Source organism: Streptomyces sp. NPDC007095 (genome assembly GCF_040634475.1).
Classification (GTDB): domain Bacteria; phylum Actinomycetota; class Actinomycetes; order Streptomycetales; family Streptomycetaceae; genus Streptomyces.
This window is the reverse complement of the sequence record NZ_JBEYFS010000020.1, coordinates 1-56,169: the sequence shown is the minus strand read 5'-3', so window position 1 is coordinate 56,169 and position 56,169 is coordinate 1. Positions and strand designations below refer to the sequence as shown.

The window sequence follows — 56,169 nt, the reverse complement described above, 5'->3', positions numbered from 1 at the left end:
TGAGCAGTCCGGCGACACTGCCGCTCATGCCGAGCCCGTCGCGCACGTCTTCCAGGAGTGCTCCGAAGCTGGTGATGGCGGGGCGCAGGTTGAGGGCCGCGAGGACGATGCCGACCGTCACCAGCCGTGTCATCCACACGCGCGTGGGCTGCGATCGGGGCTCCGTGCCCTCGGCGGAACTGCGTATGGGTGTGGACGTCGTCGTCCGGGTCTCCTCGCTCACCATGAAGCCCATCATAGAATCATGGGATGATTGGCTGTCCAATCCCGTTGCGTTAATCTCCGGATTCTCCGGCCCCGCGCGAACGATCACACCGGGCCCGTACGAAGGACCTCCATGCCGCTGAGCCAGCCCCGCCGTTCGGCGCTGTCCGAGCAGGTCATCGCCGAGCTGCGGAACCAGATCACCTCGGGCGAGTGGCCGGTCGGCTCCCGCATCCCCACCGAGCCGGAGCTGGTCGACCAGCTGGGCGTCGCTCGCAACACGGTCCGCGAGGCCGTCCGCGCGCTGGCCCACAACGGTCTGCTCGACATCCGCCAGGGCTCGGGCACCTATGTCGTGGCGACCAGCGAACTCGCGGGCGTCATGCACCGGCGCTTCGCCGACGCCGATCCGCGGCACATCGCAGAGCTGCGCGCCACGCTGGAGTCGAGCGCGGCGAAGCTGGCCGCCGAGCGGCGCACCGAGCGCGATCTGAAGCAGCTCGACGCGCTGCTCGTACGGCGGGAGGAGGCCTGGGAGTCGGGTGACGCGGAGGCCTTCGTGGCCGCCGACGCGACCTTCCACCTGGCGGTGGTGGCCGCGTCCCACAACGACGTCATGACGGCGATGTACGCGGACCTGGGCGAGGTGCTGCGCGACTGGCTGCGCGAGGACGTCGGCGGGAAGCTGACGCCTGAGACGTACATGGACCACGCACGGCTCGTCGACGCGATCCGCGCGGGGGACACGGAGACGGCAGGCGCGGAAGCCGGGGGCTATCCGTTCCAGTGCCGTCCGGGACGGCTCAGGCCCTCGGCCTTTGACCGCTGACGAACACGGTCACTTCTGGTGGCTGACCCACGCCGACCGGACCTCCTCCCAGCACCGGCCGGCCAGCCGGACCGTCATCGCGGGGCCCGCGTCGACCGGGTCGGTGTCGGTGTCGATGTCCCACCAGCGGTCGCACTCGATGTGCAGGGCGACCCGGTCGGTCTCCGGGTAGGGGTTGTGGCAGTAGGCGGTCACGTGCGAACCCTGGACCGTGGTGCGGCACTCAGCGCCGAAAGGCTGGGGGACGGGGAGGTTTCCGTGCACTACGCGCGTGTGGGGCACGGCGTCGTACGGCAGAACCATCATGAGGGCGACAGCGGCGAACACCGGGGCAAAACGGCGGGACAGGCGCACAAGGGGACCTCCTCGGCCGTACGGCTGCGGGGCGGTGCGTAGTTCCAGCGTGCGCGGTGCGATGCCCTGGACGCCCGGCCGACTAGGCCGAACGGGCGACGCCCCGCTCCCCGCGCTGCGGGAGAGGGGGCGTCGGCCGGATGGGGGAAATCAGGCGCCGATGGCGTGCAGTCCGCCGTCCACGTGGATGATCTCGCCGGTGGTCTTCGGGAACCAGTCGCTCAGCAGCGCGACGATGCCCTTGCCGGCCGGCTCCGGGTCCTTGAGGTCCCACTCCAGCGGGGAGCGGCTGTCCCAGACGGCGGCCAGGTCGCTGAAGCCCGGGATGGACTTGGCGGCCATGGAGCCGAGCGGGCCCGCGGAGATCAGGTTGCAGCGGATGTTCTGCTTGCCCAGGTCACGGGCGAGGTAGCGGCTGGTGGCTTCCAGGGCGGCCTTGGCCGGGCCCATCCAGTCGTACTGCGGCCACGCGTACTGCGCGTCGAAGGTGAGACCGACGACCGAGCCGCCGTTCTGCATCAGCGGCAGGCAGGCCGTGGTCAGCGACTTCAGGGAGAACGCCGAGACGTGCATGGCCGTGGCGACCGACTCGAACGGCGTGTTGAGGAAGTTGCCGCCGAGCGCGTCCTGCGGCGCGAAGCCGATGGAGTGCACGACGCCGTCCAGGCCGCCCAGTTCCTCGCCGACGATGTCGGCGAGACGGCCGAGGTGCTCGTCGTTCGTCACGTCGAGCTCGATGACCTTGGTGGGCTTCGGCAGCTTCTTGGCGATGCGCTCGGTCAGTGTGGGCCGCGGGAACGCGGTCAGGATGATCTCCGCGCCCTGCTCCTGGGCCAGCTTTGCGGCGTGGAAGGCGATGGAGGACTCCATCAGCACACCGCTGATCAGGACGCGCTTGCCCTCGAGAATTCCGCTCATGGTGATCAGTGACCCATTCCCAGTCCGCCGTCAACCGGAATGACGGCTCCAGTGATGTACGAGGCGTCGTCCGAGGCGAGGAACCGCACCGTCGCGGCGATCTCCTCGGGCTGCGCGTACCGGCCGAGCGGCACCTGGGCGACGATGCCCGCACGCTGCTCGTCGGTGAGCGCCTTGGTCATGTCGGTGTCGACGAAACCGGGCGCGACGACGTTGAAGGTGATGTTGCGCGAGCCGAGTTCACGGGCGAGCGAACGCGCGAAGCCGACCAGGGCGGCCTTGGAGGCGGCGTAGTTCGACTGCCCCGCGGAGCCGAGCAGCCCCACGACCGACGAAATGAGGACGACCCGTCCCTTCTTGGCACGGAGCATCCCACGGTTGGCACGCTTGACGACCCGGAAGGCGCCGGTCAGGTTGGTGTCGAGGACGGAGGTGAAGTCCTCCTCGGACATCCGCATCAGAAGCTGGTCCTTGGTGACGCCCGCGTTGGCGACCAGGATCTCGACGGGGCCGTGCTCGGCCTCGATCTCCTTGTAGGCCTGCTCCACCTGCTCGGTGTCGGTGATGTCGCACTTGACGGCGAGGCAGCCCAATGCGGTGAGGGCAGCCGGCGGCTCACCCGAGCGGTATGTGATCGCGACCTTGTCGCCGGCATCGGCGAACGCGCGGGCGATGGCGAGGCCGATGCCCCGGTTGCCTCCGGTGACGAGAACCGAGCGGCTCAACGGATCACCCTTTCGATAGCTGTCTGAAACCCCTGCAAGACAGGCGCCTTCCTTGGAAACCTATCGGTCCCCTACGCCTCCCGGAGAATCGGGCACCGACAGTGGCGCGGGGGACTCACTGTCGGATCCCTACAGAAAGCCTCGATGCGCGAACGGAAAGATGTGGCCCCCGCACCCGCCCGCGCGACATGATCGGACCCGACAGGCCACGACAGCAGGGAGACCTCCGTGCCTCATTCCATCGACGAAGCCTTCACGGCATTGCCACTGCGGGCCCTGGCCGACGCCGCGCTCGCGCGGGCGCGCGCGCTGGGGGCCGAGCACGCGGACTTCCGGTTCGAGCGGGTACGCAGCGCGTCCTGGCGGCTGCGGGACGCCAAGCCGGCCGGATCGTCGGACACCACGGACCTGGGGTACGCGGTGCGGGTGGTGCACGGCGGGACCTGGGGGTTCGCGTCAGGTGTGGATCTGACGATGGACGCGGCCGCGAAGGTCGCGTCGCAGGCCGTGGCGATGGCGAAGCTCTCGGCCCAGGTGATCAGGGCGGCGGGTTCCGACGAACGCGTGGAACTGGCGGACGAGCCGGTGCACGCCGAGAAGACGTGGATCTCGTCGTACGACATCGACCCCTTCTCCGTGCCGGACGAGGAGAAGGCCGGACTGCTCGCGGACTGGAGCACTCGGCTGCTCGCGGCCGACGGCGTCAATCACGTCGACGCCTCGCTGCTGACCGTCCACGAGAACAAGTTCTACGCCGACACCGCCGGGACCGTGACCACCCAGCAGCGCGTGCGGCTCCACCCGCAGCTCACCGCCGTCGCCGTCGACGAGTCCAGCGGCGAGTTCGACTCCATGCGCACCATCGCGCCGCCGGTCGGACGCGGCTGGGAGTACCTGACGGGCACCGGCTGGGACTGGGAGTCCGAGCTCGCGCGGATCCCGGAGCTGCTCGCCGAGAAGATGCGGGCCCCGAGCGTCGAGGCGGGGCTGTACGACCTCGTCGTCGACCCCTCCAACCTGTGGCTGACGATCCACGAGTCCATCGGCCACGCCACCGAGCTGGACCGCGCGCTGGGCTACGAGGCGGCGTACGCCGGCACCTCCTTCGCCACCTTCGACCAGCTCGGCAAGCTGAGGTACGGCTCCGAGCGGATGAACGTCACCGGTGACCGCACCGCCGAGCACGGCCTCGCGACCATCGGGTACGACGACGAGGGCGTCGAGGGGCAGTCCTGGGACCTCGTGAAGAACGGCACCCTCGTCGGCTACCAGCTGGACCGGCGGATCGCGAAGCTCACCGGCTTCGACCGGTCCAACGGGTGCGCCTACGCCGACTCCCCCGGGCACGTGCCCGTACAGCGCATGGCCAACGTCTCGCTCCAGCCGGACCCCGCGGGGCACTCGACCGAGGACCTGATCGGGGGCGTGGACCGCGGCATCTACGTCGTCGGTGACCGGTCCTGGTCCATCGACATGCAGAGGTACAACTTCCAGTTCACCGGCCAGCGGTTCTTCAAGATCGAGAACGGCCGGATCACCGGGCAGCTGCGGGATGTCGCGTACCAGGCCACGACCACCGACTTCTGGGGTTCGATGGCCGCCGTGGGTGGTCCGGGGACGTACGTCCTGGGCGGTGCCTTCAACTGCGGCAAGGCCCAGCCGGGTCAGGTCGCGGCGGTCTCGCACGGCTGCCCGTCGGCTCTCTTCCAGGGGGTCAATATCCTCAACACGACTCAGGAGGCGGGTCGATGAGCGCCCACCGCGGCATCGGCTGGGGGTCCGGTGGCTATCCCCCGGAAAAGCACAGTCTCAACACGACTCAGGAGGCCGGTCGATGAGCGCCCACCGCGGCATCGGCTGGGGGTCCGGTGGCTATCCCCCGGAAAAGCACAGTCTCAACACGACTCAGGAGGCCGGTCGATGAGCGCCCGTACGAACAAGCCGCACGAGGTCGTCGAGCGCGCCCTCGAACTCTCCCGCACCGACGGCTGCGTCGTGATCGCCGACGAGCACTCGACCGCCAACCTGCGCTGGGCCGGCAACGCGCTGACCACGAACGGGGTCACGCGCGGGCGCACCCTGACCGTCATCGCGACCGTCGACGGCCGTGAGGGCACGGCCTCCGGGGTCGTCTCGCGCGCGGCCGTGACCGCGGACGAGCTGGAACCCCTGGTGCGGGCCGCGGAGGCGGCGGCACGCGGCGCGGGGCCCGCCGAGGACGCCCAGCCGCTGGTCACCGGCGTGCCGGAGTCTCCCGACTTCACCGACGCGCCCACCGAGACCTCCTCCGCCGTCTTCGCCGACTTCGCCCCGGCGCTCGGCGAGTCCTTCGCCCGCGCCCGTGCGGGCGGACGCGAGCTGTACGGCTTCGCCAACCACGAGCTCGTCTCCAGCTATCTCGGTACGTCGACGGGGCTGCGCCTGCGCCACGACCAGCCGAACGGGACACTGGAACTCAACGCCAAGTCGCCCGACCGGACGCGCTCGGCATGGGCGGGGCGGTCCACGCGGGACTTCAAGGACGTCGACCCGGCCGCCCTGGACGCCGAGCTGGCGACCCGGCTCGGATGGGCCGAACGGCGCGTCGACCTGCCCGCCGGCCGCTACGAGACGCTGCTGCCGCCGACCGCCGTCGCAGACCTGCTGATCTACCAGATGTGGTCGGCGGCGGCCCGGGACGCGGCCGAGGGCCGGACCGTCTTCAGCAAGCCCGGCGGCGGCACCCGTGTCGGCGAGAAGCTCACCGAGCTGCCGCTGACCCTGCGCAGCGACCCGAACGAGCCGGGGCTCGAGTCCGCGCCCTTCGTGCTCACGCACTCCTCGGGCGACGACGCCTCCGTGTTCGACAACGGGCTGCCCCTGTCGGCGACGGACTGGGTGCGCGAGGGCACGCTGAACCGTCTCTCCACCACCCGGCACAGCGCGGGCCTCACCGGGCTGCCCGTCGCCCCGATCATCGGCAACCTGATCCTCGACGGCGGCGAGGACCGCTCCCTGGAGGAGATGGTCGCCGCCACCGAGCGCGGTCTGCTGCTGACCTGCCTCTGGTACATCCGCGAGGTCGACCCGGCGACGCTGCTGCTCACGGGGCTGACCCGGGACGGCGTCTACCTCGTCGAGAACGGCCAGGTCGTCGGCGAGGTGAACAACTTCCGGTTCAACGAGTCGCCGGTGGACCTGCTGTCGCGGGCGACGGAGGCGGGGCGTACGGAAAAGACATTGCCGCGTGAATGGAGCGATTGGTTCACTCGTGCTGCGATGCCCGCGCTGAGGGTGCCCGACTTCAACATGAGCTCTGTCAGCCAGGGCGTATAACCTCGTACCTGATTCACGAGACCACTCAAGGAGATACGAGAACCGTGACGGACATCGTCGACGAACTGAAGTGGCGTGGGCTGATCGCCCTCTCCACTGACGAGGACGCATTGCGCAAGGCGTTCGCGGACGGTCCCGTCACGTTCTATTGCGGCTTCGACCCGACCGCGCCCAGTCTGCATCTCGGCAACCTCGTGCAGATCCTCACGATGCGCCGGATCCAGCAGGCGGGCAACCGCCCGCTGGGCCTGGTCGGCGGTGCCACCGGCCTGATCGGTGACCCGAAGCCGAACTCCGAGCGCACGCTGAACTCGCCCGAGGTCGTCGCCGAGTGGGTCGGGCGGCTGCGCGCGCAGATCGCACCGCTGCTGGACTTCGAGGGTCCGAACGCCGCGGTGATGGTCAACAACCTGGACTGGACCCAGGGCCTGTCGGCCATCGAGTTCCTGCGTGACGTGGGCAAGCACTTCCGGGTCAACAAGATGATCGCGAAGGAGGCCGTCTCCCGGCGGCTCAACTCCGACGCGGGCATCAGCTACACCGAGTTCAGCTACCAGATCCTGCAGGGCATGGACTTCCTGGAGCTGTACCGGAGGTACGGTTGCACGCTCCAGACCGGCGGCAGCGACCAGTGGGGCAACCTCACCTCGGGCACCGACCTGATCCACCGGGTCCAGCCGGAGGCCGTGGTGCACGCGCTCGGCACCCCGCTGATCACCAAGGCGGACGGCACCAAGTTCGGCAAGACGGAGTCCGGCACGGTCTGGCTGGATCCCGAGATGACCACGCCGTACGCGTTCTACCAGTTCTGGCTGAACGCGGACGACCGGGACGTCTCCAAGTTCCTGCGCATCTTCAGCTTCAGGTCCCACGAGGAGATCGAGGAGCTGGAGAAGCAGACCGAGGAGCGCCCCCAGGCCCGCGCCGCCCAGCGTGCGCTGGCCGAGGAGCTGACGACGCTGGTGCACGGCGCCGACCAGACGGCCGCGGTGATCGCCGCGTCCAAGGCTCTCTTCGGCCAGGGCGAGCTGACCGAGCTCGACGGGAGGACGCTGGCCGCGGCGCTCTCCGAGGTGCCGCACATCCAGGTCGCCGAGCTCGGCCCGGTGGTGGACCTCTTCGCGGAGGTCGGCCTGGTGGCCAGCAAGTCGGCCGCGCGCCGCACGGTCAAGGAGGGCGGTGCCTACGTGAACAACGTCAAGGTCACCACCGAGGACGCGGTCCCCGCCAAGGAGGACCTGCTGCACGGGCGCTGGCTGGTGCTGCGCCGGGGCAAGAAGAACCTGGCGGCGGTGGAGGTCACAGAGGCCTAGACACGAGTCGCTGAGGCCTGGACACGACGAGGGGGCGGTTTCCCGTACGGGAGACCGCCCCCTCGTCGTACCTCGTCATCGGGCTTCGCGCCTGTTCGTCAGGCTCTTTGCTTGTTGCCCCGCAGCGCCATGTAGGCCATGTCGCCGAGGAAGACGATGATGATCGCGGCCACGAGCTGGAAGGCGTGGCGGCTCCAGTCGATGCCCCGGGTCTCGGCGACGCCGACCGCCCGGGCGATGGCGTTGCCGACGATGGCTCCGAGGATGCCGAAGATGGTGGTCAGCCAGAGTGGGCTGTGCTGCTTGCCCGGAAGGATCGCCTTGGCCAGCAGCCCCAGCACGAAGCCCACGATGATCGCCCACAACCAGCCCATGTCTGCCTCCTAGTACGGCTCTACGTGAGCATTACGCCCAGTCTCGGCGTGTGCGCCATACGGCGCATGTCGGGCGCGGCCATACGCGGTACGGCGCATCATGTCCACCCAGGCCGGACCCGCCCCGGTCTCGAAGGCGGCGGAGCCGCGGCGTAACGTGGGACGTGTTCGGGCCTGCTTCCCAGACCGGGTTCGGACCGGGTACGGGCCGGGGAGAGTCCGACACAGGGCAGGTGGTGGAACGTGATGCGGAAGCAGAGCAAAAGCCAGGTCTTCCGGATCACCGGGGCCAGGCAGGGGCTCGACGAGGACGTCCGCGGCAGGCAGCGCCGCTATGTCATCTCGATGTCCGTCCGCACGGTCTCCGTGATCCTCGCCGCGACCCTCTGGAACGTGGAGCGGCACGTCGCGATCGTCGCACTGGTGCTCGGCATAGTCCTCCCCTACGTCGCCGTGGTGATCGCCAACGCCGGACGGGAGAACGCGCCGTCGCTGCCGTCGACGTTCGTCACTCTGCCGGGCCCCGCGATGATCGCGCCGCCACGCCCGGACGCCTCCGCGGAATTCGTCCCGGAGGACGTCGTGACCGACCCCGGGGTGCGTCCGGGAGGCGGACCGCACGAGCGGGCCGAGCCCGACTCGACCCTCACCTGACCACGGGGGATCCGCCGAAAACGGAATCCGATCGCGCACCAAGCTCAAGAAAAGCTCAGATCAATCATGTTGTTCCGGTGCCGGGCAGCGGGCTACCCGTGACATACTTCGTACGCGCTCCGCATCCCCCGTCGGAGCGACAGACCGACGCCGGGCAGCTCCCCCCGTGGCTGCTCGGCGTCGCCTTTTCGGGGCCGTTTAGGGTTGAGGCGTGACTTTCCCGCTCCCCGACATGTCCCCGGCCCCCAGCACTCCGCAGTGCTCCGCCAAGGGCTGCCGCACCGATGCCGTGTGGGTGCTCGCCTGGAACAACCCGAAGCTGCACACGCCCGAGCGGCGCAAGACGTGGCTCGCCTGCGAGGAGCATCGCGAGCACCTGTCCAAGTTCCTCGGTGTGCGGGGCTTCTTGAAGGACGTGGTGCGGCTGGAGGACTGGGAGGAGCCAGGGGCCTGAACTCGCGTCCCGGAAAGGCAGTCCGCCGGTTACGGACCGGTTGTGGCTGGTCGCGCGGTTCCCCGCGCCCCTGAAGGGGCGCCTACCTCGACGGGGTTACTAGTGCCGCAACAGGCAACGTTCGCCCCGTCGCGACGCCCGGCACGCACTCTCGCCGCACGGGCCGAAAGCCCAAGTACGTCCAGTACGAGGACTTCCCGCCGGCACGCCGAGAGCACGCACCGGACGCCGCTCCTTGACGGGCAAACGTTGCCTGCCGCGGCACTAGCCGCCGATCGACGACATCGGTCTGGCCGGCTGGAGGAACGACGGGTCGTCCAGGCCCGAGCCCGCCTTCTTGCCCCACATCGCGAGGCGCCAGACGCGGGCGATCTCCTCGTCGGGGGCGTCCGAGCGGAGGGCGGTGCGCAGGTCGGTCTCCTCGGTGGCGAACAGGCAGTTGCGTATCTGGCCGTCGGCCGTGAGGCGCGTACGGTCGCAGGCCGCACAGAACGGGCGGGTGACCGAGGCGATCACGCCGACGCGGTGCGGGCCGCCGTCCACGAGCCAGCGCTCGGCCGGGGCGGAACCCCGCTCGTCGACGCCCTCCTCGGTGAGCGCGAAGCGCGTACGCAGCGAGGCGAGGATGTCGCCCGCGGTGACCATGCCCTCGCGCTTCCAGCCGTGCTGGGCGTCCAGGGGCATCTGCTCGATGAAGCGCAGTTCGTAGTCGTGCTCCACCGCCCAGGCCAGGAGGTCGGGGGCCTCGTCGTCATTGAGGCCCGGCATCAGGACGCAGTTGACCTTGACGGGGGTCAGGCCGGCGTCGCGGGCGGCTTCGAGACCCGCGATGACGTCCTGGTGGCGGTCACGGCGGGTGAGGGCCTTGAAGACCTCGGGGCGCAGGGTGTCCAGCGAGACGTTCACCCGGTCCAGACCCGCGGCCTTCAGGGCGGCGGCGGTGCGCTTGAGGCCGATGCCATTGGTCGTCAGGGACGTCTGGGGGCGGGGTTCGAGAGCGGCGACCCGCTCCACGATGCCCACGATGCCGGGACGCAGCAGGGGCTCGCCGCCGGTGAAGCGGACCTCGGTGATGCCGAGGCGGGTGACCGCTATCCCGATGAGACGGACGATCTCGTCGTCCGTGAGCAGGTCCGGCTTGGCCAGCCACTGCAGGCCCTCCTCGGGCATGCAGTACGTACACCGGAGATTGCACCTGTCCGTCAGTGAGACGCGCAGGTCGGTGGCCACTCGGCCATAGGTGTCGATGAGCACGTGGGCCCCCTCCCTCGTTGCGGATCACTTCTCCTGACACGATCGAGCCTACGTGACACGGCTGACATCGACCCCGGCCGGATCCCACAAGACGCGGCGCGGCCGCGTCGTAGAGGTCTACGACGCGGCCGTCGGCGAGCGGGATCAGTGTGCTCCGGTGCCCGTCAGGGACCGTACCTCCAGCTCGGCGTACTTGCCGGCGTCCGGCTCCTCCTTGGACAGGAGCGTGCCGAGCCAGCCCAGCAGGAAGCCGACCGGGATCGAGATGAGGCCCGGGTTCTCCAGCGGGAACCAGTGGAAGTCGACGCCGGGGAACATCGAGGTGGGCTTGCCCGAGACCACCGGCGAGAACAGCACCAGGCCGACCGCCGTGACCAGACCGCCGTAGATCGACCACAGCGCGCCCTGGGTGGTGAACCGCTTCCAGAAGAGGCTGTAGAGGATCGTCGGCAGGTTGGCGGAGGCGGCGACCGCGAAGGCGAGCGCGACCAGCCCCGCGACGTTCAGGTCGCGGGCGAGGGCGCCCAGCAGGATGGACACGGCACCGATGCCCACCGTCGCGTAGCGGGCGGCGGTCATCTCCTGTTTCTCCGTGGCCTGCCCCCTCTTGATGACGTTCGCGTAGATGTCGTGCGCGAAGGAGGAGGACGAGGCCAGGGTCAGGCCGGCGACGACCGCGAGGATCGTGGCGAAGGCGACGGCGGAGATCGAGGCGAGCAGGATGGCGCCCCAGTTGGAGTCGACGCCTCCCAGGTGCAGTGCCAGGAGCGGCGCGGCGGTGTTGCCCGCCTTGTTGGAGGCGATGATCTCGTCGGGTTTGATCAGCGCGGCGGCGCCGAAGCCGAGGGCGAGGGTCATCAGGTAGAAGGCGCCGATGAGGCCGATCGCCCAGTTCACCGACTTCCGCGCGGTCTTCGCCGTGGGCACGGTGTAGAAGCGGATGAGGATGTGCGGCAGGCCCGCGGTGCCCAGGACCAGCGCCATGCCCAGGGAGATGAAGTCCAGCTTGGTGGTGGACGTGGCGCCGTACTTGAGGCCGGGCTCCAGGAAGGGCGCGCCCTTGCCGCTGTTGTCGGCCGCCTTGCCGAGCAGGTCGGAGATGTTGAAGTTGAACTTCAGCAGCACCAGGAAGGTGAGCAGCAGGGCGCCGATGATCAGCAGGACGGCCTTGACCATCTGGACCCAGGTGGTGCCTTTCATGCCGCCGATGGTGACGTACACGATCATCAGGACGCCGACGAGGGCGACGATGCCGATCTTGCCGCCGTCGCTGGTGATGCCGAGGAGCAGCGAGACCAGGACGCCCGCGCCGGCCATCTGGGCCAGCAGGTAGAAGATCGACACGACGATGGTGGAGGTGCCCGCGGCCGTACGGACCGGGCGCTGGCGCATCCGGTACGCCAGTACGTCGCCCATGGTGTAGCGGCCGGAGTTGCGCAGCGGTTCGGCGACAAGAAGGAGGGCCACCAGCCAGGCGACCAGGAAGCCGATGGAGTAGAGGAAACCGTCGTACCCGAAGAGGGCGATCGCGCCCGCGATGCCGAGGAACGAGGCCGCGGACATGTAGTCGCCGGAGACGGCCAGGCCGTTCTGGAAGGCGGTGAACTGTCGGCCGCCCGCGTAGAAGTCGGCGGCGTCCTTGGTCTGGCGGCCCGCCCAGACGGTGATGACGAGGGTCGCGGCGACGAACACCGCGAAGAGGGTGATGATCAGCGGCCGGTGCTGGCCGGCCTCACCGGCGGCGAGCACGGTCGTCTGTACGGGGCTCATGCGTCGCCCTCCAGCCGGGACTTGATCGCCTCGCCCTTGGGGTCGAGCTTCGCGGCGGCGTACCGCGAGTACCACCAGGCGATGAGGAACGTGGTGAGGAACTGGGCGAGCCCCAGGACCAGGGCGACGTTGATGTTGCCGACCACCTGGGTGCCCATGAAGTCGCCCGCGTAGTTCGAGAGCAGGACGTACAGCAGGTACCAGGCGATGAAGGCGACGGTCAGCGGGAAGGCGAAGGAGCGGTGCGAGCGGCGCAGTTCGGCGAACTCGGCGCTCTCCTGAACCTCGACGAACTGCTCGGTCGAGGGCAGCCGGGGATCGGCTTTCGATGGGGGCGGTGCGTCGGTGGCCACGAAGTCTCCTCGCGTTGCGGGTGCGGTTACGACGGTGGACGGGGGCGAGTCGGTGCTCGCGGACGGGGGCGGCTGGGGTGCGGACATACGGTTGCGACCTCACAGTGACCTGGATCACGTAACCAGGAGCGACGGATGCGCTCCGGTGCGTGATCCGACAGGGGGCTCGATCGTCCTCGGGCTCCCTGCTCAAGGTCACGGCGCCACGCGTGGACCGGTTCAACTCCCCCGACTTCTTTCGGAAGTCATCTCCGGAAGTCATTGCTGGCCAGCTGGGACGGGAGATAGCTTCGGCCTGCAGCACTCGTCATGCACCTGCCGAAGTGCCACCCGCACCAGCCTCAGCACCATCACGCACCTGCCCGAGCACCACCTGTGTTCGGGCGGCTTTCGTTTCCGGATGATGTGGAGATCCCATGGCTCATCTGCGTTCCAGACGTCGCCTCGCCCTCGCGGTGCCGGTCGTCCTGTCCCTCACCGCCTCGCTCGGCTTCCTGCCGGGTGCAGCGTCGGCCGCCCCGCTGACCGCGTCCGCCACGCCGAGCGCGGACGGCCCCGACCTCGCGTACGTGGTCAACACCAGGACGGACCACCGCACGATCGAGTCGGTGGAGAAGGCGATCACCGCGGCGGGCGGCACCATCGTCATCGCCTACGAGAAGATCGGCGTGATCGTCGTCCATTCGGCCGACCCGGACTTCGGCAAGCGGATCCGCGGCGTACGCGGGGTGCAGTCGGCGGGAGCGACCCGGACCGCGCCGCTGACGGCCGCGGGGACGACGGACGAGGGCGCGGCGCAGATGCTGTCCGCCACCGAGGCCGCCAAGGTCTCCAGGACCGCCGCCTCGGGTGAGGAGCCCCTGGAAGCCGACCAGTGGGACCTGCGCGCGATCGGCGCCGACAAGGCCGCGAAGATCAACCCGGGCAGCAAGAGCGTGACGGTCGCCGTGATCGACGTCGGCGTCGACGACACCCACCCGGACATCGCCCCGAACTTCTCTCCCTCGCAGTCCGCGAACTGCGTGGGCGGCAAGCCGGACACCACGTACGGCGCGTGGCGCCCCGTGGACGCCGACCACTACCACGGCACCCATGTCGCGGGGGAGATCGCCGCCGCCCGCAACGGCATCGGTGTCGCGGGCGTCGCACCCGGCGTGAAGGTCTCGGGCATCACCGTGGCCGAGCCGGACGCGAGCCAGCTCTTCTATCCGGAGAGCGTCGTCTGCGCCTTCGTCTTCGCCGCCGACCACGGCGTGGAGATAACCAACAACAGCTACTACGTGGACCCGTGGCTCTACAACTGCCTCGACGACCCCGACCAGCGGGCCATCGTCGACGCCGTCAACCGGGCCCAGCTGTACGCCCAGAAGAAGGGCACCCTCAACGTCGCCGCGGCGGGCAACTCCAACGACGACCTCGACTCGAGCGCCCTCGCCGACGCCTCCAGCCCCGACGACTCGACCCCTGTGACCCGCACGGTCGACCCGCACAAGTGCTTCGACGTACCGACCCAGCTGCCGGGCGTCGTCACGGTCGCCTCGACCGGTGTCACCGGTGCCAAGTCGTACTTCTCCAGTTACGGCAAGGGCGTCATCGATGTCGCCGCGCCGGGCGGCGACAAGTTCCAGATCCCGGACACGCCGTCGAAGAACGGCCGCATTCTTTCGACGATGCCGAACAACCAGTACGGCTTCCTGCAGGGCACGTCGATGGCCACGCCGCACGTCGCGGGCGTGGCCGCGCTGCTGAAGTCCAAGTACCCCTGGGCCTCGCCGGCCCAGCTCCAGGCGCTCCTCAAGGCCGAAGCGGACAACCCCGGTTGCCCGACCGCCCCGTACGACGGGGACGGCGACGGCGTCGTGGACGCCACCTGCGTGGGCGGCAAGCACGTGAACGGCTTCTACGGAGCCGGGATCGTCAACGCCCTGCGCGCGGTCAAGTAAGTCCGGCCGGACGTCACATGAGCTTCCGCACGGCTCGTACCGCTCGTACCGCGAATGAACTGGAGACTCCATGACCGCGCCTCGCAAGCGCTCCCGTCGCGCCATAGCCCTCCCGCTCGGGATGGCCACGGCGACGGCCCTCGCCTTCCTGCCGAACATCAGCGCCTCGGCGGCCGACACCGACAGCCCCGCCGCGCAGACCGCCACGGCGGCGACGGCGGACGCGACCGCCCTGAGCTATGTCGTCAACGTCCGCCCCGGGCACGGCCCTTCAGCCTCCGTGAAGAAGGCAATCACCAAGGCGGGCGGCACGATCGTGACGTCGTACGACCAGATCGGCGTGATCGTCGTGCACTCCTCGAACGCCGACTTCGCCAGGACGATCCGCGGCGTACGCGGCGTGCAGTCGGCCGGCAACACGCGCAACGCCCCGCTGCCCGCGCAGTCGACCGCCGACATGGGCGCGCCCCAGGTGCTCACCGCGGCGCAGGAGCGGGCCGCGAGCGCCGAGGCCGCCGCCGGGCAGGACCCGCTGGAGTCCCTCCAGTGGGACCTGCCCGCCATCAAGGCGGACAAGGCGCACGAGAAGACCCTCGGCAGCAGCAAGGTGACGGTCGCCGTGATCGACACCGGTGTCGACGACACGCACCCCGACATCGCGCCGAACTTCAACCGCGACGCCTCGGTCAACTGTGTGACGGGCAAGCCAGACACCACCGACGGGGCCTGGCGGCCGACCGCCGCGGAGAGCCCGCACGGCACGCATGTCGCGGGCGAGATCGCGGGCGCCAAGAACGGCGTCGGCATCACCGGAGTCGCACCCGGCGTGAAGGTCGCCGGCATCAAGGTGGCCACGACGGCCGGCTACTTCTACACCGAGGCCGTCGTCTGCGGTTTCGTGTGGGCCGCCGAGCACCACGTCGACGTGACCAACAACAGCTATTACACCGACCCCTGGTACTTCAACTGCAAGGACGATCCGGACCAGAAGGCCCTGGTCGACGCGATCACCCGCGCCTCGCGGTACGCGGAGCACAAGGGCACCGTCAACGTCGCCGCGGCGGGCAACGAGAACTACGACCTGGCAGCCGACTCGATCACCGACCCGGTGTCCCCGAACGACGGCACACCCTCGGACCGCGTGATCGACCCCTCCAAGTGCTACGACATCCCCACCCAGCTGCCGGGTGTGGTCACCGTGGCCGCGACGGGTGCCAAGGGCATCAAGTCGTCCTTCTCCAACCAGGGCCTGGGCGTCATCGACGTCGCCGCGCCCGGCGGCGACTCGACGCGCTACCAGGCCCCGGCCCCGCCCGCCACCAGCGGCCTGATCCTCGGCCCGCTGCCCGGCGGCACGTGGGGGTACATGGCCGGCACGTCGATGGCGTCCCCGCACGTCGCCGGTGTCGCCGCCCTCATCAAGTCGACCCACCCGCACGCCTCCGCCGCCCTGGTGAAGGCGCTGCTGTACGCGGAGGCCGACGCCACACCGTGCACCGACCCGTACGACATCGACGGCGACGGCAAGGTCGACGCGGTGTGCGAGGGCACGAAGAACCACAACGGGTTCTACGGCTGGGGCACCGTCAACGCGTTGAAGGCGGTCACGAAGTAGCCCTGTGAGCGGGAGGGGCCGGGCACGCACCCCGGCCCCTCCCGCCATGTTGATCCAGTACACCCGGCATAGTGCCGTCATGACTCATACGGACTTCGCGTGGGCGGCTCTGGGCGGCGACCCCGCACTCGTCTCACGGATCTCGGCTGTCGCCCGGGAGGACGTGCTGCCCTCCCGGCTGCCGGTGCGCGGGATGGCCCGGGCGTGTGTCGCGGTATGCGCCCTCGCCGGGGCCGAGCTGACCGCCGGCCGCACCGGAGGGAGGGTGCCCGAGGTGCGGGTCGACGACGGGGCTGTCGCCACCGCCTTCCACAGTGAGCGGCACCTTCGCGTCGACGGGGGTGAGCCGGTCAACTTCGCCCCGCTGTCACGGTTCTGGCGGACGGCTGACGGCTGGGTCCGCACCCACGCGAACTATCCGCACCACCAAAAGCGGCTGCTGGGCGCGCTGGGAGTACCGGAGGACCGGGGCTCCCTCACCGAGATGCTCGCCGAGATGTTCGCCGAGCGACCGGCCATCGAGGTGGAGGAGACGGTGTACGCGGCCGGCGGGCTCGCGATCGCCCTGCGCGCGCCCGGTCGGTGGGCGGCGCACCCACAGGGGCGGGCGATCGCCGCACACCCGCTGGTGGCCCGCGAGCGACTGGACACGGCACCCCTACGACCGCTCGCCCCGCTCGCCGGGGATCCGCTGCTGCCCGCCGCGGGCGTACGCGTGCTGGACCTCACCCGGGTCATCGCGGGCCCGGTGGCCACCCGCACGCTCGCCCTCCTCGGCGCGGACGTCCTGCGGATCGACAGCCCGCGCCTGCCCGAAATCGACGACCAGCACGCCGACATGGACTTCGGGAAGCGTTCCGCCACGCTCGACCTGGCGGCGCGCGGGGATCACACGGTCTTCGAGGAGCTGCTCGCCGAGGCCGATGTCGTCGTCACCGGGTACCGGCCCGGCGCACTGGACCGGTTCGGGCTCTCCCCGCAGGCACTGGCCGAGCGGCGGCCCGGTCTGGTGGTGGCGCAGTTGTCGGCGTGGGGCGACTACGGGCCGTGGTCGGGGCGGCGGGGCTTCGACAGCCTGGTGCAGGTCGCCACCGGGATCGCGGAGATCGAGGGGTCCGCGCAGCGGCCGGGCGCGCTGCCCGCGCAGGCCCTCGACCACGGCACGGGGTATCTGCTGGCCGCCGCGGTGCTCCGGTCGCTCACCGAGCAGACCCGTGAGGGCGGGACGCGGCTCGTCCGGCTGGCGCTCGCACGGACGGCCGCGTGGCTGGTGGACGGGCCGGCGCACCGGGACGAGGAGCCCGCCGACGCCTCGTACGAACCGGGCCCCTGGCTCGCCGAGACCGACAGCGACCTGGGCAGGCTCCGGTACGCACGGACGCCCGTCTCCTTCGCCGGCGGGCCCCCCGACTGGGCACGGCCGCCGGGACGTTGGGGGACGGACCCCGCCCGGTGGGCCTGAACCCCCGGGTCACTTCGGGAGACGACCGCGCCCGTCGGGCGTGAGCGAGAGGTCGGCCGGAAACGTATCTATGGGCGGAATGCCTAACCACCGCTTGTTTCCCTGCACTTGCCCGGTTCTGTGCCGACTGGTGAAGATCCTGGGGTGACCTTGATACGACCGACAGCCGAGACAGCGGGCGCGAGTGGTCCGGCGCGTCGCCCCGCGGCCGGACACGCCGCCGCCCTGCTCGTCCTGGTGACCGTGGCCGCCCTGATCCCGCTGCTCGGCCCGCGCCCCGCGCTGGACGGCACCGGCGAGGCGGCCGCCCCCGGCGTCGGCGGCATCGCCCTGCTGCGCGCGGTCTTGTTCGCGGCGCTGTGCGTCCCCGCGGGCGAACTGTTCGCGGCCCGGCTGGCCCGCCGGGTGCCGGGCGCGCCACTGGAGTACGCGCCCCGCAGCTGGGCGCCCTACGCCGCGGTGGCCGGGTTCGTCGCCGCGCTGGGGCTCGCCTCGGTGGTGGCCACCGGCAATCTGCTGCCGCACCACCTCTCCGACATGGATGTCGGCGGGCTCTACCAGACCCGGGACGGAAAGCTCGCGCTCCTGGAGGTGAACGCGTTCCTGGCCACCGGGCTCTGCGCCCTCTCACGGAGACCGGCCGCCCAGGCGTGGCCGCTGGCCGCGGTGGCCCTCGCGGAGGCACTGCGCGCCCACCCGGCGCCGGAGCACGGCCCACTCGTCGGCTCCGGTCTGACGCTCGTTCACGTGACCTGCGCGGCCCTGTGGACGGGCGGCCTGCTGCATGTGCTGCGGATGCTGCGCACCTGGCGCGCCTCTTCGAAGGCGGAGGCTGCGGAGACGCCGGAGACGGCCGGGACGGCGGTTTCGGCGGAGACGGCCGGGACGGCGGTTTCGGCGGAGACGGCCGGGACGGCGGTTTCGGCGGAGACGGCCGGGACGGCGGTTTCGGCGGACGCGGCCGGGACGGCGGTTTCGGCGGACGCGGCCGGCGCGGCGCTTCTGGGCCTCTACGCGCGCGTGGCCGCCGTCCTGTTCGCGGCGCTCACCGCGACGGGCGTGTGGAGCGCGCTGCGCCGGATGCCGCCCGGCACGGTCCTGGACCAGCTGACGGCGACGTCGTACGGGCGCACCCTGCTCGCCAAGCTGGTGCTGGTGGTCGCCGTCGCCGTGCTGGCACTGCTCGCGCGGCTGAGGCTGCGCCGGGCCGCCGACCGGCTCAGTGCCTGTGTGCCCGCTCGCGCGGAGGTGGTGGCACTGGGCCTGGTCGTGGCGGTGTCGGGGCTGCTGACGGCGCTGCCGCTGCCGATCAGGTGGTCATGAGCCGTTGGTGACGAGCACCTTGAGGGCCGTGCGCTCGTCCATCGCCTTGTAGCCCTCGGGCACGCCTTCCAGACCGACGGTCATGTCGAAGACGGGCGACGGGTCGATGGTGCCGTCCAGGATGTCGGGCAGCAGCTCCGGGATGTACGCCCGCACCGGCGCCACACCGCCGCGCAGCGCGATGTTGCGGTCGAACATCACGCCCAGGTCGAGGCCCGTGCCACTGCCGTGCGGCACGCCGACGAAGCCGACGGCGCCGCCGTCGCGGGTGATGTTCACGGCCGTCCGCATGGACTGCTCGGTGCCGACCGCCTCCACGACGGCGTGCGCGCCCTGGCCGCGGGTCAGCTCGCGGACGGCCTCGACGGCCGCCTCGCCGCGTTCGGCGACGACGTCCGTGGCGCCGAAGGCGCGCGCGATGTCCGTACGTGCCTGGTGGCGTCCGAGCGCGATGATCCGCTCGGCGCCGAGCCGCTTGGCGGCCAGCACGGCGCACAGTCCGACGGCGCCGTCCCCGACGACCGCGACGGTGGCGCCCTTGCGGGCTCCCGCGCCGAGGGCCGCGTGGTGCCCGGTGCCCATGACGTCGGAGAGCGTCAGCAGGGCCGACAGCAGGTGGTCGTCGGAGGCCGCCTCCTTGGGCAGCTGTACGAGGGTGCCGTCGGCGAAGGGGACGCGTACGGCCTCGCCCTGACCGCCGTCGTAGCCGACCGCGCCCCAGAAGCCGCCGTGCTCGCAGGAGGTGGTGAGGCCCTCGCGGCAGTAGTCGCAGACGCCGTCCGACCACATGAACGGGGCGACGACCAGGTCGCCGCGGCGCACGCCGGTCACCTCGGAGCCGGTCTCCTCGACGATGCCGAGGAACTCGTGCCCGATCCGCTGCCCCGCCTGCCGCGCCGCCTCACCCCGGTAGGCCCACAGGTCGCTGCCGCAGATGCAGGACCGCAGCACCCGCACGACCGCGTCGGTGGGCAGTTGCACCAGGGGCTCGGGGACGTCCTCCACACGCATGTCGTACGGGGCGTGGATGGTGGTGGCGCGCATGACGAGGATCCTTCTCGGCTGATCGGCTGGGTGAGATGCGCTCAGGGGGTGGTTGAGCGCACCTCACCGTACGCCGCCCTCGCCGCCGTATGCGCGCCAAGGGTGCCCTGGACTCCGCTGACCAGCAGGAACTGGGCGGCGGCATAGGTCAGCATGATCCAGAAGTCCGGCCTCGGGAGCTGCGGCCAGTCGGCGACGCCGGTGGCGATGAGCGTGTCGGACAGCAGGAAGAGCGCACCGCCCGCACCCGCGACGGGCCCGAGCCGGGTGCTTGCGGCCGCCATCGCGGTCAGCAGCAGGCTGTAGCCGGCGACGGGGATACGGAGGCCGGCGGGCAGATCGGGCCACAGGAGGGTGACGGTGGCGACGAGGGCGAGGACGTACACGCCGACGAGCCAGGCGGACGGCCCACGCACGTGTGGAGAGCGATGCGGCGAATCCGGCCTTCTGAAGAGCAGGAGGTAGCAGACGTGACCGGCCGCGAAGGAGGCCATCCCCACGAGGAAGGCCGGGTCGGCGTCGGACAGCAGCAGTACGTCGCCGCCCCAGCCGCAGAGCAGGGCGGCCACCAGGAGCCTCGGTCCGCCGCGTACGACCGCGTGGGCGGCGAGCAGGGGCATCAGAAGCGGCTTGGCGACCAGGTGCCCCGGGGTGAACCCGACGGCCAGGGAAACGAGGTCCACGGCAGCGGCCACGCCGAAGGAGACGAGCAGCACGCGCGCGTGCCGTGGGCTCACGCGACGGGCTCCGTGACCGGCTTGCTCCCTGCGGACTTCGGCGTCGGCTGCCAGCCGGGCCCGCAAAAGACCCGCCCCGCCCGCTCTCGCCAGCCGGTCGCCGCCTTCAGGTCCCTGGCGATGGCGGCGTACTCGTGGGTGGCGACGCGCAGGGGGTTGTACGTGGCGATGTTCTTGGTGAGCCCGTAGACGGGGCGCTCGGTCTCGGGGACGAAGGACCCGAAGAGCCGGTCCCAGACGATGAGGATCCCGCCGAAGTTGCGGTCCAGGTAGCCGCCCTGGGAGGCGTGGTGGACCCGGTGGTGGGAGGGCGTGTTGAACACGAACTCGAACCAACGGGGCATCTTGTCTATCCGCTCCGTGTGAATCCAGAACTGGTAGACGAGGTTCGCCGACGAACAGAACGCCAGCGCGGCGGGGTGCACACCGAGGGCGATCAGCGGCACGTAGAAGGGCCAGACCGTCCAGGTCGTCCAGGGCTGGCGCAGCGCGGTGGTGAGGTTGAACTTCCGGCTGGAGTGGTGGACCACGTGGCAGGCCCACAGGACGCGGATGACGTGGTGGCCGCGGTGCGACCAGTAGTAGAAGAAGTCCTGCCCCAGCAGCATCAGCGGAACGGTCCACCACAGGACGGGCACCCGCAGCGGCGTCAGTTCGTAGATCGCCGTGTAGATCGCGACGATCGGGATCTTCCACAGGAAGTCGAAGACGAGACTCCCGAGCCCCATGCCGACGCTCGTCGCGGCGTCCTTCGTCTCGTACCCCGCGGCATCGTCGTCCGGATGGATCCGGACGCTCACCATCTCGATCACGGTGAGCAGCACAAAGGCGGGTATCGACCACAGCACGACATCGGGCAGGTTCGGCATGGGTGCACCGTAGAACCGCAGCTCGGCCACGGCTAGACGTTGTTACCCACAAGTATTACCGGGGGTACGCGCTTGCTTATTGGTGATCTCCGCCAAGGACGCCGACAGGTCCGGACCGATGCTCGTCGGATGTCCGCTCGGCGCTCGTCACACCCCCGCCGCCCCCAGCAGCACCCCCGCCGCATACGTGACCCCCATCGCCAGCGCACCCCCGCCCACGTTCCGCAGAACCGCGCGGCCCGGGTTAGCCGAGCCCAGGCGGGCGCTCAGCCAGCCGGTGAGGACCAGGGCGGCCAGTACCGAGAGCACGGTGACGCCCAGGCGCCAGGCCGCCGGTGGCAGGACGATGGCGAGGAGGGGAAGGAGGGCGCCCACGGTGAAGGAGAGGAAGCTCGCCCAGGCCGCGTGCCAGGGGTTGGTGAGGTCGTCGGGGTCGATGCCGAGTTCCACGCGTGCGTGGGCCCTCAGGGCGTCGCGTTCGGTGAGCTGCTGCGCCGCCTCGTGGGCCACCTCGCGGGTCAGGCCGCGCTGCTCCAGGAGTTCGGTCAGCTCCTCGAGTTCGGCATCCGGCTCTTCGCGCAGTTCGCGTCGCTCCAGCGCCAGGGCGGCCTTCTCGGAGTCCAGTTGGGTGGAGACCGAGACGTACTCGCCCGCCGCCATCGACATGGACCCGGCCAGCAGCCCGGCCAGGCCCGCCGTGAGCAGCGCGGAGCGGTCGTCCGTGGCACCTGCCACGCCGACGACGAGGCCCGCGGTGGAAACGATGCCGTCGTTGGCGCCCAGCACCGCGGCCCGCAGCCAGTTGAGGCGGGAGCCGAGGGTGCCTTCGTGGGCCTCGTCGTGCGTGGGTTGCGTCACACGGGGAGGATCGCACCCCGGGCGTCACCAGACCCGTACCGACGCTCCCCGGGCGAACACGGGGCTCGTCGCGTCCGCCGGGGGCCGCGTGAGCGGTTCGGCCAGTTCCGCCACGGTCGGTCCCGCCTTCGCCGCGAGGGGATCCAGGGCGTCGAGGTCGAAGCCGTACACCCGGGCGGCGTTCCCGCCGACCATCGCGGCGACCTCCTCGCGCGGCACACCGGCGTACGCGCAGCGCAGGCCCTCCCTGGAGTAGGGGTAGGTGCCCTCGTCGTGCGGGTAGTCGCTGCCCCACATGATCTTGTCGACGCCGATCCGCGCGCGCAGCGGCACCTCGTGCGGGCGCATGAAGCTCGCGCCGACGAAGCAGTTGTCCCGCCAGACGTCCGAGGGGCCCTTGCCCATCGACTCGGCGAGTCCCGCGCCGAACTTCGACTCCGCCGTCGACCGCTTCGTCCTCTCCGCCGCCGCCGACAGCCTCCCGTGGTAGTAGTCCAGCATGTCGAGCACCCCAGGGATCCAGCCCGAGCCCTGCTCGGTCAGCACCAGCTTCAGGCCGGGATGGCGGCGGAAGGCGCCGCCGAAGATGAGGTGCCAGAGCGCGCGGTGGGAGAACCAGGTCGTCTCGACCATGAAGACCGCACGGGCCGCCGGTTCGTCGCCGAGGGGAGGGGACGCCGAGCCCGCGTGGTGGTTCACGGGGACGCCCAGTTCCTCGCAGACCGCCCAGATGGGGTCGTACGTCGACGAGTACAGCTCGGGCAGTCCCGAGCCCGGTGGGGTGCCCGGAAGCAGCAGGCCGCCCGCGAGGCCCGCCCGGGAGGCCCACCTGATCTCCTTCACCGCCTCCGCCACGTCGTTCAGGAGGATCTGGAAGACGCCCGCGCGGCGGCCCGGCGCGGCCGCGCAGAAGTCCGCGAGCCAGCGGTTGTGGGCGCGCAGGCCCGCCCAGCGCCGTGCGAACTCCTCGGCGGTGGGGGCCGGTGCCATCAGGGCGGCCGAGGGGAAGAAGGGCGGGATGGTGTTGGGGAACACCACCTCCGCGACGATGCCGTCCTCCTCCAGCTCCGCCAGGCGCCGTGCGGAGTTCCAGTTCTTGTCGGCGGTGTCGGCGAGCAGGTCCTCGTACGGGTTGACGTAGCCGGCCGCCCACGCGTCGAAGGCCTCGTGGTGTTCCTTCGCCAAGTAGGGCCGGTAGTCCAGCAGGTCGGCTCCGGCGTGGCAGTCCGCCGAGATCACGGTGTACCGGTCGGTCACGGGGTCGTTCGTGGGGGCGTTCACGGTGTCGTCCCCAGGACCGGGAAGTCGTGGTCGGTCAGCCAGTGGCGGCCCACCTCGCGTGAGCGTGCCCAGGACGCCTCCACGGCCGCCTGGTCGTCGCTCTGGCCGAGGTCGGCCGGGGTCGGGCCGATGCGCCGGGCGAGCGGGGTCAGCCGCTCGACGTCGAAGCCGAAGACCTCGGCGGCCGCGAGGCCGAGCATGCGGCGGGTCTCCGCGACCGGGATGTCGTGGAAGGTGCGCCGCAGCCACGCGCGCGTGTCGGGCCAGGTTCCCTCGGGGTGCGGGAAGTCGCTGCCCCACAGGATGTTGTCGACGCCGATCTCGTAGCGCTGGGCGAGTTCGCGGCGCTTGGTGTTCGTCGCGCAGATGAAGAGCTGCCGGTCGAGGTACTCGTGCGGGGGCCGCTTCAGCTCCGCGAAGGGCGACAGTTTCTTGCCGCCGTGCGCGCCCAGGTAGAGGCGGTCCATGAACCAGAGGAGGTTCGGCAGCCACCAGCAGCCCGACTCGGCGACCCCGAACCTCAGCCCCGGGTGGCGTTCGAAGACGCCCGACCAGAGCAGGAACCACAAGGGGCGCGCGGGCCACCAGGTGACTTCGCAGACGTAGATCCCCAGGTGGTCGCCGTACTCGTGGCGCGGCGCCGCGCCCGAGTGCGTGACCACCGGCATCGCGCACTCGGCGGCGGCCGCCCACACGGGGTCGTAACGGCGGTCGTGGTACGGCTCCTTGTCGACCCACATGGCGGGGATCATCAGGGCGCCGAGTCCCGACTCCTTGGCGCGGTACACCTCGGCGACGACCGCGTCGGGGGACGCCGTGATCGGCAACAGGGCGACCCCGCAGTGCCGTTCGGGGTTCTCCCCGACGAACTCCGCCAGCCAGCGGTTGTGGGCCTGCGCGCCCGCCATGCCGAGCCGCGGGTCGTGGTCGCCGGAGAGGCCGAGGCCCACGCCGAAGGGGGCCGCCGTGCGGCTGTCCACGGCGTCGGCGTCCGGGAAGACCACCTCCCCGGCCACGCCGTCGCCGTCCAGCTCCTTGAGGCGCTGCGCGGTGTCCCAGCCGCCGCGCAGCCCCTCCTCGTTGTCCTGGAACCACCGGTCCGCGAACGCCTCGTTGCGGATGCCGAGCCGGGTCATCTCCTCGCGGCGCCGGCCCTGGCCCGCGAGGAACTCGTCGAAGTCCCGGTGGAAACGGGAGTCCAGGTAGGGCCGGTACTCCTCGGTGGGGAGCCCGGCATGGCAGTCGGAGGAGATGATCAGATAGGGGTCCCGGTCGGTCATCGCCCGCCTCCTCAGTCCAGAATGAAGTGCTCTAGGTACGACGGGTCGGCCCGGTCGAGCATCGACTGCGACCTCGCCCGGATCTGCCGGTCGCTGTGCTCGCTCGCGGGCAGCAGCCAGAACCGGCCCTCCCTGATGCCGTCCGCCACCAGGTCGGCGACCTCCTCCACCGGCGTGAACCGCACCTCCTGCCCCGCCTCCTTCATCGCGGCCTCCCACTGGTCGAGGCTGCGGTACGGGGTCTTCCTGGGGCGCTGTTTCGCGTAGCGCTCGGGCCGGTTGCGGTGCGACTCCCACAGGCCGGTACGGAGCATGTGGGGCCCGGGGAAGAGCACGGACGCCCCCACGCGCGCGTGCTCGGCCTTGAGATGCGCGTACAGGGACTCGGTCATCGTCACGACGGCCGCCTTGGTGACGGCGTACACGGAGGCGGTCGGCAGCGGGGCGATCCCGCCGTCGCCGGACGAGGTGTTGACGACGTGGCCCGGCTCTCCCCCGGCGATCATGCGCGGTACGAAGGCCTGGACGCCGTGGAAGACACCCCAGACGTTGACGGCGAAGGCCCACTTCCAGTCGTTCGGATCGTGCTCCCACATGCGGCCCTCGGCGCCGGAGCCGACCCCGGCGTTGTTGCACAGGACGTGTACGGCGCCGTACTTCTCGTACGTCTCGGCGGCGAGCGCGTCGAGCTGTTCGCGCTCCGAGACGTCCACCACGCGCGCGTGCACATCCGCCCCGTTCTCCCGCAGCGTGGCGGCGGCCTTCTCCAGGGCGCCCTCCTCGACGTCCGCGAGGACCACCTTCAGACCGTCCGCCGCGAACCGGCGCGCCATCGCGAGCCCGATACCGCTCGCCGCGCCGGTGACCACGGCGACCTGCCCCGCTCCGAGCTCCATCAGACGCTCCCTTCCGGCGGCCCGTCGAGGATCTGCCGCGGATCGTCGTAGCGCTGATGGATGTACGGCAACAGGGCCTGGGCGCTGACACGTTCCACCACCCTGCCCGTCTGGTCGGTGGTCTTCTCGCCGAGGGTGATCTCGACCAGTTCGCGTACGGGGAGGTCGGCGACCGGGTCGTACATCGACTCGCGCAGCACGACGTCCCCGGTGACGCGCTCCAGCCTGCGCACCTTCTCGTTGCGCACGCAGTGCACGAGCACGGGGTCGACGTCGAAGCCCGAACCGTCCACCGCGGGAAGGAACTTGAAGTAGAAGTCGGTCTTCTGGGCGGGCTCGGGCAGCGGCAGGTCACCGCTCACCGCGCCGCGCACCTCGACGAAGGCGATGCCGTGCCGGGCGAGTGCGGCCCGTACGACGAGGCCGTCGCGTTCCACGGTCACCTCGCCGAGCTTCTTGGGCTCCCCGAAGACCTCGCGGCCGCCGACGAGCGCCCGCTCGTGGGTCATCGGCATGACCAGCGGGTACCAGCCCTCGACGCCGTCGTGCGCCGCGGCGACGGCGAACGAACCCGCGCCGAGCGGATAACCCGGCAGGTCGACCTTGCTGATGTTCACCCGGACCAGGGGCCGCCCGGTGGGTTTGAGCGGGGGTGGCAGGACGGCCGCGACCGCGTCCGGATCGCTCTCCCAGACGGCCACCACACCGGTGGACCAGATGTCGGGGAGCTTGGCGCTCGCGGTGCGCGCGGCGGCGATCTCCGCCTCGGTCCGTGCGCCGTACCTCACTCGTGCCATGTCCGTACCGCCCTTCGTAGGCGCTACCTGCTGGGGCGCGGAGCACGCTTGCAGGACACCGTCGAAAGGTCCATAGCCATGCGTCAGTCATGCGCCCGGGGGCGTGCGCCGGGCCGGACCAGCCGGTGACCCGCGCCACAAAAGGCACCTCTGTCCCCCGCTGACCGCGTCAACTCCGGGGGCCGGACCGTCCGTCGGATCCGGGAAGGCGGGGGCCGGACTGTCAGTCAGGGCCCGTATCCTCAGTGACCATGCTCGAAGACCTGACGACCGCATCGTCACCAGCCCCCTGGCCGGCCGCGTATCCGCAGGGGTACGCGGTCGTCGACGTGGAGACCACCGGCCTTGCCCGCGACGACCGGATAATCTCGGCCGCCGTCTACCGGCTGGACGCGCGCGGCGAGGTCGAGGACCACTGGTACACGATGGTCAACCCGGAGCGGGACCCGGGCCCGGTCTGGATCCACGGTCTGACGACCGAGGTGCTCGAAGGCGCGCCGCTCTTCCAGGACATCGCCGAGGAGTTCGCCGACCGGCTCGCCGACCGGGTGCTCGTGGCGCACAACGCGGTCTTCGACTGGTCGATGATCGCGCGGGAGTACGCGCGCGCGGAGCGTGAGGCGCCGGTGCGTCAGCGGCTGTGCACCATCGCGCTCTCCAAGGAGCTGGGACTGCCGCTGCCCAACCACAAGCTGGAGTCGCTGGCCGCGCACTTCGGTGTCGTACAGCAGCGGGCGCACCACGCGCTGGACGACGCGCGCGTGCTGGCCGAGGCGTTCCGGCCGAGCCTGCGGGCCGCCGCGCGGGACGGGATCCGGCTGCCGCTCCTGGAGTGCCGGCCGCTCAAGGAGTGGTCCGAGAGCCCCGCGGCGCCGCGCATCGGACGGCAGTCCGGTTCCGGCGGTTACTCCTCCGGCGGTTACTCGTCCGGTGGCTACCCGTCCGGGAGTTGGCGGCCTTCACGCAAACGCCCCGCATGCCCCTATCCCAACCCAGGACGCTATGAAGCGGGCAAACCGCTCAAGCAGGGTATGCGGGTCGCGTTCTCCGGGGACACGTCCGTCGACCGCGAGCTGCTGGAGGACCGTGCCGTCGAGGCCGGCCTGCATGTCGCGACGAGCCTGTCCCGGCTGACCAGCCTGCTCGTCACCAACGATCCCGACTCCAGCACGTCCAAGGTGGCCAAGGCCAAACAGTTCGGGACACCGGTGATCGACGAGGCGGCGTTCGGCCAGCTGCTGCGGGACGTGGCCCCGGCCTCGGAGAAGTGACCCCGGAGGGCCGCAGAGGGGCCGGGGTCGCTGACGGACGTACGGGGGACTGCCGGGCGACTCGCCCGGCGCCCGCTCACCCGCGCCGCGTCGGCACCTCACCCTGTGGCGCATGGCCTTGCCGCCGGAGCGCCAGGCAGGATCCTTGACGACAGGGGACGGTCGACTTGCCGCCGATGTCAAGTTCTACGGGCCCAACGACGGTCATGCGACGGGGCCGTCGCTACTCCACCATGTCACCTGGACATGGGGCGGCAAACGGTTCGTGACAGATGGCGCTTCGTGACACATGATGCCGAGCCGGAGATAGAGACACCCGATCGAAATCGACTTACCGGAATAGAGCTACATAAACGCCCCTCGAGGGCCCGGGAGGGACCTCCGGGGCGAGGGGAAAGCCTGCGGGAAGTTCCCAGTATTATGAAATGTCCCTATATTGCGACAAGTCCCGCCGGCCGTTGACGCCGGCACCCGGCGATCACACGCCCGGCGGCCTCGTGCACTCCCGTCATGGCGTTCCCTCTTCCAGGGCGGCCCGGCAGGGTCCCCGGCGAGCGTTACAGCCCTTCTTCAGGCATTTCATGTCGCCTGAAGATCGGCAAGTTACCCAGAACGGGTGTAGCCCGCGTATGTCCCGTGCGGCGGTGTCCGGATCAGGAGAAGGCGCAAGCCGGATGGTTGGCCTGCGGCTGGGGGAACCTGTCGATCGAGCGTCAGCGGATCATCGCCAGGAAAGTGCTCAGAACGGTGGTCATCCAGCCGGCCCAAAAGCCGAGGCGGCCGGTCGACGCTGTACGAACAGAGCCGGTGTTCTACGCCGCCTGACAACGAATCAAAAGGGCCCCTCACGCACGGGAGGGGCCCTTTTGCCATCAGGCGGAGCGGTACGCGCTTCCCACCTTGTCCACGATGCCCACCCTTCCCTCTGCGCGGGCGCAGTGCGCGCCGCAGTACCAGTGACCCTCGGCCTCGACTCCCTGGCCGATGATCTGGACTCGGCAGTGCTCGCAGATGGGTGCCATGCGGTGGATCGCGCAGGCGAACGAATCGAATACGTGACGGGAACCGTCCTGGGTCTCCACGGTGAAGGCCAGGTCATAGTCATTGCCACACACTTCGCAACGTGTCATACGCGGCATGGTCAAGGGCAGGGCAGGCTCTGGCAAGCTGACGGCGCTCTGCCGGCCGGAGGTTCTACCTGGTCGGCGTAGCGGCTCATCCTCTCTGCACTTCTGTCACTTCAGCCCCGTCAGTTCCAGGATCTCGTCTGCCCGCTCGTCGGTCAGGACCGGCGCTTCAGACAGCCTTTTCTCCAGCCACTCTTCACGCGTCACAGAATCGTGGATGGTGTCGGTGCTGCTCACGGGGTTGCGTAGGCATGCCGTCGGGGGTGGGCTTGTCGGGCCCGGTACTGGTGGCGTCGTCGAGCGGACCGTGGTGACGCCCGGGGCGTCCTGGGCACCGCCCGGCTTCACCGAACCCCCTGTCCGGCCTGTCCGGAAGCCCGTCCGCCGGGTGGCACACCGTGCTGCGTCCGGACGGAAAGCCGGGAACGCCGGTCGTCGCCACGTGCCGCCGTGCGCCGACCGGAACGGTCCCAGAGCACACGTCGCCGTCCGGGCGACGCGCACCCCCGTGAACATGCCCCACGAACGAGTTGTACGGTCGTGGGGTGTACCGCTTCCTGTTGTCCCGGCAGTGGGTGATTCTCACCCTCGTGGCCCTCCTGCTCATCCCCACGATGATCAAGCTGGGCTTCTGGCAGCTGCACCGCCATGAGCACAAGGTCGCGCTGAACAAGGTGATCTCGCAGTCGCTGACGGCCACGCCGGTGCCCGCAGAGTCGGTCACGGCGCCGGGGCAGCCCGTCAAGCACGCGGACCTGTACCGGCGGGTGACCGCGAAGGGCACCTTCGACACCGCGCACGAGGTCGTCGTGCGGCGCCGCACCAACGCCGACGGCGAGGTCGGCTACCACGTCCTGGCCCCCTTCGACCTGGACGACGGCCGTGTGCTCCTCGTCAACCGGGGGTGGATCGACTCGAACGGCTCACAGACCGCGTTCCCGAAGATCCCGGCGCCCGCGAAGGGCGAGATCACCGTCACCGGGCGGCTGATGCCCGACGAGACGACAGGCGACAGCGGCATCAAGAACATCCAGGGCCTGCCCGACCGCCAGGTCATGCTGATCAACAGCGAGCAGCAGGCCAAGAGCCTCGGCAAGCAGGTCCTCGGCGGGTACATCGAGCAGACCGCGCCCGCGCCCAAGGCCGACTCCCCCGAGCTGATCCCCGACCCCGAGCACAACGACATCGGTCCGCACATGGCGTACGCGATCCAGTGGTGGCTCTTCTCCGCGGGCGTGCCGGTGGGCTGGGTGATCCTGGTCCGCCGGGAGCGCCGCGACCGGGCCGAGGCCGCCGCCTCCGCGACCACGCCGGAAGCGGCCACGGTGGCCGCCTGACCCCCTGGCCCGCCGCCCGCCGCGCCCGCACCTCCTCGACCGGTGTCACCCGGTCGGCCCCCGACCCGGTTGGCCCCGGCCTTCGCCGGGAACTCGCCCCACGTGCACCCACGTATCGAGGACTACGCGCTCATCGGGGACGAACAGACCGCCGCGCTGGTGGGCCGGGACGGGTCCGTCGACTGGCTCTGTCTGCCACGGTTCGACTCGGCCGCCTGCTTCGCCGCGATCCTCGGCGACGAGAACCACGGCCGCTGGCGGATCTCACCCACGGGGGCGGGCCCCTGCACCCGGCGGGCGTACCGGCCGGACACGCTGGTGCTCGACTCCGAATGGGAGACGGACGAGGGCGCGGTCCGCGTGACCGACTTCATGCCACAGCGCGAGCACGCCCCCGATCTCGTCCGCGTCGTCGAAGGGCTCAGCGGCCGGGTGACGGTGCACAGCACACTGCAACTGCGCTTCGACTACGGCTCCGTCGTGCCGTGGGTGCGCAGGGCGGACGGCCAGCGGGTTGCGGTCGCGGGCCCGGACTCGGTGTGGCTGCGCAGCGAACCCGAGGTACGCACCTGGGGCAAGGACTTCCGTACGCACTCGGAGTTCACCGTGGAGGCGGGCGAGAAGGTCGCCTTCGTCCTGACCTGGCATCCCTCGCACCAGTCGCGCCCGCCGCTCATCGACCCGTACGAGGCACTGCGCTCCAGCGTCGAGGACTGGCAGGCGTGGGCGGCGCGCTGCCGTTACGACGGTCCGCACCGGGACGCCGTCGTGCGCTCCCTGATCACCCTGAAGGCCCTCACCTTCGCCCCGACCGGCGGCATCGTCGCCGCCCCCACCACCTCGCTCCCTGAGGAACTCGGCGGCGTCCGCAACTGGGACTACCGCTACTGCTGGCTGCGCGACTCGACCCTCACCCTGGGCGCGCTCCTGTCGGCCGGGTACCACGAGGAGGCGGAGGCCTGGCGCGACTGGCTGCTGCGCGCGGTCGCGGGCGACCCCGCGGACCTGCAGATCATGTACGGCCTCTCCGGTGAGCGCCGGCTGCCCGAGTTCGAGCTGTCGTGGCTGCCCGGCTTCGGGGGCTCGTACCCGGTCCGGATCGGCAACGAGGCCGTCAAGCAGCTCCAACTGGACGTGTACGGCGAGGTCATCGACTCGCTCTCGCTGGCCCGGCGCTCGGGCCTGCCGTCCAAGCCGCACATGTGGCGCCTGCAGTGCGCCCTGATGGAGTTCCTGCGGACCGCCTGGCGGCAGCCGGACGAGGGGATCTGGGAGGTGCGCGGCCCGCGCCGGCACTTCGTGTACTCGAAGGTGATGGCGTGGGTGGCGGCCGACCGCGCCGTCCGGGCGCTGGAGAGCGAACCGGAGCTCGTCGGCGACCTGGAGGGCTGGCGCACCATGCGCGAAGAGGTGCACAAGGAGGTGTGCGAGCACGGCTTCGACATCGAACGCAACACCTTCACGCAGTCCTACGGGTCACGCGAACTGGACGCCTCACTGCTGCTCATCCCCCGCGTCGGTTTCCTGCCGCCCGACGATCCCCGGGTCGTCGGCACCATCGACGCGGTGCGCGCCGAGCTCGAACGCGACGGCTTCCTGCTGCGCCGCTACAGCGACGAGGGCGTCGACGTCGACGGGCTGCCGGGCGGCGAGGGCACCTTCCTCGTCTGCTCGTTCTGGCTCGCGGACGCGCTGCACATGACGGGCCGTACGAAGGAGGCCCGCGAGCTGTTCGAACGGCTGATCGGCCTGGCCAACGACGTGGGGCTGCTGTCCGAGGAGTACGACCCCGTCGCGCGCCGCCAGCTCGGCAACTTCCCACAGGCGTTCAGCCACCTCGGCCTGGTGGGGACCGCCTTCAACCTGTTCGGTGAAGCGCATCCGGGAGGAGCCGAGACGACCGGATAGGGGAGGATGGGGGCCATGGATCTTGGACTGAAGGACCGTGTGTACGTCGTCACGGGAGCCACCCGTGGCCTGGGCAACGCCACCGCGCGCGAGCTGACCGCCGACGGCGCGAAGGTGATCGTCACGGGGCGCGACGAGAAGACCGCCGCCGACGCGGCGTCCGCGCTCGGGCCGAACGCGGTCGGGGTGGCCGCGGACAACTCCGGCCCGGGGACCCCGGACCGGCTGATCGCGGCAGCCCGCGCGCACTTCGGCGGCTTCGACGGCATCCTGATCAGCGTCGGCGGCCCGCCGCCCGGGTTCGTCGCGGACAACACGGACGAGCAGTGGACGGCCGCCTTCGAGTCCGTCTTCCTGGGCGCGGTCCGGCTGGCCCGCGCGGCCGCCGCGGAGCTCGGCGAGGGCGGCGTCATCGGCTTCGTGCTCTCCGGCTCGGTCTACGAGCCGATCCCGGGCCTGACCATCTCCAACGGTCTGCGTCCCGGTCTCGCGGGCTTCGCCAAGTCCCTCGCCGACGAACTGGGACCGCGCGGCATCCGTGTCCTGGGCCTGCTCCCGGCCCGCATCGACACGGACCGCGTGCGCGAGCTCGACGGCCTCTCCGCCGACCCGGAGGCCACCCGTGCGGCCAACGAGTCGCGGATTCCGCTGCGCCGCTACGGCACCCCGGAGGAGTTCGGCCGCACGGCGGCGTTCCTGCTCTCGCCCGCCGCGTCGTATCTGACGGGCATCATGATGCCGGTGGACGGCGGCGTGCGGAGCGGGTTCTGAGTCCGCTCGGACGCCTGAGGGACTAACTCACCCTTTCGGCCCCGTGCTTGACCCCGCGGAGGCGTACCTCCGCGGGGAGCGCGGCGAGGCCCGCGGAGTCCCGGGCGTGCGCCAGGGCCTGCGTCGTCAGCAGATGCAGCGCGTGCCCGGGGTCGACATGCGGCTGCAGCAGGAGCTGGACCCGGGTCCCGGGAGCGCCGCGTCGCCCGGTCAGCTGGACCTGGGCTCGTTCGACACCGTCCAACCGCCCCGCCTCGTCGCCCAGTACGCCCTCCAGGGCCCGCCCGCGCAGCAGCGCCCCCTCGCCGTCGCCGGTGTCGACGAGCACCTCCGCGAGCCGGCGCCGCCGCAGTACGGCCGACAGCCACCACAGGCAGAGCAGGACGACGACCGCGAGAGTGGCGATGACGGTCGGCCACCACCAGCCCTGGTCCCGCCACCGGGTCCGCTCGGCGGCGCTCAGCAGCACGTCGTGCCGCCCGTCGTGGATCCACCAGGAGGGCGGCCGGGCGCCCAGTCCGACGGCGAGCACGGAGCCGCCGAGGACCAGCAGCGCGAGCCCGACGATTCCCAGCAGGACACGGTTGACGATCCTGAGCACCGCCCTCACCCCTTCCGGCCCGGGCGCGCGACATGCACCGACAGGGCGGGCGGCCGGACGAGCCCGAGTCCCCGGATGCCGTCGGCGAGCGTGGCGTCCAGGTCGGCCCGTACGTCGTCGAGTGCGCGGAAGTGCGAGACCGCCCGCACGTCGACCTTCCTGCGCCCCATCCGTACCCGGACCGACCGCACGCCGGAGACCTCCATGGCCCGGTCGCGCAGCGCCGTCGCGGCGGCGTCCCGGTGCAGCCCGGCCCGTACGTCGGGATGAGTGCGCCGCATCGGCAGGACGTCGCGCAGCCCCGGCGTCACCGCGAGGACGATCAGCCAGAGTCCGAGGGCCGCGGCGAGGCAGGCGCCGACGAGCACCCAGGTGTCGTCGAGGGGCCGTTCGGCGAGCTGCCGGGCGAGGGACCTGCGCCAGTGCGAGGCGGGCCGGTGGGCACGTACGGCCGCGACGTCGTACAGCAGGACGCCCGCACCCACGAGGACCAGCAGCGCGACGATCCCCGCGGGGACGCGGCGCACCGACCAGAACCGGCCCTGCCCGCCGTTCGCGTCGTCGACGGCGGGCGGCGGGTCGTAGTCGGCCGCGGAGGCGGACTGGCCGAGTTCGCCCTCGGCCGGTGGGCTGCCCGCGTCCGTCTTCTCCAGGACGGGCATGCGTCGGGTGGTGTTCTCGGAGCCCTGGGGCTCGCTCATCGCGTCCTCCCCTGTGCCGCGGCGGCCGCCGGTACCAGGTGCAGCCGCTCGACCTGGACCGTCACCTCCGGCACTTCCATCCCCGTCAACTCGTCTACCCGCTCGGCGACATGTCGACGCACCGCGTTGCAGCGGCCGCCGATGTCGGAGGGGTAGCCGAGTTCGAGGTGGACGCGGACGCGGGCGATTCCGTGGTGAACGACGACCGTCGCGTGCGGGGGCACGGCATCCGGGGACAGCGTGTCCAGGGCCTCGCGGGCGGCCTGCGCGGCGATCTTCGCCACGACCCGGTCGGCGATCCGGGTCGCGCCGCGCCCGGCCGCCTCGACGGCCGTCGGGGGCCGTCGGGTGTCACCGAGCGGGCCGGTCACGGGCGTCACCGCCGCCGGTCGTCGCGGGGACGGAAGAAGTCACCGAGGTCCAGGTCGCCTTCGAGGAACCGTCCGACGACGAACCCGACGGCACCCAGGGCGGCCACGAGCAGAAACGCCCCGAAGCCCCCGAAGTACCCGGCGAAGCCCAGCGCCATTCCGGCGATCATGCCGATCACGGCCAAGCTCATGGTGCGCTCCTCAGCGGTTCGACGGCCGGGATGTCGTGGGCCGCCCCGCGGCCGGGCCGGTCACTGGAGCCGCGCCTCCGGCTCTTCATCTTCTTCCTCGGGAAGCTTCACATCACTCACCGCGATGTTGACCTCGACGACCTCGAGTCCCGTCATGCGCTCCACGGCCGCGATGACGTTCTCGCGGACGGCGCGGGCGACGTCCCCGATCGACACGCCGTACTCGACGACGATCTCCAGGTCGAGCGCGGTCTGGAGCTCCCCGACCTCGGCCTTGACGCCTCGCGAGACGGACTTGGACCCCCCTGGCACTCGGTCGCGCACAGCCCCGAAGGTCCGGCTCAGCCCACTGCCCATCGCATGGACACCGAGCACGTCCCGGGCGGCGAGTCCGGCGATCTTCTCCACGACACCGTCGGCGATCGTGGTCCGCCCCCGCATGGCGGGATCACCGCCGCCGCGCTTGGTGACCCCGGGCTTGCGGCTCTGCGGGGCTTCCTTCTCGCTCCCGGGGCTGTCCGTCCGGTTCTGCTCCGTCATGTCGGTCATCGCCGTACGTCCCTTTCGGTCGTCCTCCTTGCCCACAGTAGGTCCGGACGCGGGCTCGCGCGCCAGGGATGCGGCAGGCTGGAGCAATGACCGCTGATCGATGGACGCAGGCAGTACGGCGGCAGCTCGGGCTCGGGCGCCTGCTCCCGCTCGGGCATCCGCGCGACGGCGCCTGGATCGCCGAGGAGGCGGCCGAGGCGTTTCTGCGGCGCGGGGCGGCCGGCGTGCCCGGTGTCCGCCTCGGCACGCTCCGGATCGCCCTCGCGGACCCGGACCTGGTCCACGACCCCGTCGTACCGCCGCCGCCCAGCGCGCTGCCGCCCGGTCCACTGCGTATCGTCGCGGAGTTCACGGCCGAGGCGGACCCGACGGCCCCCGGGGTCGAGCCGCTTCCCACGACCGCGGCCCGCCTGCGCGTGACTCTGGCCGAGGCGGCCGAACCCCTCGGCCTGACGGTCACGGCGATCGACCTGAAGGTGACAGGGCTGGGGGATGTCTCCGCGCCGCCGACCGCCGTACGCCCCACCGCCCCGCGTCCGGCCGCCGTACCGACGACCCCCGACGAGGCCCGGGCGGCCACCGCCGCCCTGTCCGTGCCGGGGGTACTTCACCTGACGGACGTCCTGGGCCATCCGGTGCACATCGAGAACGTCCCCGGCAAGGACCCCGTCCTCGCCCGCCGCCACGTCCGCGTCGAACTGGCGGTCGCCGCGACGGAGCGAACGGCGGACGTGGCAAGAGCCGTCAGAACAGCGGTCGCGGACGCCCTGCCGGACACCCCGTCAGTGACGGCACTGGTGACGTCCGTCGAGCAGCAAGGACGACCTCACTCCCCCAGACCGGCAAGGTCCCGCAGTCGCCGGGCCTGAGCCGCCCGCTCGACGACCCGCTGCTCCTCGTACGTCCGCTCCTGCGCCCCCCGCAGCAATGCCTTGGTCTCGACGACCGCGTCCCGAGGCGCGGCCAACACCGCACCGGCGAGGTCCCGCACGGCATCCTCGAGCTGGTCGACAGGCACCGCGAGATTGGCGAGCCCCGTGCGCTCGGCCTCCTCGGCCGACACGAAGCGACCCGTGGCGCAGATCTCCAGCGCACGGGCGTATCCGACCAGGCTCACCAGCGGATGCGTTCCCGTCAGATCGGGAACGAGCCCGAGGCTGGTCTCGCGCATGGCGAACTGCACGTCGTCCGCGACGACGCGCAGGTCACAGGCGAGCGCCAGCTGGAAACCCGCACCGATGGCGTGCCCCTGCACGGCGGCAATGGACACGACGTCGCTGCGCCGCCACCAGGTGAACGCCTCCTGGTACTCGGCGATGGTCGCGTCGAGCTCAGCGTCGGCCCCGCGCGCGAGGTCGATGAACGACGGCTCGCCGTCGAACCCCTCGGGCGTGAACGCCTGCCGGTCGAGCCCGGCCGAGAACGACTGGCCCTCGGCACGCAGCACGACCACACGGACAGTGCCCGGCAACGACCGGCCGGCCTCCGTCAACGCCCGCCACAGAGCGGGACTTTGGGCGTTGCGCTTGGCCGGATTGGTCAGCGTCACCGTGGCGATCGCGTCGTCGACGGTGAGCCGTACGCCGTCCTTGTCGAGTACGGGGTCAAGATCGTTGTCGAGCGAAGCCATGGGCTGCCTCCGATGGGTGCGGTCGGATCAGACGCGTACCTCGTGAAGGACACGAGGAACACACCTAAGTGACTGCACAGTAACCACCCGGTCGATCACCCGACCGACCGGGTGGCCACCACCGAAGCCGATGGGGACGCCCGGCCTCAGGCCGAGGCGGCCTTCTTGCCCCGCGTCGCTCCGCCACGCCCTCGCAGCGTGACGCCCGACTCGCTGAGCATCCGGTGCACGAATCCATACGAACGGCCGGTTTCTTCGGCCAGCGCTCGAATGCTCGCACCGGAGTCGTACTTCTTCTTCAGGTCTGCCGCGAGCTTGTCGCGCGCGGCGCCGGTTACCCGGCTGCCCTTCTTCAGAGTCTCGGCCACCCGTGCCTCCTCATGGGAAGTGCGCTCTGGACTTCTCATGATCACCCCTCAAGGGCTTCATGGCCACCCATTCGGCAAGGTCCGTGAGACACGGTTTTGACGACAGGAGCCCGTCCTCACAAGTGGAATCACAGGGTCCGCGCTGCTCTGTCCGTACGACCGAACGGGTTCTTCCGCGAAGTGCCAGGTCAGCGACGCAAGACGGCCGAGCCCTTGGGAACAAAGGACTCGGCCGCGAAATGAATGTAGGACACACCTCGGTACGAGGAGATCTCACGCAGATGGTGGATCACGGATCGGCCGAATGATCCATACGCAGTGGATCAGTCATTCGATCACGGCGCGCTGACGGCGGCCCCGGAGCTGTCCGGGAGGCCGTACGAGGGCTCAGGCGAGGGCGACGAGGTCCGCGTAGTCGGAGCCCCACAGGTCCTCGACACCGTCCGGCAGCAGAATGATCCGCTCGGGCTGGAGCGCCTCGACGGCGCCCTCGTCGTGGGTGACGAGGACGACGGCGCCCTTGTAGGTGCGCAGCGCGCCGAGGATCTCCTCCCGGCTGGCCGGGTCGAGGTTGTTCGTCGGCTCGTCGAGGAGGAGGACGTTCGCGGAGGAGACCACGAGGGTCGCCAGCGCGAGACGGGTCTTCTCGCCGCCGGAGAGGACCCCGGCCGGCTTGTCGACGTCGTCGCCGGAGAACAGGAACGAGCCGAGCGTCTTGCGGACCTCGACCAGGTCCAGGTCGGGGGCGGCGGAGCGCATGTTCTCCAGGACCGTGCGCTCGGGGTCGAGGGTCTCGTGCTCCTGCGCGTAGTACCCGAGCTTGAGACCGTGGCCCTCTATGACCTGGCCGGTGTCGGGCTGCTCGGCGCCGCCGAGCAGCTTCAGCAGGGTCGTCTTGCCGGCGCCGTTGAGGCCCAGGATGACCACGCGCGAGCCCTTGTCGATGGCCAGGTCGACATCGGTGAAGATCTCCAGCGAGCCGTACGACTTCGACAGGCCCTCGGCCATCAGCGGGGTCTTGCCGCAGGGCGCGGGCTCCGGGAAGCGCAGCTTGGCGACCTTGTCGGAGACGCGGACCGCCTCGAGGCCGGCCAGCAGCTTGTCGGCGCGCTTGGCCATGTTCTGTGCGGCCACCGTCTTGGTGGCCTTGGCGCGCATCTTGTCCGCCTGCGAGTTCAGTGCGGCGGCCTTCTTCTCGGCGTTCTGCCGTTCGCGCTTGCGGCGCTTCTCGTCGGCCTCGCGCTGCTGCTGGTAGAGCTTCCAGCCCATGTTGTAGACGTCGATCTGGGCCCGGTTGGCGTCCAGGTAGAAGACCTTGTTGACGACCGTCTCGACGAGGTCGACGTCGTGGGAGATCACGATGAAGCCGCCGCGGTAGGTCTTCAGGTAGTCGCGCAGCCAGACGATCGAGTCGGCGTCGAGGTGGTTGGTCGGCTCGTCGAGCAGGAGCGTGTCGGCGTCCGAGAACAGGATGCGGGCCAGCTCGACACGGCGGCGCTGACCGCCGGAGAGCGTGTGCAGGGGCTGGCCGAGCACGCGGTCGGGCAGGTTGAGGGCGGCGGCGATGGTGGCGGCCTCGGCCTCGGCGGAGTACCCGCCCTTGGTGAGGAACTCGGTCTCCTGGCGCTCGTACTGCCGCATGGCCTTCTCTCGGGTGGCGCCCGAGCCGTTGGCGATGCGCTGTTCGTTCTCCCGCATCTTGCGGATCAGGGTGTCCAGGCCGCGCGCGGAGAGGATGCGGTCGGTGGCGAGGACGTCGAGGTCGCCGGTGCGGGGGTCCTGGGGCAGATAGCCGACCTCGCCGGAGCGGGCGACGGTGCCGGAGGCGGGGATGCCCTCGCCGGCCAGGACCTTGGTCAGGGTCGTCTTGCCCGCGCCGTTGCGGCCGACCAGGCCGATGCGGTCGCCCTTGGTGATGCGGAAGGTGGCGGACTCGATGAGGATGCGGGCGCCGGCGCGCAGCTCGATACCGGAGGCGGAGATCACGGACAGACTCCAGGGCAGGGTCGTTGGCGGGGTGGACGGCTGAGGACGTTCCCGCCGTCTAATGCGCGAGGAGAATGGCCATGGGCCAAGTCTAACGGGGCCGTGCAACCACTTTCCCTGAGTGCGCGTGTTCGGCACTGTGACGCTCGCCCTGCCACGCGTTGCCCAGCGGCATGCGGTGCGGGGTGATTCTGCCCAGGTCGTCGACGGCGACGAGCTCGCTGGTCCAGCTGTCGCCGGTGGCGCAGGGCTGTGCGATCAGGAGCGCCTCGCCGTGACGCAGCGCACGTTCGGGGGCGAAGGAGCAGCCGTACCGGGCGGGCAGGGTCCAGCGCAGGTCCCCGTCGGCGATGCGGTAGGCCGCGACGCGCCGCGGGGTGATGACGGCGAGCATGCGGGCGCCCAGGGACCGCAGCACTCCGCCCGCCCCGTGGTCCGCGAGCCACCCGGCGGCGCCGGGAAGGGCCCGGTGCCAGCGCACGGCGCTGCCGTCGCCGCGCGCGGTGTCGGTGACCAGTCCGTCGTCCCACAGCGCGATCGCGTGCCCACGCGCGGGGAGCACGGCCACCGGACGGCGGCCCTCGCGCGCATAGGTCCAGCGGGGGTGGCCGGTCGCCCCGCCGTAGGCCTCGACGGCGGCCTTCGTGGTGCGCAGCGGGGGCTGTCGTGTCCCGTGCCCGTGCACCACGCGCGTGTGGGCGGTGAGGCGGTCTCCATAGGGCGCGGGGCGCGCTTCGTGGGCCGCGGTGAGCAGCAGGGCGACGGCGACGGGGAGCAGGGCGCGGGCGGCGCGGCGGCGGGCGACGGGGGGGGAAGGAGCCGGGGGGCCGGGGGGTCCGTGACCGCCGTGGCGGACCGTGCCGCCGCCGCCTCGACCAGCACAGCGATCATCTCGCCCCCATCTGCACCACTCGCCGCGCCTGGGACCTGTCCGGCCGTTCAGGCGCACGGACCAGGCGCACGGACCAGGCGGAGAGCCTAGGCGCGGGCGGTGGGAACGCCCGTCGGGACACGGCGGGCGGCGGGGGCGCGTCGCCTGTTCGGCCCTCCGCCCGGCGCCGGACCCGTGAGGGCGTACGAGGATGGCGCCAGGGAGCGACGTACGCCGAGGTGCGAAGCCGTACGCAGAGGGTGGTGTGCCCATGCAGTTCGACGACGACGCCGACCTGGACACCTCCGACGTGCAGGATGTGCGCGGCAGTCGGATCCCCGGTGGCAGGGCGACCGTCGGGGGTGGCATCGCGGGTCTGATCGCCCTGATCCTCGGGCTGTTCTTCGGAGTCGGGCCCGATCAGCTCGGGCTGTCCTCCGGCAACGACCAGCCCGCGGTGACCACTTCCTCGCTCGACCAGATCAAGCAGACCTGCCGGACGGGGCGGGACGCGAACGCCAGGGAGGACTGCCGGATGGTGGCGGTGGTCAACAGCGTGCAGGACTTCTGGGCGCGGGAGTTCGCGCGGCGCGGCGGTACGTACACGCGCTCGCCGACCGTCTTCTTCAGCGGGCGGGTGAACACCGCGTGCGGCACCGCGACCTCGGCGGTCGGGCCCTTCTACTGTCCCGGTGACCGCAAGGTCTATCTGGACCTGGGCTTCTTCGACGACCTGCGGACCAAGTTCGGCTCCAGCGGAGGGCCGTTCGCGCAGGCGTACGTGGTGGCGCACGAGTACGGGCATCACGTGCAGGACCTGATGGGGACGCTGGGCAGGGCCCAGAGCGGTGTCGCGGGCGCGAACAGCAACTCGGTGAAGGTGGAGTTGCAGGCGGACTGCTACGCCGGGGTGTGGGCGCACCACGCGACGACGACGAAGGACCCGTCGACGGGCAGGCCGTTGATCACGAACCTCACTCCGGCCGACATCCGGGACGGGCTGGACGCGGCGGCCGCCGTCGGCGACGACCGGATCCAGCAGGAGTTCCAGGGCCGGGTGACCCCGGAGACGTGGACGCACGGCTCGTCCGCTCAGCGGCAGCAGTGGTTCTACCAGGGCTATCGCACCGGTGACATGGCGCAGTGCAACACCTTCCGCTGAGACCGCGGACGCGGCGAAGGGAAGACCGCGGACGCGGCGCGCGCCGGGCGGCTTCCGCTCTCCGGGGCGTTGTCAGTGGCCGGTGCAAGACTGGGCAGCGGGTGACATTCTGGCCCAGCATGACGAGTTCCGGTGGGAGTGATCGGCATGGCAGGTACGGACGGCGGGCGACCGAGCATCTACCCGACACTGCTGTACGCGGACGCGAACGCGGCGATCAGGCAGCTCACGGAGGCCTTCGGCTTCTCGGAGGTCTCCGTGTACGAGAGTGAGGACGGCACGGTGATGCACGCCGAGCTGGTCCAGGGCCACGGCGCGGTGATGCTCGGCTCCAAGGGCCGCGGTGGCGTCTTCGACGGCGCGATGAAGGACGCGGGCCCCGCGGGGGTGTACGTGGTCGTGGACGACGTCGACGCACACCACCAGCGCGCCGTGGACCACGGCGCGGAGATCGTCATGCCCCCGACCGACCAGGACTACGGCTCGCGGGACTACCTGGCCCGGGACGCCGAGGGCAACATCTGGAGCTTCGGCACGTACGCCCCGGAGATACGTGACTGATCCGGGAGCGCGGGGCCGATCCGAAGGACAGGTCCTAGCTGCCTCCGGTGTGGACCTGGAAGGCGGCGCGGCGTACGGCCTTGGCGAGGGCCGGGTCCGGGTGGGCGGCGGCGAGCGCGACCAGGACCTGGACGGTGCGGGGATGGCCGACGGCGCGCACCTCGTCGAGCAGCGCGGGCACGGTGGGCTGCACCGCGGACTCCAGATGGCGCACGAGGAGCGGCGCCTCACCGTGGTCGGCGACGGCGGCGGCGGTGTCGACCCAGAGCCAGGTGGACTCTTCGCGGGTGAGGACCTCGTGGGCGTCCTCCGGGTCGTGGCCGTCGTGCTCGGCCAGCCACAGCAGGGCGTAGGGGCGCAGCCAGGACTCGTCGGCCACGGCGCGTACGTCGGGCTCGGCGGGGGCGCCGACCACGCGCAGCGCCTCGAAGGCGAGTCCGCGGGTGAGGGCGTCCTCGCCGCGGGCGGCTTCGAGGAGTTCGGTGACGGCGCTGCCGACGGGGCGGGCGGCGAGCCAGGCGCGGTACTCGGCGCGGGCCGCGTTCGGGCGCAGCTGGGCGCAGCCGCGGAGCATGTCCGAGGCGGGCTGTTCGATGTTCCCGGCGGGGCTCTGCGCGGCGACGCAGATCTGCTCCAGCTTGACCCAGACCGCCCAGCTGCCGAGCGGGGTGAGCGTGGCCTGCCCGGCGGCGCAGGTGAGCGCGCCGACGGAGGCGAGAGCGTGCAGGGCCCAGTCGAGGAGGGGAGCGAGGGGGGCGTCCGCGATCTCGGCGGCCTCCGGGGCGGGCTCCGGCTGGGGGCCGTAGGGGATTTCGCAGCGTTCGGTGCGCAGTTCGGTGACGCGCTGTTCGAGGAGGTCGAGGAGCTGCTCCATGGGGACGGGCCCGGCGGAGAGCTGGAGGAAGGAGAGCACCTGGGGCATCGCGGAGACGACCTCGGCGACGGCGGACGCCTCGCGGTCGGCCGGCTCGGGGTGGGCGAGCGACCAGGCGTCGAAGAGGGCGACCCAGCCGCGCAGGACGGCGCTGTCGTCGCGGTTCCAGGCGCGCAGTCGCCAGCCGGGGCGGGCGATGTCGCCGTGCACCTCGACGAGGCCGGCGAGGCGTGCGGTGTCCCAGTCCGCGCGGACCTGAGCCGGGGTCAGGCCCAACTCCTCGGCGGCCCGTTCGGCGGTCGCGTCGGCGAGGGTGCCCTTGCCGTCGGGGGTGGCGCCGTCGCTCCCCGGGCCGAGCGAGGCGTCGGCCCAGCGGGCGACACGGGCCGCGGCGGCGAGGCCGGTGCGGGCCATACGGGCCAGTTCCGCGGGCGGCGGTGTGCCCTCGGGGGGCCGGGGTGCGGGTCGGCGCGAGCTGCGCTGGGTCACCGCTCGGGGGGCGGAAGCCAGGGGGCGCGAGCGGACGAGTCGGAGCCTGGAGTCGCGCGGGTTACGGGACGTCACGGGTGCAGTCTTCCGGTTGACGGTCCGAAAACCCAAACGGAATGTCACAGCAGGCGACAGGGGTGGCCAATGGACAGGGTTCCGAGGGGGCTCGACACGTGTGAACGAGGCCTTGCACGAGTTGACCGGGGCCCAACCGGAAGCCTCGGGGGCGGCTCCGCCGCGAGGGCGTGCGGGGAATGGCTGTGCGGTCTCTGTGGGGACTCCGCCCGGAGGGCGTTGGTGGGGGCGGGGTGGCTACATCAGGGGGGTCAGGAAGCGGCGCAGGGCCTCTTCGTAGTTCGGGGCGGCGTTCCACATGGCGCCGTGGGAGGCGTTCGGGACCGTGTGCAGGGTGACCAGGTCCGGACGGCTCTCGGCGAGGCGGCGTGAGGGGCCCCAGGGGGCGATCGTGTCGTCCGGGCCGTGCACGATCAGGGTCGGGACCTTGAGCTGGCCGGGGTCGGCAGCTTCCCGGATCCGGTCGCCGTGCACACCGGTGCGGCCCTGCGCGGCACGGACCGCGAGGGGCAGCAGGACGCTGGGCGTGTGGCGGGCCGAGGCGAGGGCGCGCAGCGTGGCTCCCCAGTCGAGGACGGGCGAGTCCAGGATCAGCCCGGAGATCCGCTCGCGCAGGGCGGAGTGCGCGGCGGCGCGCAGGGCCATGGTGGCGCCGATGGACCAGCCGTACAGGACGACCTGGTCGGCGCCGTAGCGCACGGCGTAACGCACGGCGGCGTCCAGGTCGCGCCACTCGGTCTCGCCGAGGTGGTTGAGGCCGTCCGGGGAGCGGGGTGCGCCGAGGTCGCCGCGGTAGGCGAGGTCGAGCACGGGGAGCCGGTTGCGGTGCAGGAACTCCATCACGTTCATGGGGTGCTCGCGGGTGGTGCCGAGCCCGTGCACCGTGATCACCCAGGTGGTGCGGGTGCCGGGCACGAACCAGGCGGGCAGCGGGCCGAGCTCGCCGGGGACGTCCACGTCGGCGTGGTCGAGACCTAGGGCGCTGCCGGGGTTGCCGATGTACAGGTTGGGGGTGAGCCACGCCTTGTCACCGGTCTCCAGGGTGCCGTGGGTGACGCGTTCGAGGCGGCGTACGACCGTGTCGGCGGAGTGGGGTGTGGAGTCCAGGACGGGACCGACGACCGCGTGGGAGCCGTCGCCCGTGAGGCCGTACCTTCCCGGGCGCAGGGAGGCCAGGTCGCGGGTGAGCGTGATCCGGCCCGCGGCCGTGGAGTGCACGGTGAGCCGGGGCTCGGTGGGCAGTGGCCTGCCGGGCGGCGCCTTCAGTGCGGCGTCGCTGGCGAACCTGCCCGCCGCCACGGAGGCTGCGCCCGCGGCCAGGGCTACGGAGACGGCCGCGGCCGTCGCTTTGACAGTACGCACGGGTTCAGTCTCCCGGCGCGGCCCCCGGTCGGCCAGCGGGAGCGGGCGGTGGGCTCCCGCCTCGGGGTGCGCGGGCTCGTTCTCCGGCACCGGGCGCGCACCGGCACCACCGGGTCGCCGCACCGCGCCGGATCAGCGGGGACCGGCCCCGCCGCCCTGCCCGTAGCGCCCCAGCCGCTCCCCCGCCTCTTCCACCTGTTCCGGCGAGAGCAGCGTCGGGGACAGGCCGGGCACGGACGACGCCAGGAGCCAGACGCGGGACATCCATTCCAGTTGGGCGGTGCGGTCGAACGCCTGGGACAGCGAGGCTCCGTAGGCGATGGTGCCGTGGTTCTGGAGGAGGCAGGCCGTGCGGCCGGTGAGGGCCTGGAGCATGTTCTCGGCCAACTCCGGGGTGCCGTAGGTCGCATAGGGGGCAACTCGGACCGGGCCGCCGAGGGCGCCCGCCATGTAGTGGATCAGGGGGAGCTCGGGGACGAGGGCCGAGACGGCCGTCGCGTGCGCGGCGTGGGTGTGGACGACGGCCCGCGCGTCGGTGGCGCGGTGGATCGCGAGATGCATCGGCAGTTCGCTCGTCGCAGCGAGCGAACCGAGGACCTGCCGGCCCTCGAGGTCCACACCGACGGCGTCTTCGGGCCTCAGCCGGTCGTAGGGCACTCCCGTCGGTGTGACCAGGACCGTGTCGCCGACCCGGACGGAGACGTTGCCCGACGTACCGACGACCAGACCGTCGGCCACCGTCCGGCGGGCCGTCGCGACGAGCTCGTCCCACGCGGCCGCCACCTCCCGCTCGCGCGCGCCCGGCGCGCTCGCCCCCACGTCCCGCACTTCCCGTGCGTCCCGCCGCTGCTCAGCCATGCGGCGATCCTGCCAGGCAGGGACGTCAACCCGCTGTCGGCGAGGGCACTTTAGGGCGGAAGACAAGCGTCCGTAAGGCTGCATAGTGGGACATATCACCCTCCTGGGGTGATTGGCTGGCGATCGACGGGCTTTCAACGATCTTCCAATAGCCTCTGGAGGATTTGTCACGCACGTCGCCATTCCGGGGGAAAACATGGCTCGTGACCACAAACCACTCCTTCGCCGTGCCCGCGTCCTCGCGTCGGCGGCCGCCATGGCGGCGCTCACCGCCGCGGGGACCGCCCTCGCCGGGGCCCCGGTCGCCGCGGCGGCCAAACCCAAGGGCCACGACGTCTCCTCGCACCAGAAGAACGTCGACTGGCGGAGCGCGAAGGCGAAGGGCGCCCGGTTCGTCTATGTGAAGGCGACCGAGTCCCACACGTACCGCAATCCGTACTTCGCCCGGCAGTACGACGGGGCGCGCGACGCGGGGATCCTCCGCGGCGCCTACCACTTCGCGGTGCCGGACAAGTCGTCCGGCGCCACCCAGGCCGCGTACTTCGTGCGCAACGGCGGTGCCTGGCGCGCGGACGGCTGGACGCTGCCGCCCGCGCTCGACATGGAGTACAACCCGTATGACAAGAAGCACAAGTGCTACGGCCTGAGCAAGGCCAGGATCGTGAGCTGGATCCAGGCGTTCAGCGACGAACTCGAACGGGAGACCGGCCGCCGTCCGGTCATCTACACGACCACCCACTGGTGGAACACCTGCACCGGCGGCAGCGGCACCTTCGCCGCGAACCACGCCCTGTGGCTCGCCCGCTACGACTCCGCGGACACGGGCGCGTTGCCGGCCGGCTGGTCGACGTGGACGTTCTGGCAGTACGACAACAGCGGCACGCTCCCGGGTGACCAGAATCTCTTCAACGGATCAATGACCCGGCTCAAGCAGTTCGCCACCGGCTAGAAGCCCTCGAACAACCCCCGCCGGAACCGGAGATTCCGCCTCCGTTCGAACAACTGGTAAGCCATCGGGCCGCCCCTCCCGCACACTGGTCATCACAAGCGGAGGGGCGGTCCACCGTTTGAGACACCCCAGCGCCCGCCCCAGTTCACCTTCCGTTCACTCAGGTTGCCTACGGTCCACCTGCCACTGACGCCAAACAGAAGCCTGGGTAAATGGAACACATCACGCTCCTCCTCGGAATCGTGATCGTCACCGCTCTCGTGTTCGATTTCACGAACGGTTTCCACGACACTGCCAACGCGATGGCGACCACCATCTCGACCGGCGCTCTGAAGCCCAAGACGGCGGTGGCCATGTCCGCCGTGCTGAACCTGGTCGGCGCGTTCCTCTCCGTGGAGGTCGCCAAGACGATCTCCGGCGGGATCATCAACGAAGAGGGCATACGCGTCCAAGTGATCTTCGCGGCGCTCGTCGGCGCCATCCTCTGGAATCTGCTGACCTGGCTTCTGGGTCTGCCCTCCAGTTCCTCCCACGCACTGTTCGGCGGCCTGATCGGCGCCGCGGTCATGTCGGCCGGCTGGTCGTCGGTGAACGGCTCGACCGTCGTCACCAAGGTGCTGATCCCCGCGGTCGCCGCGCCCATCGTGGCCGGACTCGCCGCGATGCTGGCCACCCGGCTGACGTACCGGATCGGCAACCGCGCCGACGAGAAGGCGACCGCCAAGGGCTACCGCGCCGGCCAGATCGCCTCCGCCGGCCTGGTCTCCCTGGCGCACGGCACGAACGACGCCCAGAAGACGATGGGCATCATCACCCTCGCGCTGGTCACCGGCGGCGTCATCGCCCCGGGCTCGAACCCCCCGCTGTGGGTCATCGTCTCGGCCGGTACGGCCATCGCGCTCGGCACCTACCTGGGCGGCTGGCGCATCATCCGCACCATGGGCAAGGGCCTCACGGACCTCGCGCCGCCGCAGGGCTTCGCCGCCCAGACCAGCGCCGCGACGGCCATCCTGGCCTCCTCGCACATCGGCTTCTCCCTCTCCACCACCCAGGTCTGCTCCGGCGCAGTGATGGGCTCGGGCATCGGCCGCAAGGGCGGCGTGGTCCGCTGGTCGACCGCGACCCGGATGTTCGTCGCCTGGGGCCTGACCCTGCCGGCCGCCGGTCTGGCCGGCGCCTCCGCCGAGTTCCTGACCAAGCAGGGCACGTGGGGCATCGTCCTCACCGGCGCGCTGCTCGTCGCCGGCGCCGGCACCATCTGGAAGCTCTCCCGCCGCCAGCCGGTCACCGTCGACAACGTCAACGACGTCGACGCCGAGCCCGCGGGCGTCGTCACCGCCGCGATCGCCGCCGTCACCCCGCCGCCCGCGGGCCCCGTCACCGGCGACCTGTCCGGCGACCTGAAGACCACCATCCCGTCCCCGGACGCGGAGCCCACCCGCCCGGCCACGGTGTAAGGACAGAACAGCATGCACATCGACTGGGCAGCCCTCGGCTCCGTCTTCGGAGTCAGCCTCGTGACCACCGTCGGCCTCGTCGGCCTCTTCACCCTCGGCATCGTCGGCCTCTCCAAGCGCGAGTCCGCGTCCGCCCAGGGCGGCTCCGCGACCCTCGCGGTCACCGGCGCGTACGTCTGCTTCGCGGCGTGCGCCGCGGCGGTGGCGTACGGCATCTTCCTGATCGTCGGCAAGTAACCCAAAACGGGCACCACTTCGAGTGGGGTGCGGGACGGATCACCGTCCCGCACCCCACCTGTATGTGGGCCTTCGCACACTCTCCCCGCGCAGGTCAACAGCAAGTTGACGGGTCTTCCAACCCGTGGTGGACTGCCGGAGCCAAGTACGGCGACAGAAGAGGAAGCCGGTGTGAATCCGGCGCGGTCCCGCCACTGTGACCGGGGAAGGAACTCCCCGGGAGCCAGGAACTCTCCCCGCCGGTCTCGTCGAACCAGGGCGTGGACACCCTGAGTGAGGACATAACGCCATGCGCGGCTGCCCAAGTGCCCTGCGAGCGACGGTTCCACCCGACCTGACGGTCGGCTGACCCCGTGCGTGCCGATCGCGTCTTCGCGTACGGCGCCGCCGCCGGACTCCTCGGTGACCTGCTGCTCGGCGATCCCCGCCGGGGGCATCCGGTCGCCGCGTTCGGGCGGAGCGCGGGCACCGTGGAGCGGGTGCTGTGGCGGGACCACCGCGGGTGGGGCGCGCTGCACACCGCCGTGTGTGTGGGCGGTGCCGCCGGACTCGCCGCCGTCGCTTCCCGTGCCGTACGCCCCTCACGTGCCGCGTCCGTCGTGCTGACGGCCGCCGCCACCTGGGCCGTCGTCGGGGGCACCACGCTCGGGCGGGAGGCCCGGGCGATCGGTGGCGCCCTCGCGGACGGGGAGATCGAGACGGCCCGGGAGCGGCTGCCGCATCTGTGCGGGCGCGATCCCCAGGCCCTCGACGCCGACGGCATCGCGCGCGCCGTCGTCGAGTCCGTCGCCGAGAACACCTCCGACGCCGTGGTGGGCGCCCTGGTGTGGGGGGCCGTGGGCGGAGTCCCGGGGCTCGTGGGCTTTCGGGCCGTCAACACCCTTGACGCGATGGTCGGTCACAGGTCGCCCAGGTACCGGCGGTACGGGTGGGCCTCGGCTCGGCTCGACGACGTCGCCGGGTGGCCGGGGGCTCGTCTCACCGCCGTGCTCGCCGCCCTCGCGGGTGACAGTCCACGAGGGGCCGTACGGGCCTGGCGCGCCGACGCCGTCAAGCATCCGAGCCCCAACGCCGGGCCCGTGGAGGCCTCGTTCGCGGGGGCGCTCGGAGTGCGTCTGGGCGGCACCCTCTCCTACGGGGGCCGCGTCGAGCACCGGCCCGAACTCAACGGCGCCGGGCGCGCCGTACACGTCGACGACATCGAACGGGCCGTACGGCTGTCACGGCGTGTCGGCTGGCTCGCCCTCGGCGTGAGTGCCGGCGGGCGGCTGCTCGTACAGAGGCTGCTCGTACAGAGGCTGCTCAGGAAGGGGCGTACGTCATGAGCGGCGGGCTGCTCGTCGCCGGGACCACCTCCGACGCCGGCAAAAGCGTCGTGACCGCCGGGATCTGCCGGTGGCTGGTGCGGCAGGGCGTCAAGGTCGCGCCCTTCAAGGCGCAGAACATGTCCCTGAACTCGTTCGTGACGCGCGAGGGCGCCGAGATAGGGCGCGCGCAGGCCATGCAGGCACAGGCCGCCAGGGTGGAGCCGACCGCGCTCATGAACCCCGTGCTGCTCAAGCCGGGCAGCGACCGGAGCAGTCAGGTCGTCCTCATGGGCAGGCCCGTGGGCGAGATGACCGCCCGTGGCTACCACGGCGGGCGGCAGGAAGCCCTCCTCACCACCGTGCTGGACTGCCTCGCCGAGTTGCGGGGCACGTATGACGCGGTGATCTGTGAGGGGGCCGGCAGTCCTGCCGAGATCAATCTGCGGCGGACCGACATCGTGAACATGGGGATCGCGCGCAATGCGCGGCTGCCCGTGCTCGTCGTCGGCGACATCGACCGCGGGGGTGTGTTCGCCTCGTTCTTCGGGACGGTCGCACTGCTGTCGCGCGAGGACCAGGAGTTCGTCGCCGGGTTCCTCGTCAACAAGTTCAGGGGGGACGTCTCCCTGCTCGAGCCGGGGCTCGACATGCTCCACGGCCTCACCGGGCGGCGTACGTACGGCGTCCTGCCCTTCCGGCACGGCCTCGGCATCGACGAGGAGGACGGGCTGCGGGTGTCGCTGCGGGGAGCGGTCCGGGAGTCCCGGGTGACCTCCCCCGTGGGCGAGGACGTGCTGCGCGTCGCCGTCTGCGCGATCCCGCTGATGTCCAACTTCACGGACGTGGACGCGCTGGCCGCCGAGCCGGGTGTCGTCGTGCGGTTCGTGGACCGGGCCGAGGAGCTGGCCGACGCCGACCTCGTCGTCGTCCCCGGCACCCGGGGGACGGTGAAGGCGCTGGAGTGGCTGCGCGAGCGCGGACTCGCGGACGCCATCCTGCGCAGAGCCGCCGAGGGGCGGCCCGTACTGGGCATCTGCGGCGGCTTCCAGGTCCTCGGTGAGCACATCGAGGACGAGGTCGAATCGCGCGCCGGTCACGTCGACGGACTCGGGCTCCTGCCCGTCCGGGTGCGGTTCGCACGCGAGAAGACCCTGACCCGGCCCGTCGGGGAGGCCCTCGGCGAGCACGTCGAGGGGTACGAGATCCATCACGGTGTCGCCGAAGTCATGGGCGGTGAGCCGTTCCTGGACGGGTGCCGGGTCGGCGCCGTCTGGGGCACGCACTGGCACGGCTCGCTGGAGTCGGACGGCTTCCGGCGCGCCTTCCTGCGCGAGGTGGCGGCCGCCGCGAGCCGTCGTTTCGTGCCGGCCGCCGACACGTCGTTCGCGGCGCTGCGCGAGGAGCAGCTGGACCGGCTCGGCGATCTGATCGAGGAACACGCGGACACGGACGCGCTGTGGCGGCTCATCGAGTCGGGCGCGCCGCAAGGACTGCCTTTCATTCCACCGGGAGCGCCCGCATGAGCACAGTGTTGTTGTTGTCGACCGCCGACACCGATCTGCTGGCGGCGCGTGCCTCCGGCGCCCCGTACCGGATCGGCAACCCGACCCGGGTGGATGCCGAGGCCGAACTGCCGTCCCTCGTCGAGGGCGCGGACATCGCCGTCGTACGGCTCCTGGGCGGCAAGCGTGCCTGGGAGGAGGGCCTGCGGAAGCTGAAGGCCTCGGGCATCCCCACCGTGCTGCTCGGCGGGGAGTCCGTGCCCGACGCCGAACTGATGGCGGAGTCGTCGGTGCCCGCCGGTGTCGTCGCCGAGGCGCTGCGCTACCTGGTCGAGGGCGGCCCGGACAACCTCACCGAACTGGCCCGGTTCCTCTCCGACACCGTGCTGCTGACGGGCGAGGGCTTCGAGGAGCCGCGGAAGATGCCGGAGTACGGCGTCCACGGCGAGCGCGCGTTCGTCGAGGGCCGCCCGACCGTCGGCGTGCTCTTCTACCGGGCCCACCAGCTGTCCGGCAACACCGCGTTCGTGGACACGCTGTGCGACGCGATCGAGGCGCGCGGCGCCAACGCGCTGGCCGTGTACTGCGGTTCGCTGCGCGGCGCCGACGCGGGCCTGTACGAGATCCTCGGCAAGGCGGACACACTGGTCGCCACCGTGCTCGCGGCGGGCGGCACACACGCCTCGGAGGCGTCCGCGGGCGGCGACGAGGAGGCCTGGGACATCGGCGCGCTCGCCGACCTGAACGTCCCTGTGCTGCAAGGGCTCTGCCTGACCTCGTCCAGGAGTGCCTGGGCCGCGTCGGACGCCGCCCTCTCCCCCATGGACGCGGCGATGCAGGTCGCGATCCCGGAGTTCGACGGCCGTCTGATCACCGTCCCCTTCTCCTTCAAGGAGCAGGGTCCCGACGAGGTGCCGGTCTACGTCGCCGACCCCGAGCGGTCCGCGCGGGTCGCCGGAATCGCCGTACGGCACGCCCGGCTGAAGCACAAGCCGAACGCGGACAAGAAGCTCGCGCTCGTCTTCACCGCCTACCCGACCAAGCACTCCCGGGTCGGCAACGCGGTGGGCCTCGACACGCCCGCCTCGGCGGTACGGGTGCTCGACGCGCTGCGGGACGCCGGGTACGTCGTCGAAGGGCACCCCGACAACGGCGACGAGTTGATCCACCGGCTCATCAACGCCGGTGGCCACGACGTCGAATGGCTCACCGAGGAGCAGCTCGCCGCCGCCCCCGCGCGCGTGCCGCTCGCCGACTACCGGGCGTGGTTCGACAAGCTCGGCCCCGAGCTGCGCGACGGCATGCTGGAGACGTGGGGCGAGCCGCCGGGCAGCCTGTACGTGGACGGCGACGACATCGTCCTGGCGTCCCTCCAGTTCGGGAACGTCGTCGTGATGATCCAGCCGCCGCGCGGCTTCGGCGAGAACCCGATCGCGATCTACCACGACCCGGACATGCCTCCGTCGCACCACTACATGGCCGCGTACCGCTGGCTCGAAAACAGCTTCGGCGCCGACGCCGTCGTGCACATGGGCAAGCACGGCACGATGGAGTGGCTGCCGGGCAAGGGCCTCGGGCTCAGCGGCGGCTGCGCGCCGGACGCCGTCCTCGGCGAACTCCCGCTCATCTACCCCTTCATCGTCAACGACCCCGGCGAGGGCACCCAGGCCAAGCGGCGCGGCCACGCCACGGTCGTCGACCACCTCGTACCGCCGATGGCCCGCGCGGACACCTACGGCGACCTCGCGAAGCTGGAGCAGCTCCTCGACGAGTACGCGCTGGTGTCCGACCTGGACCCGACGAAGGCCCCGGCGGTCCGCGCGCAGATCTGGACGCTGGTCAAGGCGGCGGAACTGCACCACGACCTGCATGTCGACGAGCAGCCGGACGACGGCGACTTCGACGAGTTCGTGATGCACATCGACGGCTATCTGTGCGAGATCAAGGACGTGCAGATCCGCGACGGCCTGCACATCCTCGGCGGCGGCCCGGAGGCCGAGCCGCGCGTCAACCTCGTGCTGGCCGTGCTGCGCGCCTCCCAGGTGTGGGGCGGCACCGCGAACGCGCTGCCGGGTCTGCGGGCCTGCCTCGCCGAGTACTTCGGGCTGGTCGAGAAGGAGCTGCTCGCCGAGCCGGGCGCGCCGGTGAAGGTGCCGGTGGAGCTCACGGACCTCGTCGAGGGCCCGGCACGGACCGGGGCCGACGCGATCGACCTGCTGGAGCAGCTGTGCCGCCGGATCGCGGAGGGCATGGAGGAGCGCGGCTGGGTGACGTCCGAGAGCACCGCTCTCGTGCGGGAGGTGCTGGGCGTCGAACTCCCCGACGCCGTCGCGGTGCTGGAGTTCGCCTGCCGTGAGGTCGTGCCGCGCCTGGCCCGGACGACGGACGAGATCACCCACATCCTGCGCGCCCTGGACGGCGGTTACGTCCCCGCGGGCCCGTCGGGCTCACCGACCCGCGGGCTGGTGAACGTCCTGCCGACCGGCCGCAACTTCTACTCGGTCGACCCCAAGGCGATCCCGTCCAGGCTGAGCTGGGAGGTCGGGCAGTCGCTCGCCGACTCCCTGGTGCAGCGGTATCTGCAGGACACGGGCGAGTACCCGAAGTCCGTCGGTCTGACGGTCTGGGGCACGTCCGCGATGCGCACCCAGGGCGACGACATCGCCGAGATCCTCGCGCTGCTCGGCTGCCGCCCGGTCTGGGACGACGCCTCGCGCCGCGTGACCGGTTTCGACGTGGTGGGCCTGGAGGAGCTGGGCCGGCCGCGCATCGACGTCACGGTCCGCATCTCCGGCTTCTTCCGGGACGCGTTCCCTCACGTCGTGGGCCTGATCGACGACGCGGTGCGCGCGGTGGCCGAGCTCGACGAGCCCGCCGACCGCAACTACGTCCGCGCGCACGCCGACGAGGACACCGCCGAGCACGGCGACCGGCGCCGCGCCACCTCCCGTATCTTCGGCTCCAAGCCGGGCGCGTACGGCGCCGGTCTCCTCCCCCTGATCGACGCCCGCAACTGGCGCTCCGACGCCGACCTCGCCGAGGTGTACGCGGTGTGGGGCGGCTACGCCTACGGGCGTGGGCTCGACGGGCGGGCGGCGCGCGGGGACATGGAGATCGCGTTCCGGCGGATCGCCGTCGCCGCGAAGAACGTCGACACCCGCGAGCACGACCTCGTCGACGCCGACGACTACTTCCAGTACCACGGCGGCATGGTCGCGATGGTCCGGCACCTGACGGGCGCGAGCCCGGAGGCCTACGTCGGCGACTCGGCCGTACCCGACCAGGTGAAGACCCGCACGCTGGGCGAGGAGACCCACCGCGTCTTCCGCGCCCGGGTCGTCAACCCGCGCTGGATGGCCGCCATGCGACGGCACGGCTACAAGGGCGCCTTCGAGATGGCGGCGACCGTCGACTACCTCTTCGGGTACGACGCCACGGCCGGGGTCGTGGACGACTGGATGTACGAGAAGCTCAGCGCGGAGTACGTCTTCGACGCGGAGAACCGGGACTTCATGAAGAAGTCCAACCCGTGGGCGCTGCGCGGCATCACGGAACGTCTCCTCGAGGCCGCCGACCGGGGGCTGTGGGCCGAACCGGACGCGGACACGCTGGAGCGGCTGCGCGCCACCTATCTGGAGCTCGAAGGCGACTTGGAGGGCGACGACCAGTGAGTACCCCGTTCCCGTTCACGGCCGTGGTCGGCCAGGACGACCTGCGGCTCGCGCTGCTGCTGAACGCCGTGTCGCCCGCCGTGGGCGGTGTGCTCGTCCGCGGTGAGAAGGGCACGGCCAAGTCCACGGCCGTACGCGCCCTCTCGGCGCTCATGCCGGGGGTGGACGTCGTCGCCGGGTGCCGGTTCTCGTGCGACCCGGCCGGCCCCGACCCGGCGTGTCCCGACGGTCCGCACGAGCCGGGCGCGTTCGAGACCCGGCCGGCCCGCATGGTCGAGCTGCCCGTCGGCGCCTCCGAGGACCGGCTCGTGGGCGCGCTCGACATCGAGCGGGCGCTCGCGGAGGGTGTGAAGGCCTTCGAGCCGGGGCTGCTGGCCGACGCGCACCGCGGGATCCTGTACGTCGACGAGGTCAACCTCCTCCACGACCACCTGGTCGACCTGCTGCTGGACGCCGCCGCCATGGGCGCCTCGTACGTCGAGCGCGAAGGCGTCTCCGTACGACACGCGGCACGCTTCCTGCTCGTGGGGACCATGAACCCCGAAGAGGGCGAGCTGCGGCCGCAGTTGCTCGACCGGTTCGGGCTGACCGTCGAGGTGGCCGCCTCGCGGGAGCCCGACCAGCGGGTCGAGGTCGTGCGGCGCAGGCTCGCCTACGACGACGATCCGGCGGGCTTCGCGGAGCGCTGGTCCGACGAGGAGTCCGCCGTACGGGCCCGGATCGTGGCGGCGCGGGAGCTGTTGCCGTCCGTGCGGCTCGGGGACCCGGCGCTGCGGCAGATCGCGGCGACCTGCGCGGCCTTCGAGGTGGACGGCATGCGGGCCGACATCGTCATGGCACGGACCGCGACCGCGCTCGCCGCGTGGGCGGGACGGACCGAAGTGCTGGCGGAGGACGTACGTCAGGCCGCGCTGCTCGCGCTGCCGCACCGGCGGCGGCGCAACCCCTTCGACGCGCCGGGGCTCGACGAGGACAAGCTCGACGAGACGCTGGAGGAGTTCGGGGGTCCGGACGAGGGTTCTTCCGGCGAAGGTTCTTCCGACGACGATCCGGACGGGGACCCGGATCCGGATCCGGACGGCCCCGGCGGCGGTGGGCAGCCGCCTCAGGACGGGCCGGACGGCGACTCCCCCGCCGGTGACGTCCCGGCGCAGGGCGAGCCCTCGGACGACGGGCAGGCGCCGGCCGCGCTGGGCGCCGGCGAGCAGTCCCCCGTACGGGCCGCCGAACCATTTCGCACGAAGGTGCTGAGCGTGCCGGGGCTCGGCGAGGGCGCGGCCGGGCGGCGTACCACGTCCTGATTCTCAACCGCGTGCAGCGCCCGGACGGCACCTGGGGTGCGCTCGACACAAGGCGCCTCT

Annotated in this window: 54 protein-coding genes, 1 pseudogene and 1 riboswitch (1 of these 56 only partly in view); of the genes and pseudogenes, 25 read left to right on the top strand and 30 right to left on the bottom strand. The window is 71.3% G+C overall.

Going from position 1 to position 56,169, the window contains the following annotated elements; genetic code table 11:
* Nucleotides 1-238, bottom strand: partial view of a CynX/NimT family MFS transporter gene (locus tag ABZ656_RS09940; RefSeq protein WP_360266296.1) — the 5' portion only. The gene continues 1,079 nt to the left of window position 1, outside the view; 238 of the gene's 1,317 nt are visible here — the first part of the coding sequence; the start codon lies at nt 236-238; the stop codon falls past the left edge of the window.
* Between the two features lie 99 nt (nt 239-337).
* Between ABZ656_RS09940 and ABZ656_RS09935 the strand changes: the two genes are divergently transcribed.
* The gene (locus tag ABZ656_RS09935; protein ID WP_360266293.1) at nt 338-1,033 is read left to right on the top strand and encodes a FadR/GntR family transcriptional regulator; all 696 of its coding nucleotides are present in this window, start codon (nt 338-340) and stop codon (nt 1,031-1,033) included.
* Between the two features lie 9 nt (nt 1,034-1,042).
* Here ABZ656_RS09935 and ABZ656_RS09930 read toward each other — a convergent pair whose 3' ends face one another.
* Complete coding sequence (locus ABZ656_RS09930; RefSeq protein WP_360266321.1) at nt 1,043-1,339, bottom strand: hypothetical protein; 297 nt, start codon at nt 1,337-1,339, stop codon at nt 1,043-1,045.
* Here ABZ656_RS09930 and ABZ656_RS09925 point away from each other — a divergent pair.
* Nucleotides 1,292-1,429 carry a hypothetical protein gene (locus ABZ656_RS09925; RefSeq protein ID WP_360266324.1) on the top strand — a complete coding sequence of 46 codons (138 nt, stop codon included), beginning with the start codon at nt 1,292-1,294 and terminating at the stop codon, nt 1,427-1,429. The two genes, ABZ656_RS09930 and ABZ656_RS09925, sit on opposite strands and share 48 nt — an antisense overlap.
* A gap of 108 nt (nt 1,430-1,537) precedes the next feature.
* Here the strand turns inward: ABZ656_RS09925 and fabI are convergent, their stop codons facing one another.
* Nucleotides 1,538-2,305 (bottom strand): enoyl-ACP reductase FabI, encoded by a 768-nt coding sequence (gene fabI / locus ABZ656_RS09920; protein WP_101405933.1) that lies wholly within the window; start codon nt 2,303-2,305, stop codon nt 1,538-1,540.
* Nucleotides 2,306-2,310: 5 nt separating this feature from the next.
* Nucleotides 2,311-3,030, bottom strand: a complete 720-nt coding sequence (gene fabG / locus ABZ656_RS09915) for a 3-oxoacyl-[acyl-carrier-protein] reductase (RefSeq protein ID WP_075026117.1) — start codon at nt 3,028-3,030, stop codon at nt 2,311-2,313.
* 228 nt (nt 3,031-3,258) lie between these two features.
* Here fabG and ABZ656_RS09910 point away from each other — a divergent pair, with 228 nt between their 5' ends.
* The 3 genes from ABZ656_RS09910 (at nt 3,259) to tyrS (ending at nt 7,658) form a co-directional block, all read left to right on the top strand.
* On the top strand, nt 3,259-4,782 hold the full coding sequence (locus ABZ656_RS09910; protein WP_101405932.1) for a TldD/PmbA family protein: 1,524 nt from the start codon (nt 3,259-3,261) through the stop codon (nt 4,780-4,782).
* 168 nt (nt 4,783-4,950) lie between these two features.
* The gene (locus ABZ656_RS09905) at nt 4,951-6,345 is read left to right on the top strand and encodes a metallopeptidase TldD-related protein (RefSeq protein WP_101405931.1); all 1,395 of its coding nucleotides are present in this window, start codon (nt 4,951-4,953) and stop codon (nt 6,343-6,345) included.
* A 44-nt stretch (nt 6,346-6,389) separates the two neighbouring features.
* A complete protein-coding gene (gene tyrS, locus ABZ656_RS09900; RefSeq protein WP_101405930.1) occupies nt 6,390-7,658 on the top strand; it encodes a tyrosine--tRNA ligase in 1,269 nt (422 codons plus the stop codon).
* Between the two features lie 98 nt (nt 7,659-7,756).
* Here tyrS and ABZ656_RS09895 read toward each other — a convergent pair whose 3' ends face one another.
* Complete coding sequence (locus ABZ656_RS09895) at nt 7,757-8,032, bottom strand: GlsB/YeaQ/YmgE family stress response membrane protein (RefSeq protein WP_067364569.1); 276 nt, start codon at nt 8,030-8,032, stop codon at nt 7,757-7,759.
* Between the two features lie 246 nt (nt 8,033-8,278).
* Between ABZ656_RS09895 and ABZ656_RS09890 the strand changes: the two genes are divergently transcribed.
* Both ABZ656_RS09890 and ABZ656_RS09885 read left to right on the top strand, forming a co-directional pair.
* Entirely contained in the window at nt 8,279-8,686 is a 408-nt protein-coding gene (locus ABZ656_RS09890) for a DUF3099 domain-containing protein (protein WP_101405929.1), read from the top strand.
* Nucleotides 8,687-8,918: 232 nt separating this feature from the next.
* A complete protein-coding gene (locus ABZ656_RS09885; RefSeq protein ID WP_101405928.1) occupies nt 8,919-9,140 on the top strand; it encodes a hypothetical protein in 222 nt (73 codons plus the stop codon).
* A 264-nt stretch (nt 9,141-9,404) separates the two neighbouring features.
* On the opposite strand, the gene moaA is transcribed toward ABZ656_RS09885, so the two are convergent.
* From moaA to ABZ656_RS09870, 3 genes are all read right to left on the bottom strand, one after another.
* Complete coding sequence (moaA, locus tag ABZ656_RS09880) at nt 9,405-10,394, bottom strand: GTP 3',8-cyclase MoaA (protein ID WP_101405927.1); 990 nt, start codon at nt 10,392-10,394, stop codon at nt 9,405-9,407.
* A 144-nt stretch (nt 10,395-10,538) separates the two neighbouring features.
* Nucleotides 10,539-12,164: a cation acetate symporter gene (locus ABZ656_RS09875; protein WP_360266286.1), complete on the bottom strand. Its 1,626-nt coding sequence runs from the start codon at nt 12,162-12,164 to the stop codon at nt 10,539-10,541.
* A complete protein-coding gene (locus ABZ656_RS09870) occupies nt 12,161-12,517 on the bottom strand; it encodes a DUF485 domain-containing protein (protein WP_054232238.1) in 357 nt (118 codons plus the stop codon). Before ABZ656_RS09870 ends, ABZ656_RS09875 begins: the two co-directional genes overlap by 4 nt.
* A gap of 416 nt (nt 12,518-12,933) precedes the next feature.
* Here ABZ656_RS09870 and ABZ656_RS09865 point away from each other — a divergent pair, with 416 nt between their 5' ends.
* The 4 genes from ABZ656_RS09865 to ABZ656_RS09850 all read left to right on the top strand — a co-directional run bounded on the left by ABZ656_RS09865 (nt 12,934) and on the right by ABZ656_RS09850 (nt 18,860).
* Nucleotides 12,934-14,460 carry a S8 family serine peptidase gene (locus tag ABZ656_RS09865; protein ID WP_360266283.1) on the top strand — a complete coding sequence of 509 codons (1,527 nt, stop codon included), beginning with the start codon at nt 12,934-12,936 and terminating at the stop codon, nt 14,458-14,460.
* A 70-nt stretch (nt 14,461-14,530) separates the two neighbouring features.
* On the top strand, nt 14,531-16,075 hold the full coding sequence (locus tag ABZ656_RS09860; RefSeq protein WP_360266280.1) for a S8 family serine peptidase: 1,545 nt from the start codon (nt 14,531-14,533) through the stop codon (nt 16,073-16,075).
* 79 nt (nt 16,076-16,154) lie between these two features.
* A complete protein-coding gene (locus tag ABZ656_RS09855; protein ID WP_360266277.1) occupies nt 16,155-17,537 on the top strand; it encodes a CoA transferase in 1,383 nt (460 codons plus the stop codon).
* Between the two features lie 144 nt (nt 17,538-17,681).
* On the top strand, nt 17,682-18,860 hold the full coding sequence (locus ABZ656_RS09850) for a CopD family protein (RefSeq protein ID WP_360266274.1): 1,179 nt from the start codon (nt 17,682-17,684) through the stop codon (nt 18,858-18,860).
* Here the strand turns inward: ABZ656_RS09850 and ABZ656_RS09845 are convergent.
* From ABZ656_RS09845 to ABZ656_RS09810, 8 genes are all read right to left on the bottom strand, one after another.
* Nucleotides 18,855-19,904 (bottom strand): zinc-dependent alcohol dehydrogenase family protein, encoded by a 1,050-nt coding sequence (locus ABZ656_RS09845; RefSeq protein WP_360266271.1) that lies wholly within the window; start codon nt 19,902-19,904, stop codon nt 18,855-18,857. The genes ABZ656_RS09850 and ABZ656_RS09845 overlap by 6 nt on opposite strands.
* 41 nt (nt 19,905-19,945) lie before the next feature.
* Nucleotides 19,946-20,641: a lysoplasmalogenase gene (locus ABZ656_RS09840; protein WP_101405921.1), complete on the bottom strand. Its 696-nt coding sequence runs from the start codon at nt 20,639-20,641 to the stop codon at nt 19,946-19,948.
* On the bottom strand, nt 20,638-21,510 hold the full coding sequence (locus tag ABZ656_RS09835; protein ID WP_101408232.1) for a sterol desaturase family protein: 873 nt from the start codon (nt 21,508-21,510) through the stop codon (nt 20,638-20,640). Before ABZ656_RS09835 ends, ABZ656_RS09840 begins: the two co-directional genes overlap by 4 nt.
* A gap of 147 nt (nt 21,511-21,657) precedes the next feature.
* Entirely contained in the window at nt 21,658-22,368 is a 711-nt protein-coding gene (locus ABZ656_RS09830; RefSeq protein ID WP_101405920.1) for a VIT family protein, read from the bottom strand.
* Nucleotides 22,369-22,392: 24 nt separating this feature from the next.
* Entirely contained in the window at nt 22,393-23,625 is a 1,233-nt protein-coding gene (locus tag ABZ656_RS09825; protein ID WP_360266318.1) for an amidohydrolase family protein, read from the bottom strand.
* A gap of 20 nt (nt 23,626-23,645) precedes the next feature.
* Complete coding sequence (locus tag ABZ656_RS09820) at nt 23,646-24,929, bottom strand: amidohydrolase family protein (RefSeq protein ID WP_360266266.1); 1,284 nt, start codon at nt 24,927-24,929, stop codon at nt 23,646-23,648.
* Between the two features lie 11 nt (nt 24,930-24,940).
* Nucleotides 24,941-25,825 carry an SDR family NAD(P)-dependent oxidoreductase gene (locus tag ABZ656_RS09815; protein WP_101405918.1) on the bottom strand — a complete coding sequence of 295 codons (885 nt, stop codon included), beginning with the start codon at nt 25,823-25,825 and terminating at the stop codon, nt 24,941-24,943.
* Nucleotides 25,825-26,622 carry an acetoacetate decarboxylase family protein gene (locus ABZ656_RS09810; RefSeq protein ID WP_360266263.1) on the bottom strand — a complete coding sequence of 266 codons (798 nt, stop codon included), beginning with the start codon at nt 26,620-26,622 and terminating at the stop codon, nt 25,825-25,827. Before ABZ656_RS09810 ends, ABZ656_RS09815 begins: the two co-directional genes overlap by 1 nt.
* A gap of 251 nt (nt 26,623-26,873) precedes the next feature.
* On the opposite strand from ABZ656_RS09810, the gene ABZ656_RS09805 reads away from it, so the two are divergent.
* Complete coding sequence (locus ABZ656_RS09805) at nt 26,874-27,893, top strand: DEDDh family exonuclease (protein ID WP_360266260.1); 1,020 nt, start codon at nt 26,874-26,876, stop codon at nt 27,891-27,893.
* Nucleotides 27,894-28,765: 872 nt separating this feature from the next.
* Here the strand turns inward: ABZ656_RS09805 and ABZ656_RS09800 are convergent.
* Together ABZ656_RS09800 and ABZ656_RS09795 are read right to left on the bottom strand one after the other, a co-directional pair.
* On the bottom strand, nt 28,766-29,023 hold the full coding sequence (locus ABZ656_RS09800; RefSeq protein ID WP_101405916.1) for a hypothetical protein: 258 nt from the start codon (nt 29,021-29,023) through the stop codon (nt 28,766-28,768).
* A 105-nt stretch (nt 29,024-29,128) separates the two neighbouring features.
* On the bottom strand, nt 29,129-29,257 hold the full coding sequence (locus ABZ656_RS09795; RefSeq protein WP_360266257.1) for a hypothetical protein: 129 nt from the start codon (nt 29,255-29,257) through the stop codon (nt 29,129-29,131).
* A gap of 308 nt (nt 29,258-29,565) precedes the next feature.
* On the opposite strand from ABZ656_RS09795, the gene ABZ656_RS09790 reads away from it, so the two are divergent.
* From ABZ656_RS09790 to ABZ656_RS09780, 3 genes are all read left to right on the top strand, one after another.
* Nucleotides 29,566-30,357, top strand: coding sequence for an SURF1 family protein (locus ABZ656_RS09790; RefSeq protein WP_101405915.1), 792 nt, complete (start codon nt 29,566-29,568; stop codon nt 30,355-30,357).
* Between the two features lie 102 nt (nt 30,358-30,459).
* Nucleotides 30,460-32,265, top strand: a complete 1,806-nt coding sequence (locus ABZ656_RS09785; protein WP_360266253.1) for a glycoside hydrolase family 15 protein — start codon at nt 30,460-30,462, stop codon at nt 32,263-32,265.
* A 15-nt stretch (nt 32,266-32,280) separates the two neighbouring features.
* Nucleotides 32,281-33,036 (top strand): SDR family oxidoreductase, encoded by a 756-nt coding sequence (locus tag ABZ656_RS09780; RefSeq protein ID WP_101405914.1) that lies wholly within the window; start codon nt 32,281-32,283, stop codon nt 33,034-33,036.
* A gap of 22 nt (nt 33,037-33,058) precedes the next feature.
* On the opposite strand, the gene amaP is transcribed toward ABZ656_RS09780, so the two are convergent.
* From amaP to ABZ656_RS09755, 5 genes are read right to left on the bottom strand one after another with little or no spacing between them, the layout of a single operon-like run.
* Nucleotides 33,059-33,646 (bottom strand): alkaline shock response membrane anchor protein AmaP, encoded by a 588-nt coding sequence (gene amaP, locus ABZ656_RS09775; protein ID WP_101405913.1) that lies wholly within the window; start codon nt 33,644-33,646, stop codon nt 33,059-33,061.
* Complete coding sequence (locus ABZ656_RS09770; RefSeq protein WP_360266248.1) at nt 33,643-34,338, bottom strand: DUF6286 domain-containing protein; 696 nt, start codon at nt 34,336-34,338, stop codon at nt 33,643-33,645. The genes amaP and ABZ656_RS09770 overlap by 4 nt, the downstream gene beginning before the upstream one ends.
* Nucleotides 34,335-34,709 carry an Asp23/Gls24 family envelope stress response protein gene (locus ABZ656_RS09765; RefSeq protein WP_101408228.1) on the bottom strand — a complete coding sequence of 125 codons (375 nt, stop codon included), beginning with the start codon at nt 34,707-34,709 and terminating at the stop codon, nt 34,335-34,337. Before ABZ656_RS09765 ends, ABZ656_RS09770 begins: the two co-directional genes overlap by 4 nt.
* A 5-nt stretch (nt 34,710-34,714) precedes the next feature.
* Entirely contained in the window at nt 34,715-34,900 is a 186-nt protein-coding gene (locus ABZ656_RS09760) for a hypothetical protein (RefSeq protein WP_054232254.1), read from the bottom strand.
* A gap of 60 nt (nt 34,901-34,960) precedes the next feature.
* Entirely contained in the window at nt 34,961-35,449 is a 489-nt protein-coding gene (locus ABZ656_RS09755; protein WP_101405911.1) for an Asp23/Gls24 family envelope stress response protein, read from the bottom strand.
* Between the two features lie 86 nt (nt 35,450-35,535).
* Between ABZ656_RS09755 and ABZ656_RS09750 the strand changes: the two genes are divergently transcribed.
* Nucleotides 35,536-36,318, top strand: a complete 783-nt coding sequence (locus ABZ656_RS09750; RefSeq protein ID WP_101405910.1) for a nucleopolyhedrovirus P10 family protein — start codon at nt 35,536-35,538, stop codon at nt 36,316-36,318.
* Here the strand turns inward: ABZ656_RS09750 and ABZ656_RS09745 are convergent.
* The 4 genes from ABZ656_RS09745 to ABZ656_RS09730 all read right to left on the bottom strand — a co-directional run bounded on the left by ABZ656_RS09745 (nt 36,276) and on the right by ABZ656_RS09730 (nt 40,118).
* Nucleotides 36,276-37,079 (bottom strand): enoyl-CoA hydratase/isomerase family protein, encoded by an 804-nt coding sequence (locus ABZ656_RS09745; protein WP_101405909.1) that lies wholly within the window; start codon nt 37,077-37,079, stop codon nt 36,276-36,278. The genes ABZ656_RS09750 and ABZ656_RS09745 overlap by 43 nt on opposite strands.
* A 146-nt stretch (nt 37,080-37,225) precedes the next feature.
* Nucleotides 37,226-37,447 (bottom strand): helix-turn-helix domain-containing protein, encoded by a 222-nt coding sequence (locus tag ABZ656_RS09740; RefSeq protein WP_006123601.1) that lies wholly within the window; start codon nt 37,445-37,447, stop codon nt 37,226-37,228.
* Between the two features lie 387 nt (nt 37,448-37,834).
* On the bottom strand, nt 37,835-39,433 hold the full coding sequence (locus tag ABZ656_RS09735) for an ABC-F family ATP-binding cassette domain-containing protein (RefSeq protein ID WP_054232258.1): 1,599 nt from the start codon (nt 39,431-39,433) through the stop codon (nt 37,835-37,837).
* 91 nt (nt 39,434-39,524) lie between these two features.
* Complete coding sequence (locus tag ABZ656_RS09730; RefSeq protein WP_360266242.1) at nt 39,525-40,118, bottom strand: hypothetical protein; 594 nt, start codon at nt 40,116-40,118, stop codon at nt 39,525-39,527.
* 457 nt (nt 40,119-40,575) lie between these two features.
* Here ABZ656_RS09730 and ABZ656_RS09725 point away from each other — a divergent pair, with 457 nt between their 5' ends.
* Nucleotides 40,576-41,466: a neutral zinc metallopeptidase gene (locus tag ABZ656_RS09725; protein WP_101405908.1), complete on the top strand. Its 891-nt coding sequence runs from the start codon at nt 40,576-40,578 to the stop codon at nt 41,464-41,466.
* 147 nt (nt 41,467-41,613) lie between these two features.
* Nucleotides 41,614-42,027 carry a VOC family protein gene (locus ABZ656_RS09720; RefSeq protein ID WP_360266238.1) on the top strand — a complete coding sequence of 138 codons (414 nt, stop codon included), beginning with the start codon at nt 41,614-41,616 and terminating at the stop codon, nt 42,025-42,027.
* A 34-nt stretch (nt 42,028-42,061) separates the two neighbouring features.
* On the opposite strand, the gene ABZ656_RS09715 is transcribed toward ABZ656_RS09720, so the two are convergent.
* The 3 genes from ABZ656_RS09715 to ABZ656_RS09705 all read right to left on the bottom strand — a co-directional run bounded on the left by ABZ656_RS09715 (nt 42,062) and on the right by ABZ656_RS09705 (nt 45,685).
* Nucleotides 42,062-43,465, bottom strand: a complete 1,404-nt coding sequence (locus tag ABZ656_RS09715; RefSeq protein ID WP_180362570.1) for a hypothetical protein — start codon at nt 43,463-43,465, stop codon at nt 42,062-42,064.
* Nucleotides 43,466-43,702: 237 nt separating this feature from the next.
* Nucleotides 43,703-44,827 carry an alpha/beta fold hydrolase gene (locus ABZ656_RS09710; protein ID WP_101408226.1) on the bottom strand — a complete coding sequence of 375 codons (1,125 nt, stop codon included), beginning with the start codon at nt 44,825-44,827 and terminating at the stop codon, nt 43,703-43,705.
* Nucleotides 44,828-44,959: 132 nt separating this feature from the next.
* Nucleotides 44,960-45,685 (bottom strand): class II aldolase/adducin family protein, encoded by a 726-nt coding sequence (locus ABZ656_RS09705; RefSeq protein WP_101405906.1) that lies wholly within the window; start codon nt 45,683-45,685, stop codon nt 44,960-44,962.
* A 196-nt stretch (nt 45,686-45,881) separates the two neighbouring features.
* On the opposite strand from ABZ656_RS09705, the gene ABZ656_RS09700 reads away from it, so the two are divergent.
* From ABZ656_RS09700 to ABZ656_RS09670, 7 genes and pseudogenes are all read left to right on the top strand, one after another.
* Entirely contained in the window at nt 45,882-46,634 is a 753-nt protein-coding gene (locus ABZ656_RS09700) for a lysozyme (protein ID WP_360266233.1), read from the top strand.
* A 212-nt stretch (nt 46,635-46,846) separates the two neighbouring features.
* Complete coding sequence (locus ABZ656_RS09695; RefSeq protein ID WP_101405904.1) at nt 46,847-48,091, top strand: inorganic phosphate transporter; 1,245 nt, start codon at nt 46,847-46,849, stop codon at nt 48,089-48,091.
* Between the two features lie 12 nt (nt 48,092-48,103).
* On the top strand, nt 48,104-48,328 hold the full coding sequence (locus ABZ656_RS09690) for a hypothetical protein (protein ID WP_054232266.1): 225 nt from the start codon (nt 48,104-48,106) through the stop codon (nt 48,326-48,328).
* Between the two features lie 111 nt (nt 48,329-48,439).
* A riboswitch (cobalamin riboswitch) is annotated at nt 48,440-48,582 on the top strand.
* Between the two features lie 99 nt (nt 48,583-48,681).
* Nucleotides 48,682-49,653, top strand: coding sequence for a cobalamin biosynthesis protein (locus ABZ656_RS09685; RefSeq protein ID WP_360266230.1), 972 nt, complete (start codon nt 48,682-48,684; stop codon nt 49,651-49,653).
* The gene (locus ABZ656_RS09680) at nt 49,650-51,158 is read left to right on the top strand and encodes a cobyric acid synthase (protein ID WP_360266227.1); all 1,509 of its coding nucleotides are present in this window, start codon (nt 49,650-49,652) and stop codon (nt 51,156-51,158) included. Before ABZ656_RS09685 ends, ABZ656_RS09680 begins: the two co-directional genes overlap by 4 nt.
* Nucleotides 51,155-54,808 carry a cobaltochelatase subunit CobN gene (cobN, locus tag ABZ656_RS09675; protein ID WP_101405901.1) on the top strand — a complete coding sequence of 1,218 codons (3,654 nt, stop codon included), beginning with the start codon at nt 51,155-51,157 and terminating at the stop codon, nt 54,806-54,808. The genes ABZ656_RS09680 and cobN overlap by 4 nt, the downstream gene beginning before the upstream one ends.
* Nucleotides 54,805-56,100 (top strand): annotated as a pseudogene (locus tag ABZ656_RS09670) (AAA family ATPase); the annotation flags it as partial. The gene cobN and the pseudogene ABZ656_RS09670, both read left to right, overlap by 4 nt.
* Nucleotides 56,101-56,169 lie beyond the last annotated feature (69 nt).

Bases quoted from the DNA above. Each gene is read 5' to 3' on its own strand.
- ABZ656_RS09930 (WP_360266321.1), bottom strand. From the start codon at position 1,339: ATGATGGTTCTGCCGTACGACGCCGTGCCCCACACGCGCGTAGTGCAC.
- ABZ656_RS09690 (WP_054232266.1), top strand. From the start codon at position 48,104: ATGCACATCGACTGGGCAGCCCTCGGCTCCGTCTTCGGAGTCAGCCTC.
- ABZ656_RS09705 (WP_101405906.1), bottom strand. From the start codon at position 45,685: ATGGCTGAGCAGCGGCGGGACGCACGGGAAGTGCGGGACGTGGGGGCG.
- cobN (WP_101405901.1), top strand. From the start codon at position 51,155: ATGAGCACAGTGTTGTTGTTGTCGACCGCCGACACCGATCTGCTGGCG.
- ABZ656_RS09860 (WP_360266280.1), top strand. From the start codon at position 14,531: ATGACCGCGCCTCGCAAGCGCTCCCGTCGCGCCATAGCCCTCCCGCTC.
- ABZ656_RS09755 (WP_101405911.1), bottom strand. From the start codon at position 35,449: ATGACCGACATGACGGAGCAGAACCGGACGGACAGCCCCGGGAGCGAG.
- fabI (WP_101405933.1), bottom strand. From the start codon at position 2,305: ATGAGCGGAATTCTCGAGGGCAAGCGCGTCCTGATCAGCGGTGTGCTG.
- ABZ656_RS09895 (WP_067364569.1), bottom strand. From the start codon at position 8,032: ATGGGCTGGTTGTGGGCGATCATCGTGGGCTTCGTGCTGGGGCTGCTG.
- ABZ656_RS09700 (WP_360266233.1), top strand. From the start codon at position 45,882: ATGGCTCGTGACCACAAACCACTCCTTCGCCGTGCCCGCGTCCTCGCG.
- ABZ656_RS09695 (WP_101405904.1), top strand. From the start codon at position 46,847: ATGGAACACATCACGCTCCTCCTCGGAATCGTGATCGTCACCGCTCTC.
- ABZ656_RS09770 (WP_360266248.1), bottom strand. From the start codon at position 34,338: ATGAGCGAGCCCCAGGGCTCCGAGAACACCACCCGACGCATGCCCGTC.
- ABZ656_RS09890 (WP_101405929.1), top strand. From the start codon at position 8,279: ATGCGGAAGCAGAGCAAAAGCCAGGTCTTCCGGATCACCGGGGCCAGG.
- ABZ656_RS09845 (WP_360266271.1), bottom strand. From the start codon at position 19,904: ATGCGCGCCACCACCATCCACGCCCCGTACGACATGCGTGTGGAGGAC.
- ABZ656_RS09810 (WP_360266263.1), bottom strand. From the start codon at position 26,622: ATGGCACGAGTGAGGTACGGCGCACGGACCGAGGCGGAGATCGCCGCC.
- ABZ656_RS09875 (WP_360266286.1), bottom strand. From the start codon at position 12,164: ATGAGCCCCGTACAGACGACCGTGCTCGCCGCCGGTGAGGCCGGCCAG.
- ABZ656_RS09855 (WP_360266277.1), top strand. From the start codon at position 16,155: ATGACTCATACGGACTTCGCGTGGGCGGCTCTGGGCGGCGACCCCGCA.
- ABZ656_RS09720 (WP_360266238.1), top strand. From the start codon at position 41,614: ATGGCAGGTACGGACGGCGGGCGACCGAGCATCTACCCGACACTGCTG.
- ABZ656_RS09885 (WP_101405928.1), top strand. From the start codon at position 8,919: ATGTCCCCGGCCCCCAGCACTCCGCAGTGCTCCGCCAAGGGCTGCCGC.
- ABZ656_RS09935 (WP_360266293.1), top strand. From the start codon at position 338: ATGCCGCTGAGCCAGCCCCGCCGTTCGGCGCTGTCCGAGCAGGTCATC.
- ABZ656_RS09780 (WP_101405914.1), top strand. From the start codon at position 32,281: ATGGATCTTGGACTGAAGGACCGTGTGTACGTCGTCACGGGAGCCACC.
- ABZ656_RS09680 (WP_360266227.1), top strand. From the start codon at position 49,650: ATGAGCGGCGGGCTGCTCGTCGCCGGGACCACCTCCGACGCCGGCAAA.
- ABZ656_RS09820 (WP_360266266.1), bottom strand. From the start codon at position 24,929: ATGACCGACCGGGACCCCTATCTGATCATCTCCTCCGACTGCCATGCC.
- ABZ656_RS09725 (WP_101405908.1), top strand. From the start codon at position 40,576: ATGCAGTTCGACGACGACGCCGACCTGGACACCTCCGACGTGCAGGAT.
- ABZ656_RS09805 (WP_360266260.1), top strand. From the start codon at position 26,874: ATGCTCGAAGACCTGACGACCGCATCGTCACCAGCCCCCTGGCCGGCC.
- ABZ656_RS09905 (WP_101405931.1), top strand. From the start codon at position 4,951: ATGAGCGCCCGTACGAACAAGCCGCACGAGGTCGTCGAGCGCGCCCTC.
- ABZ656_RS09750 (WP_101405910.1), top strand. From the start codon at position 35,536: ATGACCGCTGATCGATGGACGCAGGCAGTACGGCGGCAGCTCGGGCTC.
- ABZ656_RS09745 (WP_101405909.1), bottom strand. From the start codon at position 37,079: ATGGCTTCGCTCGACAACGATCTTGACCCCGTACTCGACAAGGACGGC.
- ABZ656_RS09865 (WP_360266283.1), top strand. From the start codon at position 12,934: ATGGCTCATCTGCGTTCCAGACGTCGCCTCGCCCTCGCGGTGCCGGTC.
- ABZ656_RS09760 (WP_054232254.1), bottom strand. From the start codon at position 34,900: ATGAGCTTGGCCGTGATCGGCATGATCGCCGGAATGGCGCTGGGCTTC.
- ABZ656_RS09835 (WP_101408232.1), bottom strand. From the start codon at position 21,510: ATGCCGAACCTGCCCGATGTCGTGCTGTGGTCGATACCCGCCTTTGTG.
- ABZ656_RS09815 (WP_101405918.1), bottom strand. From the start codon at position 25,825: ATGGAGCTCGGAGCGGGGCAGGTCGCCGTGGTCACCGGCGCGGCGAGC.
- ABZ656_RS09800 (WP_101405916.1), bottom strand. From the start codon at position 29,023: ATGACACGTTGCGAAGTGTGTGGCAATGACTATGACCTGGCCTTCACC.